This is a genomic window from Bradyrhizobium sp. S3.12.5, assembly GCF_040548225.1.
Lineage (GTDB): Bacteria > Pseudomonadota > Alphaproteobacteria > Rhizobiales > Xanthobacteraceae > Bradyrhizobium > Bradyrhizobium cytisi.
Window position 1 is genome coordinate 1 of record NZ_JBEPRF010000028.1, and the last position, 57,671, is coordinate 57,671.

The following is a 57,671-nucleotide window of genomic DNA, read 5'->3' on the forward strand; positions in this document are numbered from 1 at the left end:
TGCCCGCCGGCCTCCCGTCCCGGCGGGTAGCTTGAATCACCAAAACGCTGATTTGTGAATCCCCAACGATTCAGTCAGATGGGCGAACGCTCTAGTAGGCGCGCCGCACCAGTCCAGGAAGCCGAATAGGGTTCGGATAGAATCTATTCGCAACCGCGAGCACGGCCAATTCATCGGTTTCGAGCGCGATCTTTTGAGCGAGCATGATGTCGCCAGCCACCAGGGGACGTTCCGGAACAAAGCACCACCCGATCTTAGGCTGACCTTTTTCGTCGACCTCCAAAACATTGCTCACGCTGCCCTGGTAAATTCGATATCGTCGACCCGTGTGAGAGCCCGTGACTTCGAAATAGCCCTCGGCATCAAATTGCGCACGCTGCTCTGGAGACAACCAATCCCGCAGAAGACGCCGCGCACGCGCTTCCGGGCCGTTTTGCTTAATGAAGCTCCCGTAGAGCAAGCGCAGGGCACGCAGACGCGCACGACTGCCGACCCCATTGCGCCTGAACAAAAACATTTGCCGTGCCGCGTTAGCTAACCACCGACGAGGCGCGGATAGAACAGCGTCTCATCGGCAGTCGGGTCGAATGACCGTGTGACCTTGAGCTCGCCGGGCGACGTCCGGGTGGCGGCGGTAAATCCTTGCCCAGTCAGCTCCTTGAAGCGCTTTTCAGCCTGGGCCAGCCCCTTCGGGTCGGTTTGCTCAAAGGTATGTCGGGTGTCGCCCGTGTGGTCCATCACGATCTGAATGGCCATGAAATAGAACTCCGCAATTCTTGCCCCCTGGGACGAAGAACCTCGCAGCTCGGAATAGTGTTCCTATGTCGCTCGAAAATATGAGTGTTCTCACTGACGCGCGGGTAACCCATAGCCGTAGCTGCACAGCCCTGACGTGCCGCATTCATTCGAACGGGCATCGGCGTGTTCAACAAGATGCTCTCCCAGCCGTCGGGCTCAGAGCTTCAAGACCATTAGCGGCACAGGTCCAGCACCTTTCGTCCAGGGCACTACGCACCAGAATTCCGAGAACTCGTCTTCGGCTCGCGCCGGGAACGACGCGTACATCATTGCCATCGGGCCTCGCTCCACGAATGAGCTTTAGTTCTTCTCGTCTGTCAATCTGCACCATGGCTCATACTTCTTTCTGACGATGATGCCGCTATGCGATCCGGCTACCCTTGGCTGCCTCCACCGCCATGGGCCAGCGCTTCCTCCATTTCGTGCCGCCTCATCCAAGTGACGACCTCGCCACGAGCCAGGAAGGATTCCTGATACCCGATCGCCACGCTCAGGAAGTCTCTGCAAGTCGCAGAAAATTCATGAGCAAGGCGTGTCCTTGCTGTGTAAGTATCGATTCCGGATGGAACTGCACGCCATAGGTTGGTTGATGGCGATGTGCAACGGCCATGATCTCGCCTTCGTCCGAACGCGCGGTGACCGTGAGGTGCGGTGCGCAGGCCTCATCGAGCTCGACAACGAGAGAATGGTAGCGCCCGACGCAAAGTGGAAACGGGAGGTCCTGGAATAGCCCAAGGCCGTCATGCGTTACGTACGAGGCCCGGCCGTGCATAGGGCGACGTGCACGCGCGACGCGTCCGCCGAAAACGCTGCCAATACACTGGTGTCCGAGGCAGATGCCCAGAATTGGGAGCCGCCCCGAAAGTTCGCGGATGACGGCGGTAGATATTCCAGCTTCCATTGGAGTGCATGGACCGGGGGAGATAACGATGGCGCGCGGCTTGAGTCCAACAAGGTCGCTGACGCCGACCGCGTCGTTCCGGAACACCTCGGTTGCTTGACCGAGTCTGCGAAAATACCGCGCAATGTTGAAGACGAAAGAGTCGTAATTGTCGATGATGACGATCAAAATGCACCGGGCGTTTCAGGACCAAATGCATCAAACATCCGCTGCGCCTTGGCGAGCGTCTCCTCGTATTCGGCCTCTGGATCCGACATCGCGGTTATACCGCTACCGGCGTGAAACACCGCCCTTTCGTCATCGATCGTGACAGTGCGGATCGCAATGTTCGTATCCATGTATCCGTTGAAACCGATGAAGCCGATCGCCCCGCAATAGACCTCTCGCGCCACACCCTCGATGTCCGTAATAATCTCCATCGCGCGGACCTTCGGTGCCCCTGTAATGGAACCGCCGGGGAAGCAAGCTCGAAGGAGGGTAACGGCGTCTTGGCGTTCTGAAAGTTCACCCGTGACGACTGACACGAGGTGGTGCACTGAGGCATAGGATTCGAGCTTGCACAAGGCTGGAACGTCGATCGAATCCACAGTGCAAACGCGAGATAGATCATTCCGCAACAGGTCGACGATCATAGTGTTCTCTGCGCGGTCCTTTTCGGACGTGACCAGCATATCAGCGCGGCGCTCGTCTTCCTTGGAATCAGGGGATCGCGCGATCGTACCTTTGATGGGGCGCGTTTCGACCTGCCGTCCGTCAAGCTTCAGAAGTCGTTCCGGCGAGCTCGACGCAATGGTGAGCTTGCCGTAGCGCAGCAGGGCTGCAAAGGGGGCTGGGTTTAATGATCGGAGCCGGCAGTAGAAGTAGATGGGATCGAATGAAGTCGAGATCTCAGCGCTGAAGCGTTGCGCAATGTTGGCTTGGAAGACGTCGCCGGCCAGAATCAAATCGATAACGCGCTGTACCGCCGCAATATAATCCTCATGACTGAAATTCGAATGCCATCTGCCCGATGTGACCAGGGAGTCATTCCGCGGCGCTTTTGGGTCGGCAAGGAGGGCTGCAAACTCATCGGCTCGCCCGCGTGCGCGCTTGCTTCGTCGCGCGGGATCCTGCTCTGGCCATCCACTAGAAACGATCCAGCATCGGTGGTCGCGATGATCGAAGCTGATGACCACGTCATAAAGATGCAGGATGGATTGGGGCAACTGCTGACCAGGAGCTGCCGGCGCCGGTAATCGCTCCAGTGTCCTGTTCAGATCGTAACTCAAGAAGCCGGCCCCGCCTCCCTGGAACGGCGGAAGATCGGGGCGATGCTCTTGGCGAAACCTGGCCAGCAGGGTGCGAAGAGCTTCCCATGGATCCCCATCGAGAGCCTCTCCATTACAACTCGCCTGTCCGTCCACGATCGTATAAGTGCTGAACGGCTCGCAGGTTAGATATGAATAGCGGCCCAGTAACTCATGGCTTGCTGCGCTATCGAGAAACGTAAGGTGCGATCGATGCGCCAGACATTGCATCGCAATGATGGGCTCGATCCACTGCAGTTCGCGGACGTGCATCGCCCTGTCAGTCACCGGACGGCCGGCGCGCTCGGAGGCGCGCTTTCGATTGTGATCCCCGCCCCAACGAGAGCGAGCTCATCTCGGCCCGCAAAGTCTTGAGATCGATTGTCAGGTTAATCCCCGCCGGTGGAGTCAATGCGCTGAGCCTTCGAACTTATCACTGACGTTGACACGCAACGCTCATCTGTTGGTACATTGTAGTCGACCGCGAACCGCAACTCCCTGAGTGGTCGTACCCGCCTGATCGATTCCTGGTAGAGATCATGCGCTTTGTAGGCTGCGAGCTCCGTCTCGTTATCGAACTCACCATAGACCACGACGTCGATGTCGTTGCCGAGCTGGTCGGTCTGGCGGTTGCGAGCGACCTCGAGCCGGCGTGCATGTGGGATTGTGGTGAGAACCGATAGGCCTTCGATTATTTGGTCGATATCGACCTTATCCTTGGCGGTGAACAGAACGATGTGACGAATCATGGATGGCCGTTGGGTGATATCGGAAGGACGTCGCATAACTATCTTGGGATCGACCCCGCTGCAACTCTATCGCCGGACGCTATGTCGCTCGGCAAGACGGTCGGTGGTTTGACACTCTTGCGATGGCCTGCGGTTTTCAACGTAACTCGCCAGATCTTAGTCCTGGTCAGGACGCGGAAAGGGCAAGGCGCTCAATCGTTTGAATGTGGCGTGCCAGCAGGTTACAGGCTCGATCAATGTTGCGCGCTCGAAGTGCCTGCAGAATCAGGCGGTGATCTTGGTTGGACCGGGGTCGCCATCCGGCACTTCGCGCCATCGCGAACACCAATCGCGAATTTGCAAGTTGTAGTACGTCAAGGCTCCCAAGCAGGCGCGGCATCGCGCAGGGCGCCACCAGCGCGTGGTGAAAGGCGCGGTTGGCCGTCTCAAACTCATGAATGGTCTGGGCATTGTCTGCTTCAATCAGGGCGTGCTCGATCCGAGCCAAATGGGCGGATGTGAGTATTGGAGCTGCATTGCGCAATGCGACCACTTCGAGCGCAGCACGCATCTCGGCGATCTCCTTCACTGAATTGGTGTCGAGCGGGGCAACCCGCACACCGCGACGGCGCACAGCGACCACAAGATGTCGGGCCTCCAGTTGCCGAAAAGCCTCGCGCACCGGGACATGGCTGGAATTGAATTCCCGCGCGACATGATCCTGCCGGAGTGGAGCGTCTGGCTGCAGCGCGCCGCTGATGATGCGCTCACCGATTGACTCCGCAATGCGCACCGCAATCGTCGTGTTCTCGTCAGCCATCATAGATTATCTATCATTGCCCCTCCGTTGATGATCGGCATAAGGCCCGCTCGTTTTGCAGAATTTCTGCAATACCTGCAAACTTTCGCGGTCTTTGGGCGTCGGCATACGGTTATGTTTCATGTTGGAGAGGCAAAGAAGGCAGGAACGGGCGGCCACATTATAGATAATCGCCCAGATTATCTATTATAAGGAAGGCGAGACTTATGGTTGCTGCCATTGGAGTGGAAAGGAATGACGGGGGCAACAGCGCGCCCGTCCGCCATGACTGGCAGTGCGCCGAGGCCGAAGCACTCTATTCCCTGCGGTTTGCCGACCTGATGTTGCAGGCGCAGAGCGTTCATCGCAAGAACTTCGATCCAAACCACGTCGAAACAGCAAGCCTGCTCAGCATCAAGACCGGTGGCTGTCCGGAAGACTGCGGCTATTGTTCGCAGAGCGCGCACTACGACACCGGCCTGAAAGCCACCCGCCTGATGGATCGCGCCGAAGTGGTCGCCACCGCCCAGTACGCCAAGGATGCTGGCGCGACGCGCTTCTGCATGGCCGCGGCCTGGCGCAGTCCGAAAGACCGAGATATCGATCAGGTCTGCCACATGATCAGCGCTGTTAAAGATATTGGCATGGAAACCTGCGTCACGCTCGGCATGCTGACGTCGAAGCAGGCCACCCGGCTCTCCGAGGCCGGGCTCGACTTCTACAATCACAACGTCGATACCTCGCCCGAGTTCTACGACAAGATCATCACCACCCGCACCCTGCAAGATCGCATCGACACACTGGCACTCGTGCGCGACGCCGGCATCAAGGTCTGTTGTGGCGGTATCGTCGGCATGGGTGAGTGCGTCGAGGACCGGCTCGGCATGCTCGTATTACTCGCCAATCTTCCCAGCCATCCGGAAAGCGTGCCGATTAACCTGTGGAACGAGGTCAAGGGCGTGCCGGTCAATGACACCGCGGAGCGTCCCGATCCGATCGCACTGGTGCGCCTGGTCGCGACGACCCGGATCATGATGCCGAAGAGCGTCGTGCGGTTGTCCGCTGGACGGCACTATATGACCGATGAACTGCAGGCGCTGTGCATTTTGGCCGGCGCGAATTCAATCTTCATCGGCGATGTGCTATTGACCACCAAAAACCCGCAGCGCGACCGCGACGCGAATTTACTGGACCGTCTCGGCGTCACGTCCGGGCTTGCCTGAGTGAAACAGCTCAAACGAGTACGCTGTGCGCAAACTCCAGTGTAGGCGATAAATGCAAATTACCTTGATGAAGGGCAAAATCCTTCGCGCCTCGGTGACTGAAGCCGATCTGCACAGTGATGGCCAGATTTCGATTGATTGTGGGCTGCTGGACGCGGCAGGATTCCTGATCAACGAACGCGTCGAGATCTACAACATCGAAACGGAGCGCGCGTCGCCGCCTCTGTGGAGGAAGCCCCCGCGGATCTGGCACCATAGATTTGAACGGAGCGGCTGCGCGTAAAATTATTATCGTTGCATATGCCTCCTTTGACGAAGCGGAAGCGAAACTCTTCAGACCGCGCGTTGTGGTGGTTGACCGAGAAAATCGCATCTTGTCAGGTCGAAAGCCAAGAGCCCGATGCTAAAGGTTTGTTCTTTGCGGCCATCAGAACTTTGCGAGATCGACCGCTACTTTGCGAGTGAAGAATGAATTCAATCCAGACGGCCAAAGTTGGCGACTATGTCGCGGCCTTGCATGCCCTGAAGGTAGACAACCGGCTGCGTGGCCTCAAGCCACGCGCGGGCATCGACTTTGCCTCGAACGATTATCTGGCGCTCGCGAGCGCGCCGCGGGTGAAAAAGGCTGTCTCCGCCGCGCTCGAGGCCGGCACACCGATCGGAGCCGGCGGGTCGCGGCTTCTGCGCGGCAATTGCGAGGAACACGAAACTCTCGAAAAAGAAGCGGCTCAGTTCTTTGGGGCTGAGACGGCGCTATTCTTTGGTGGCGGTTATGTCGCAAATTTTGCCGTCCTGACAACGCTGCCGCAGCGGGGCGATCTGCTTGTTCTCGATTCTCTGGTGCACGCCAGTATTCATGAAGGCGCACGCGCTGGCCGTGCCGAGTTTCGGATAAGCGCCCATAATGATCCCCAATCGATCGAAGATACAATTCGTGCATGGCGGGCCGAGGGCGGAACGGGCCGCGTCTGGATGGTGGTCGAAAGTCTCTACAGCATGGATGGCGATTTCGCACCGCTCGAAGACCTGGTCGCGATCGCGGACCGGTACGGCGCGTTCTTGATGGTGGATGAGGCTCATGCCACGGGCGTTTACGGCGAGCGGGGACGGGGTCTCACCGCCCCCTATGAAGGGCGCGAGAATCTCCTGGTCGTTCATACCTGCGGCAAGGCGCTGGGTGCAGCTGGTGCGCTTGTCACTGCCGCCGGCGTGCTGCGCGACTTCATGATCAATCGCTGCCGTCCCTTTATCTTCGCCACCGCACCCTCACCGCTGATGGCTGTTGCCGTGCGGGAGGCACTCTTCATCCTGCAACATGAACCTGAGCGGCAGCAGCGTCTGGCCAAGCTGGTCGCGTTCACGCATCGGGAGGTGGGTTTGCGCGGTTGGCGAAGTCCTTCGGCCTCGCAGATCGTGCCGTATATCGTTGGCGACAACGCACGAGCGATCCGACTTGCCTCTGCATTGCAGGCTCGCGGTTTCGATATCCGCGGAATCCGGCCGCCGACCGTGCCGGCGGGCACGGCCCGTTTGCGAATTTCACTGACGCTCAACGCTGGGGAGGATGACGTGCGTGCAATGCTCGATGCTCTGTTCGAGGAGACGAGAGGTGAAGCTCGATGAGTGAGCGGATCGTGGTCACAGGCACAGATACCGGTATCGGGAAGACGGTCTTTTCTGCGGGGCTCGCCGATCTTCTTGGCGCAAGCTATTGGAAACCGATTCAGGCCGGCCTTGAAGGAGAGACCGATACTGAGCTCGTCGCGCGACTGGGCAATCTCTCGTCCGATCGCATCGTGGCGGAGCGTTATCGCCTTCAAACGCCCGCTTCCCCCCATTATTCCGCCGAAATTGATGGAATTCGCATCGAGCCAGATTTGCTCGACGTGCCGGACACCGGGGAGCGACCGTTAGTGATTGAGGGCGCTGGTGGCTTGATGGTCCCGCTGAGTGGCGAGACACTCTACATTGATGTCTTCGAGCGATGGCGGCTTCCTGTCGTGCTTTGCGCGAGCACGGCACTGGGCACCATCAATCATTCGCTGCTGTCGATAGAGGCTCTGCGAAAGCGCCAGATCCCCATTCTTGGGATTGCCTTCATCGGCGAAAGAAATGCTGAGATTCAGACCGCAATTCGCGAGACCGGGCGGGTGCGTTGGTTAGGGCGATTACCCTGGCTTTCGCCTCTCACGGCAGACACGCTGCAGGCCGCGTTCAAAACCTCGTTCCGTGCTGATGATTTCAAGAGATGATGCCAAAGACGAGGTCGCCAATCTGGCATCCGTTCACGCAACACGCCCTTCAGGAGGAGATGACAAAGGTTGTGCGCGGCGATGGTGCTTATCTCCACACCGCGGATGGTCGTCGAATCATGGACTCAATCTCATCCTGGTGGGTCGTGACCCATGGTCATTGCCATCCACATATCGTGAGCGCCATTCAGAACCAGGCAGGCAAGCTGAACCAGATCATCTTCGCTGGCTACACTCACGATCCGGCCGAGGAGGTTGCGGCACTGCTTTTGAAAGTCGCACCCCCTGGTCTTGACTATGTCTTCTTCTCTGACAGTGGCTCAGCCAGTGTGGAAGTCGCCTTGAAGATGGCACTCGGCTATTGGCATAATATCGGGAAACAGCGAATACGCCTTGTCGTGATGCAACATTCCTACCACGGCGATACGGTTGGGGCGATGTCGGTCGGTGCCCGTGGCGTGCTCAACGCGGCGTATGGGCCCCTGCTGTTCGACGTGACGTCAATCCCGTTCCCGACGAGGGGTCATGAACAGGCGACGCTCGATGCGCTCGAGTCTGCATGTCGAAACGAAATTCCGGCAGCTTTTATTGTGGAGCCTCTGATATTGGGGGTGGGTGGAATGCTGATGTACCCAGCCTGGGTGCTAAGAGAGATGAAGCGGATCTGCGAGGCCTCGGACGTCCTGTTCATTGCCGACGAGATCATGACAGGCTGGGGCCGCACCGGAACGTTATTCGCCTGCGAACAGGCCAATGTCACGCCCGATATCGCCTGTTATTCGAAAGGCCTCACGGGAGGGGCGCTTCCGCTTGCAGTAACACTTTGTCGCGCGGATATTTTCGACGCGCACTATTCGAAAGATCGGACGCGTACGTTCTTTCATTCGAGTTCATATACGGCAAATCCAGTGGCATGCGCCGCGGCAAAGGCCAACCTGGATCTCTGGCAAGATCCGGAATCTCGCCAACGTGTGGCGTCGGTCGCCACGATGCAAGAGCAGGCAATTGAGCCATTCCGCGCCGACCCGCGCTTTGCAAACGTCCGTCGGACCGGCACGATTACAGCACTCGATCTGAAAACGAAGGATGCAGGCTATCTCGCGGGCGTCGGTCCGAAGCTTCAGGCTTTCTTTAAAGACCGAAATCTGCTGCTGCGCCCGCTCGGCAATACGATCTATGTAATGCCACCATATTGCGTCACAGGGGCAGATCTTGATGAAATCTACGTCGGCATCAGAGATGCCGCCGACGCGCTAGCTTAAGGCGCGCTTGGCGAGCGCGAACCCAAAGTTCGACCGTCGGGTTTCGGATTGCCGTCCTTTAACCGCGTAAAGGCAAAAAGGTGGCACTGATAGCTACAGATCAGTTCCTGTACGCACCCCGTCGGCGCCAGTTGAATTCCGTCGAGGAAAGCCGCCCCCACGCGGCATTTAAGCGTCAACGCGCGACTGATTGCATTAATCAAGATGAAACTATCGTTACAGTCAACAATTAAGACTTGGCCGGCGAAGCACCCCGATGGAGCGTGCCGCTTCGCCAAGGAGGCGCAATTCAGAGCTCAAACTCTTGCGCCCCGTGTCCGCACATGCCGCCAGACTAGGCATCGCCAGCGTCGCACTTCACGTGCGGGCATGGTGCTGCAGCGAAGAAAGGGGGGGCTATCCACCTAATGCCGACAGGAGGCGAGGAATGCGCAACAGCTCTCATAGTTCGCACCGCGGTTCAGTAAGGTGCTGCGCGATATGCGGTGGAAGGTTCGGGCTGATCCGTTATTACTGCTGGCGAACGGCCCTTTGCTCCAAGAAATGCGTCGACCGCTTCAAGGCGCGGCGGGAGGCCGACCATAAATGGTTTCGCTGGTTGCGAGCGGCTTAATGCATGGCTACCACGCTATGAAATTTATACTCGTGAATCAAAGGACCCCGCGCGGCGACAGAACCTGCACCGAATGTTCTCGGTCCTTAGGTCCGGGTTACGTGCGAGAGGTGGTAACGCGGAGAGAATATTGCAACTGCAATTGCTACCGACGCTGCCACTTAATGGACATCGCCTTCCCGTACCTTACAGCGCGTGCCGATTCTAATTCCGACACGAAAGATCTCGTTCCTCTTGGGCTCGCAGCCTTGCTGGGTGCGGCTTCGTTCTGGTTTTAGGTTGGGACGGCCTCGATGTCATGGATCAACACAGCCGCGCATGCCGACGAGCCGTCCACGGCTGAGCGACCTCCCTCGGCTTAAGCTGGGCTGAGTCGCGCGGTGTGCGTCAAGCGTGACCCAAAACCGCTCCGCATGAGGAAAAACGGCTGAGAAGTTCTTATTTGATGATCGCGCGATCATTGGAGGTTTTGATGCGTCTGTACGTGACCCTGGAGAGGTAATTTCCTTTTTTCATCTCCCCATTGACAGCTTCCTCTCGCCTTCCCAAAGAAGCGCCGACTCCAAGCATGCGGGGTGGATCGGGATCTAAGATGAGCCACATTTCAGAGCCGCCTGTTGAACGCGTCACGATTCCGGTCCTGCAGCGATGGAAGGAGGAGGGGCGTCGTATCGCGATGACCACCGCTTACGACGCGGTTACAGCACGCATCGCCGATCCGATCGTGGATGTCATCCTTATCGGGGATAGCGTCGGCAACGTCTGTCTTGGATTCGATGATACGTTGCCGGTGAGCATGGCGATGATGAACCATCACCTCGAAGCCGTTGTACGCACAAAGCCGCGTGCCTTGCTCGTGGCCGATATGCCCTTTCTTAGCTTCCATCTCAGTCCAGCGGAGACGATTCGCAATGCCGGAGGTTTCCTGCAGCGTGGCGCCGACGCTGTCAAGCTCGAGGGGGGTGCCAAGCGTATCGAAATAGTGCGCGCCCTGATCGATTGCGAAATTCCTGTGATGGGCCATCTCGGCCTGACTCCGCAGAGCGTCAATGTCATGGGTGGGTTCAAGGTGCAGGGCCGGAAGGCCGATGCCGCCTTGCGCCTGCTCGATGACGCCCACCGTCTACAGGAGGCCGGCTGTTTCGCTCTCGTCCTGGAGGGTATTCCGGGTGAGCTCGCGGCGCGAGCGACCGAATCCCTGAGGATACCGATCATTGGAATCGGTGCGGGTCCTGGCTGCTCAGGCCAAGTGCTCGTCTTTCACGATGTGCTGGGATTGACTGAAGGTCATCGCCCCAAATTTGTTCGTGCCTATGCCAATGGTTCCCAGTTGTTACAGGAGGCCCTGTCGCGTTGGGCGGCCGATGTCCGCAACGGTGCATTCCCGACATCGCAGGAGTCCTATCGGCTTCCTGAAGGCCTTCGCGACACGGTCGCGAACTGGACACCCTCCAATCCAACCTGATGTAAAGCACAACATGCAAACGATCACGACGGTCGCAGAGCTTCGTCGCGCGCTCGCAGAGGTTCGCAGCGTCGATAAACGCGTCGGACTTGTGCCGACGATGGGCTATCTACACGACGGCCATCTGGCGCTGGTCGCGGCCAGCCGGACGCAATGCGACGTCACCGTAGTTAGCATCTTCGTCAATCCCACTCAGTTCGGGCCAAATGAGGATCTCAGCGACTATCCGCGCGACTTCCTGCGCGATCAAGAGCTGTGTCGCGATGCCGGCGTTGCGATCGTCTTTGCGCCGGATATACAGGAGATCTATCCGGCTCAATTTGAGACCTTCGTCGAACCGGGCGAGCTCGCAAAACCAATGTGCGGAGCTTTCAGGCCTGGGCATTTTCGTGGGGTGGCGACTGTCGTTGGTAAGCTATTCAACATGTTGCAGCCGGATGTCGCGTTTTTTGGACAAAAGGATTTTCAGCAATGCGCGGTGGTGCGCCGCATGGCAATTGACCTCAACCTTCCAATTGAGATCGTCACCGTACAAACCGTCCGGGAACCGGACGGGCTCGCGATGAGCAGTCGCAACCGCTATCTAAGCGAGGAAGAACGTCGGCGCGCTCTTGCCATCAGCCGTGGGCTGTTCGCCGCAGCGGATAAGTTTCGCTCAGGAGAGCGCGACGTGGGACAGCTGATTGCGATCGTAGAGGAGCGGTTGAATACGGTCGATCGACTGCAGTACCTTGAGCTTGTCGACGCTGATACGCTCAAGCCCGCCGAGAGTCCTCTGCGGCGTACCGCTGCACTATGCGCCGCAGCCTATGTCGGCTCGACACGTCTGATCGACAACGTGATGCTGTCGTTGCCGACTCCTTAGCGCGACTCACAACTAAACGACTGAATAGGCTCAGAATACTGAAGTTTGCACTGAATGGGTGTTTCCGTGGACGAACAGTTTTTGAGAGACCGGGCTCGGATTATTCGCGATCTAGCGGACAAGGCAGACCCCTTCATCAGAAAGAGACTGCTGGACCTGGCGGAACGGTATGACAGACGTATTAGCCGCCCATCTCAGGCGATGAAGATGGCGGCCGCGGCGATTTCGCCGACCAGCACAAGCGCGTCATCGATGCAGTAAAGTCCATCGAAACGTAAGCGCGATCGAGGCTGGACAGCCCCAATCGAACACCGGCACAGGCCGAGAAAACGTGTGTTGGGAGAAGCAGAAAGAGAAGGTGGAGACCGCTCTGTGGCGGGGCGCGGCAGTCGCAGATTTCTTACCCAATCAAACACACTTGAACCGCGAAACGCGAAATGTGCATTATCCTCCTCACTAGGGATGGGGGAGATCTCCAAATGTTGGATGCCGCTACCACCGCGCTTCTGCGCGCGATCCTCGACGAGGTCTGCGAGAGCCTTTCCCCGTATGATACCGGCGCCCGCACTTACGTCGCCTCGAAGATTCTGGAAGCCGCCATCAGAGGTGAGACGTTGCCCGACCGCCTCAAACAGATCGGCCGCGAGGCCCTTTCCGAAAGACCGACCATGTGGAGGTAGGCGTAGACAACATGATGTTGTCACTCAGTTGAATTTCCAGATCACAGTTCTGAAGCTCCTGGGGAGCTATTTGGACGAGGCCGCACCGATGCTGAGCTTAAGCGTGACATAGCCATTTTGGCGATCTCCTGCCGTGCCCGCGTTGGCCCAAAAGTTGACGCCATGACCGTACGGAAAAACTTTGCATTCTGCTGAGCTGGCGCAGATTTTCGCCGATGCGAGGGCCATGATTAGCGAATTTCGCTTTCAGGAAGCCGATAAGTGTTACTGCAAGTTATGCTGATAAGCCGAACCCTGAGAACCAACTTTCTTCCCGATAGAATCGATGAGGCTCCTAGTTATCTCTCTCCATACGAACGACTGGACCATCTGACGAAGCCTGAGTGGAGGTAAGGATGCGCCTCAAGGGACGAATCCGATCAAATGGGAGACCCTCGGATGCCGTACTACTCTTTTGATCTTGTGATTGACGAGGAGTACAGGAATCAAGGCGGGCCTCATTCTCGAAAACATCGAGGTTGCCTCCGACCGAGCGGACCACCTCGCGACCGAACTGTCTATTGTGCATCCGGACCTGAAGGCCAAAGGCTGTGCGGTTCGGGTCACCAGCCACGAGAACGCCGAGGTCTATCGCACGCCACTCGATCCGGTCCCGTCATGGATGAGACGCCAGCACTGAGCCTCGGGAACAGCGGGCGACACCCGAAACGCTCGGTTTGGCTAATGGGAGGGGCGATCGCTCGTTCACGGCGAGGCGCCGTGACGTTCGCAGACTGTCGATCTGTCGAGGTCATCTACGGGCCATAGTGTCGACAGAATGGGCGCGAGATGGACGAGGAGAGATTCTCTGCTTACTTGACTTGGTCGCCTGAACTTAAAAAGGGAGCCTCGATGAGGCGACCGGGGCGTGGCCTTGTGTCCTAACGGCGTTCCACGCGTTCTTTCCGTTTAAGACCCGCTGAATCCTGCATATCGACCGGCACCTTGTTGGATGCGGAAAAAGGCCGCGCGAAGATTACGCGCGGCCAAGTCAGGGAGGAAAACGCCCCAAGGGGCCATTGAAGGAGCATCGAGATGAGCAGATCGATCACTCATCGAGAGCTCCAAGCTTGTGAGAGAATCACCGTTGCGAGCGCTTCAATCATCTTTGATCCCGCTCATGAGTGATCGGACAACCGAATTGAGCGCCGCTTGGCGGCGTTTTTCGCGCATGTTTCGCATCTTTTATGCGAAAATGATCAACGTGTCGCACGCCGTGAGCTACTACCCGACCTGTTCTGGCAGTTCGCATCTCACCGGGCTGTAAATTGATTTCCCTTTGATAGATCTGCAACGTGTCCTCAAGGCTATGTAGCGCGCCTCGGACCGTTTTTGCTCAGCGAGCTTCGCTCCCTATCATCGCGGCGCAACCCTCGTCGGGGAAAGTCCGCTCGCCACGACACCGAGCAATAGTGCTTCACCTATACTGCGAGTTCAGGATTTCGAAATCAATGCAATTTAATTGGCAGGTTGTCATCGACCGAATGAAGTCCTCTCCCGTTTAGCTCCATATAGAAATGCGCCCGTCGCACTCGCGATAACCAGCACTGCGCTGGGGCAAAAACTTATTGAATGGGTAAAATGAGTAAAATTGCTACGAGGATTTTCGGGCAATCAAAGGGCTGCCGTGGCGTACGCATTGGATTGCGCGGCCAAATGGCACTACTCGGGATTTCCGGGGTCCTGGTCACCGGTGCAATCTGCGCCGCCGCCCTGAATTACGCGAGCCTGGTCCAGAGCGCTTCGAACGACAGCAACCAATTCAAAGCCGATGTCGTATCGTTGTCGCAAAGCTTCCTCGAGTCACGACAAATCGCGAGGGACTTCCTGCGCAAGCCCAGTGAAGTGTCGATCAAGAAGTATGCGGACAATTATGAGCAGCAGCTCGCAGACTTGAGTCGCGTCGAAGCATTTGTGACGAGGTTGCCGGAGGATGACCCGCTGAAGCAGGCGACCTCCCTGCGGCCGGTGATTGGTCTCTATGCAACGCGCTTTCATAACCTCGTGGCAGCGCAACGCAACCTCGGCTTCAACGAAGAGGACGGATTTCAGGGCAAGCTGCGCAAGGCCGTGCACACCATCGAGCAACCGCTAGCAGAGCTGAACCAGCCACGCCTCACGATCTTGATGCTGATGATACGCCGGCACGAGAAAGATTTCATGCTGCGCGGCGAAGACAAATATGGCGATCAGCTGGCGGACCGGGAGGTGGAATTCGAAACCGCGCTCGCTCAGGGCGGCCTACCCGCAGAGCTGAAATCCCAGATCCTCGAACTGATCCGCGCATACAAGTCGAGTTTTATGTCGTTCATGGTGACGCAGCAAGCGCTGAGCGACCAGGTCGACGATCTCGCACAGATCTACGACCGTATCCGCCCGGCGCTCGTGAAGATCATGGCTGCCGCTGACGCGCGCTCGCGGGCTGCGGAAATGCGAGCTGAAGAAATTCGTCGGAAGCTGATCTGGGTGATCGGGCTTGCAACGATGGTCGTGGGCCTGCTCGCCTTACTGTTCGGCCAGCGCATTGCCAAAACGGTCGCTTCGATGACGGCAGCCATGCGCCAGCTCGGCGATGGTCGGTTCGATGTGGTTCTCCCGGGCCTTGGCCGAAAGGATGAGCTTGGCGAGATGGCCGAGGCAGTCGAAATGTTCAAGCTGAGAGCTCGCGAGAAGGCGCAGGCAGAGCTCGACGCAAAGGCCGAACAGGATCATACCGCAGCCGAGCAGCGTAAGGCCGATATCGCTCGGCTCGCCGGCGAATTCGAAGCCGCCGTAGGCAAGGTGATCGACACTGTCTCGTCCGCCTCCACAAAACTTGAAGTCTCCGCACGCAGCCTTACCAGTTCGGCTGATCACAGCCGGCAACTCTCCATAGAGGTCGCCTCCTCATCGGAGGATGCGTCTGAAAACGTTCAACGTGTCGCAGCCGCGACGGGCGAAATGGCGGCAACCATCGCCGATGTGGGCCGGCGGGTCGAAGAAGTGGCCAATATGGCGCGCGAAGCGGTTCGCAAGGCCGAACTCAGCGACCAGCGCATGGTTAATTTGACGGCCGCGGCGGAGCGGATCGGCAGCGTGGTCCAGCTGATCGCCGCGATCGCGCGGCAAACCAATTTGCTCGCGCTGAATGCGACGATTGAAGCCGCGCGCGCCGGCGATCGTGGCAGAGGTTTCGCGGTTGTCGCCCAGGAAGTGAAATCGCTCGCGACGCAAACCGCGCACGCGACTGTTGAGATCAGCGAGCATATTGGCGGCATTCAGGCCGCGACGACAGAGTCGGTCGGCGCGCTTACCGAAATTGGCGTCATCATCGGCCGCATCTCGGACATCGCCATGACCGTGGTCGAATCGATCGGGGAACAGGAGGCGACCAGCAAGAGCATCGCGTTCAATTTGCAGGAAGCGGCGGCCAGGACGACCCAGGTGGCAGCGAGCGCCGGTGAAGTCACCAACCGCGCAAAGGAAACCGGAGCGGCTTCGATGCAGGTGCTGATGTCTGCCGAACTGCTGTCTGAGGAAAGCTCTCGGCTGAAGCACGAACTAGACAGCTACCTGGTCAGGGTTCAAGCGGCTTAAACCGGCGTGTCAACGTCGCAAGCTCTCCACGCCTGAAATTCGACCTTTCTTCCGAAGCCAAGTTGCCCATCTGCTCTCGGATCGGCGTGTAAATGCTAGGTGTTCAATCAGACCGAGTCTCTTAGAGCTGCAAACGCGGAAGCGCTGATCATCCTGCGGTTCTCATGCGCGGTTTCTTTATCTCCGCTGCAAGACGGCGGAGCGAGCCGTGACCACGCTGGAAAAATGCTTTCCCTCCTAACAACAGCAGGAATAATGCGCTGGTTTTGAATATTAATTTATGTGCTGACCGGTCAAGGACGTAACGCAGCGATTGTTGCTCTCTCTTCTGCGGTGCAATCGAGGGTGTTTCATGCGAAATCATGACCTTGTTTCAGGTAGCTTCCTGGCACTGACCGCGGCCGGTCTCGCGCTGCTCTGCTCGAGCCTGCTCGTCTTTGCCTTCGCTTAGCGGCTGCATCCGACGACGAGGAACCGATGGACATCGAGCATATGGAATTTTGAGCCGATGGTCGTGCTGCGGTGAAGGACGCTGAACGTCGGCATCCAGTAGGCGTTCTGCAGCATTGGCGGCTCCGCGGCAAAGCCGCCGTTTCTAAGCGGTTTCGATCGATATCATGTCCTCTGGCAGGAAGATCGTCGCCTCATGAGGGTGACGGTATTGCCGGTCAGTCGCTGTAATTGTCGATTGCTGGAGCGCCGTCGGCACAAGCCGACAGTCGTTGGTGAAATCCGTCGACAAACGGCATCGGAACGCGGATTCCGGCTTAAGTGCCGCGCCACTGCATTAATCAATATCGCCATATGGCTACTGTGCGGGGGCGAACGTGACCATTGCACGAGCCGAGGTTTGTGGAGACCGGCAAAGTACAATGGCGGCGGCTAAACCAATTCCAATTAGACGAAGCAGCAAATGATCTGGCTGCAGACAATCTGATGCGTTCGGGAGCGAAGTAGTCCCGATCTGAGCGCAGGTCCACTGCGACGGATCAGCTGGTCCGGAATGGAAAACGAGGTGGCTGAAGCCATCGGCATCTGATGTAACTCCAGCCAGGACGGCAGGACTATCTTGTTTAAGGCCGCCCGTCCGGACACGACCTTGATGGCAGATGTCTGCACGGATGGACCTTGCTGCTCGTGAGCGCCACGACGGCGGTGCTTGCCGGCGTCACGGCTGCGGGCGCGGCCGACTGTCAGCCAGACATTGCCGCTGATGGTCAATCCGCGGCCGATCGTGATTCGGCCGATCGTGATTCGGCCAAGGATCGTCTCGCCGACGTAGATCACGACCCGTCGTCCAGGATCGGATGGCGGGTGTCGCCCCCTGATCACCTTGCTCCTGTCAGGAAAGTCACGCCTCGAGGGTGACCGCCTGCTAGATGAAGACAGTTGTCCCCGATAATGGCCGATCACGACCCCGGTGCGTAATCGATGAAGAAGCCAGAGCCGATGCCGGCGCCGGGGTCCATATCGATGCCGATCCACACCGGTCGAACTCGGGGCTATCCTTCGCGACCGGCGCAAGAAGCTCAAACTCGACCAATCGACGTTTGCCAAACGCATTGGCGTCAGCCGCCAGTGGGTGATCGAGGTCGAGCACGGTCACGCGCGCGCTGAGCTAGGGCTGATCCTTCGCGCCCTTGATGCCCTGGACATCCGCCTGGATGCGAGCACCGAACAAGCGCCCGCCCGCGGGGGCGCCGGGCCAGCCGTCGATATCAACGCTATCGTGGCCAAGGCCAGGACGAAAAAGGCATGAGGAGCGAACTTCCTGCTCTGCTCGATGGTCGGGAAATCGGCCGCGTGCGCAATGACGCCCGTGGCCGGCTCACCCTTGTCTATGACAAGGACTGGCGCCCGGCCGAGGGAGCCTATCCGCTGTCGTTGTCCATGCCGCTCGCGGCCGAAGAGCACGGTTCTTCCGCCGTGCAGGCTTTCCTTTGGGGACTCCTGCCCGACAACGAACGCGTGCTCGAACGGTGGGCTCGAAGATTTCAGGTGTCCACGCGCAACGTGTTTGCCCTTATTTCCCATGTCGGGCGAGGACTGCGCGGGTGCCGTTCAGTTTGTCACGGCCGATCGGCTCGAGACCTTGCGAAGCGGTGCCGACGACAAGGTCGAACGGCTTGACGAAACGGCGATCGCCAAACGCCTGCAAACCTTACGCGAGGATCACGCCGCATGGCGGTTGCCGCGCGACACCGGACAATTCAGCCTTGCGGGCGCCCAACCCAAAACCGCCTTGCTTCTGCAAAAGGGCAAATGGGGAATTCCCGCTGGACGCATTCCGACGACGCATATTCTCAAACCGCCGACCGGCCATTTCGATGGACACGCGGAAAATGAACATATCTGCCTCATACTTGCGCGCAATCTCGGTCTGCCCGTCGCCGACACCCAGGTGATGCATTTCGGAAGGGAAATCGCCATCGTCATCGAGCGCTACGACCGGCTGTTCAGTGGGAACGAGATCGTCCGTGTCCACCAGGAGGATATCTGCCAGGCGCTCGGCATCCTGCCGACCAGAAAGTATCAAAACGATGGCGGACCAAGCGCTGCCGATGTGATCGAGCTTTTGCGCACCTACTCTACGGATCGCGTCGCCGACGTTGACACGTTTGTCGACGCGCTAGGCTTCAATTGGCTGATTGCGGGTACGGATGCGCATGCCAAGAATTATTCGCTGCTGCTGGCCGGAGGCCCTCACGTACGACTCGCCCCGCTCTACGACATTGCGAGCATTCTTCCCTACGATGACGTCGATCTGCAGAAGATCAAGCTCGCGATGAAAATCGGCGGTGATTACGAGCTCAGCCAGATTGGTTTGCGCGATTGGCAGAAGTTCGCGCGCGAAACACGCCTCGATCCTGACAAGGTGATCGCCGGACTGATTTGCATGGCCGAGCAGCTTCCGGACATTGTAGCCGCCGTACGGGAGCAAGCGCAGAAAGACGGGTTGGACAATGCCATCGTCGGGCGCCTCGCCGAGCGCTTGATTGCCAGAGCGAAGCAATGCCGTCGCCTGCTCGGTGGGACATAGTTCCGACTGCGGCCGCCCAGCAGGATGATGATCGGCAGCATGGTGCCGATCAGCATGATCGACATGTCGTTGTCGATGCCAATGATGATCATCATCGGCAGCGCCAGCATCAGCACCACCGCGATCGGCATCCCGATAGCGATGTCGACGATGTCCTGGGGGCTCCCCCGATCAGTGGCAGCCGCGCAGTAGCTGCAGGTGGCACCACCTTACGGCATGTCCTTTCAAGGCTCCGGCAAACAGCAATTTCTCCTCTGCGGGCTAATTTGCTGTTTGGCACGGACCTCAAATCAGCGACGTTTAGGCGTCTTGCACGCTTTAGGAAGCGCGGAATTAGCCAAGTCCGAAGACCAAATAGAGCAGGATCACGGCCACAGCCACTGTCCAGCCGATCGACGTGGCGAGAGCCCATACAGCGTCGACATCGGACGGCTTCTCCCGATGAAGCTAACGAAGAGGCCGCCTGGCGCTGGATCCGCCATAATCAAACGCCGAAGGCGTGGCAACGATGGCGAAATCCCGCAGCATTGCGCCTCCCGTCAAGCCGATCCCGGCCAGCGCCGGCAGGTCGGCCGCGATCGGACCGGTCGACTACCGCTCTCACGTGTCGGACGCGTTTCGGTTCAGGCAGTTGGACGTTACCCAACCTTACCCAACCGGAGTTTGAAAAGCCCCTTACGACCGTACAATGAGGGCTAGCCTTCCCGACACTGCGGCCTCTGGAAGAGGAGGGGACACGTGGTCTACGGGCCAAAGAGCCCATCGGAGGGAATCATGCCAAGGAAGCTTGCCGCTTGTCGCGGCCATTCGGCCAATTTTGCCAAAAACGCTCTCATCAGCTCCACGCTTTTTGCCAGAATGGTCATGGCGTTTACCCAAGCCGAGGCGGACGACATCAACTGGCGCCAGTTCGAAGGCGCATCGATCGTCTGGGCCTACGACATTCATCCGTATGCCGATGCAGTCGCAGCCCAGTTGCCGGAATTCGAGAAGCTCACGGGCATCAAGGTGACGCCCGAGCTTTATCCTGACGACGCCTATTGGAACAAGTTGACAATTCAGCTCAGTACCAAGTCGCCGAGCTGGGACGTTGTGGGTACGGGCATTCAACCAGCTTGGGATCTTGCACCAGGTCAACTGCTTGAGCCGCTCGACCGCTATCTGAACGATCCGAAACTCACGGCGGCTGGCTACGACTACAAGGATTTCTTCCCTGCACTACGGGATGCGCTGACCTGGAAGGTCAAGGAAGGGCAGATCGAGCCGGGAAGCGGACAGGTGTGGGCCATTCCGCATGGCTTCGAGAACATCCAGCTGTTCTACCGCAAGGACATCCTCGACAAGTACGGCCTCAAGATCCCGACGACTCCTCCGGAGATGTCCGCGGCCTGCGAAAAGCTGAAGGCTGCGAATCCCGCGATCACACCGCTGGGCGTGCGCGGCGTGCGATTTTGGAGCAGCATCCACACGGCTGCGATCTCGATTGCCAGGTCCTACGGGGTGCATGACTTCGTCGTCAAGGACGGTAAGCTGGACACCGACCTCGACTCGCCCGAGTCGATCGCGTTCCACAAGGACTACGTGGACATGATCAAGAAGTGCGCGGCTCCATCCTTTGCCAACGACAACTGGTACCAGGTGGTCGATGGCATCAATTCGGGACGAACAGCGATGGCGATCGACTCCAATATGTTCGGCTTTTGGAATGACGTGGCTGGCAGGCCTGCCTCCGGGAAGATCGCATTCGCGCCTCCGCTGCACGCTCCGAACAGCAAGGATTTCGAATCCAACATCTGGATCTGGTCTCTAGCGATGAATGCTGCGTCGCAGAAGAAGGGGGCAGCCTGGCTCTTCATCCAATGGGCAACGTCAAAACAGGTCGAGCTGAACGGCGCGATCGCGGGCAAGCTCGTCAACTCTCCGCGTGCCTCGACCTGGAGCGATAAGGCCTGGCTCGAATATGCGGCAAAGCCGAAGTTCAACAACTTCGTCGACACGTTCAAGACCGTTCAGGACAGGGCACAACTCGCCTTTACAGCTCGCGTCGGCTTTGCCGAAGCAATGAATGGTTGGGCCGTGGCCATGCAAAAAATGGTCAATGGAGCCGACGTGAAGGCCACCTTGGCTGATCTCGCCTCCGAGATCCGTTCGTCGATGTAAAGCCCGCTGGGGGCCGCGACCATCGTCGTCGCCCCTTCGCATTTTAGAGATACAGTGAGATGGACCTTCGAGGATCCGACGGAATCGTGACGCTGCAGCCTTCGGCCAGCGAACTTGCGCCGCCACGAGATGAGACCGTCAGGCGCGCCGAAAAGCTGCGTCTTGATTGGTGGAGCATTAGCGCGATAGCCCCCACCATCATCATACTTCTTGGCTTTCTTTTCTTGTTTTTCCATGGCGTCTTTCAGTCGCTGACCGATCTCAAGTTCGGTCGCCCGCTGGTCCACTTCATTGGGCTCAAGAATTACGCAGCACTGATCAAGACCAGCGACTTTTGGAACAGCATTCGTGCCACTCTTATCTACGCCGGATCGGCGGTATTTGCGGAGGCTGCATTCGGTCTTGCACTTGCCAAGCTGTTCGCAACTGAAGTCTTCCTTGCGCGTGTGATGCGGCCCGTCATTCTCTTGCCCCTGGTCAAGCGCTCGACCTCCACCAGTTTGATTCTAAACCTGCTCGTCGGCATTTGCGCATTGGTCTTGGCCTTTCCACTCGTCTGGATAGTGATGATGTCGCTGAAGCAGCAGGCTGACGTCATGACCTGGCCGCCAACCTTCCTCTTCATGCCGACGCTGGAGAATTTTCGTGTCTTGTTTGATGTTGCCCAGGCCGGAGCGACCAGCTATGGCACCATCAAAGTCGACTTCTTGACGCCGATCACCAACAGCGTCGTCATTGCTCTCGGCTCCGTAATCGTCTCTCTGCTCGTTGGGGTGCCCGCCGGCTACGTCCTGGCGAGGCGAGACATACCTCTCAAGGAAGACATTGCCTTCTTCATTTTGGGCTTCCGCTTTGCCCCGGTCCTTTTGGTCGTCATCCCGCTCTTCAGCGTCTTTCAGACGATTGGACTGTATGACACCTATATCGGGATGATCTGGGTCTACCAGGTCGTTACATTGCCCATGATTGTTTGGCTGAGCCGCTCCTATATCGAAGACATCCCGAAAGATATCGAGGAGGCGGCTGCCATGGATGGCGCCAAACCGGTCCGGGTTGTGTTGCACATCGTGCTGCCGCTTTTGAAGCCGGGCGTCATCGGGGCCTCGTCGCTCATCTTCCTGCTCGCTTGGCACAACTTCGCTCTCGGTCTGATCCTCAGCTCGACAAAGGCACCAGTGACGGTCGCTCTTCTCAAGCTGCTCAATCCGGGCGTGCAGTTCTACCCTGTTATGGCCGCAGGGCTGGTCGTGACGATGATCATTCCCGTCATTCTGATCATCATCGGCCAACGTCACCTCGAACGCGGCCTCACATTCGGTGCCGTAAAATGAGCGCTAGGCCATTGATGTTTTTCGGAACGACGAATCTCGATCTCTGCTTCAATGTCGAGCGCCTTCCGACGCCGGGTGAAAGCCTCATGGGAGCGTTGGCCCGCACCCCCGGGGGGAAGGGCGCCAATCAGGCTGTTGCCGCTGCCCGGCTTGGTCTTCGGCCAAAGTTTTACACCCGTCTAGGGGATGATGATACCGGACGACTACTGTTGCAGTCGCTGCGCGATGCCGGTGTTTGCGCGGATGCCATCGAGATCTGTGCGGGTGAGGTGTCGGGTTCAGCCCTGGTTATTGTCGGTGACGATGGCTCCAACATGATCGTCGTAGACCCGGGCGCCAATCTCAAGGTGACGCCGGACATGATCGAGAGCGCGACGCGATTCCTCGACCGAGAAGCAATCGTCGTGGCTGAGATGGGGATGCCGACACCAGCGCTCAATCGGCTGTTCGAGATGAAATCCGACCGGGATTTCAAGCTCATCTTCAACCCGGCGCCGGTAAGACCCGGACTTTCAGTCGCGGCGTGGAGAAGTGTCGATTTTGTCACGCCGAACCAGACGGAAGCCTTCGAACTGACCGGGATCGAGGTGGAAGACTTCGAGAGTGCCGCGAGCGTGGCTGCGAAGCTTCTTGATCTTGGGCCACGGGCAGCGCTCATCACCTTGGGTGCGCAGGGGGCCTACTATGCCGATGCAACGAGCTCTTTTGCGCTGCGCGCGTTCCCGGTGAAAGTCGTCGATACCACAGCGGCAGGAGATGCGTTTAACGGAGCGTTCGCCGCATCACTGGCTCAAGGCTTGCCCTTAAGGGAAGCGGTGAGGAAAGCGCTGGCCGTTGCAGCCTTGTGTGTTACACGACGCGGCGCTCAAAGCGCGATGCCGACGGCCCAGGCCGTTGAGGAGTTTCTGAAGTCCCAAACGATCTTGGAGTTGGAATGACCGAACAGTTCTCAGTGTCAGATAGAACGGTGCTCGTTACCGGGGCCGGTGGTGGGATTGGCTCTGCCATTACAAATGCATTCCGCCAAGGCGGGGCGAACGTCGTCGCCACCGACGCCAATCTGGAGAATCTCAGAGACACTCTGGCAAGATTGCCCTATGGCAATGGCGTATTGCCCATGGCCATGGATGTCGCCCGCGAGGAAGATGTCGCCAAGGTTCTCGATGAGGTTAGCAAGCACTTTGGCCGGCTCGATGTGCTGGTCAACAATGCCGGTATCAAATCTGCCCAGCCGCTCCTGAACGGTAATGCGGAGAAAATTGAGCGTACCATCCAGATCAACTCGGTCGCAGTCCTGCGCTGTTCAAAAATGGCCATCGAGCGTTTCATGAAACGCAAGGGCGGGCGCATCGTCAACGTTGGCTCCTCCTTGTCCTCGCAGGGGGCCGTGTTCAACTACCAGGCCGGCGGAGCTGATTACTGTCTTTCCAAAGCGATCGTTCACGACGTCACGAAGTTACTTGCCTACGAATGCGCTCCCCTGAACATTAACGTGAATGCGATCGCGCCAGGGATCATCGACACGCCAATGCATGGCCGTCCGCGCGAGGAGACGGAAGCGCGCCACAGCGGCCGGATCCCCTTGGGACGGGTAGGAGTACCGGAGGATATCGCAGGGCTAGCCGTCTTCCTCGCCAGTCCTGCAGCTTCCTACATGACCGGGCAGATCGTTCACGTGAACGGCGGGATGCTTATGAATGGCTAGTGCAGGCTCTCACCTCAACTGGCCGCCAGTCGAAGGGATCATTTCGGATCTGGATGGCGTAGTCTATCGCGGGAACGCCGCGATTCCAGACGCCATGGCGGCGTTTGGGCGATGGCAGGCGGCCGGAGTGCCGGTCTGCTTCGTGACCAATAATTCAACGCACACTCCGGAGGACGTCGTCCGCAAATTGGAAGCGTTCGGCCTTGCCACCACGCCGAAAGACGTGGTGACGAGCGCTATCGCGGCTGCGGAACTCATCCGCGCGAAATACCCAGACGTGACGCGCGTATATGTTATCGGTGCGCCATCCCTAGTGAAGGCCATCGCCGGCGTGGGTCTCGAGACTACCGACCGAAAGCCCGAGGTCGTACTGATGGGGCTCGATCGGCAGATCACGCATGAGAAGATGCGGACGGCGGTCGACGCGATCTTGAACGGAGCCGCATTGATAGGGACGAATCCCGATCTCCTCTTGCCAACCGACAACGGGTTCGAGCCCGGTGCAGGCGCAATGATCACGGCTGTCGCTGCTGCCACGCAAGTGAAACCCCTGATCGTCGGTAAACCCGAGGCGCATATGATCGAGACTGCACTTTCGCGTCTGCGGACAGCTCGCGGTTCCACCTTGCTGATCGGCGACCAGATACAGACGGATATTCAGGCAGGGAAACGGGCGGGTCTTCCGACCGTGCTGGTCACGACCGGTGTGCCGGCACGAGAGGACCCATCGCTGATTCCGCCCGATTTCATCGTGTCAAGTCTGAGGGAGATTGAGGTGCCGCCGATGATTGCTGGCAGCTCGCGACAAAGGAGAGCGTAATGGCTGATGTCCGCCTGGAAGGTGGCGTATGGAAGTATCCCCGTCCTACAGAATATAGACCTGACAATCGATCATGGGGAATTCGTCGTCTTCGTCGGACCATCGGGGTCAGGCAAGTCCACGCTCTTGAGAATGATCGGGGGACTGGAGCGAATTAGCGGAGGGCGGCTGCTGATCGACAACAAGCTCGTCAACGATGTTGACGCGGCCGATCGCAACCTTGGCATGGTGTTTCAGAGCTACGCTCTCTATCCACACATGACCGTGCGAGAGAACCTCGCGTTCCCTCTGCGTATAGCCAAGGTTGATAGGGCCCGGATACACGCGAGAGTCGCTGACACGGCTTGTTTATTGCAAATTGACCATCTGCTGGATCGCAAACCTCGACAACTCTCAGGCGGGCAGCGGCAGCGGGTAGCGATCGGCCGGGCCATTGTGCGTGAACCCAAAGTGCTCTTGTTCGACGAGCCCCTGTCCAACCTGGATACGGAAATGCGGGTGCAGATGCGGGTTCAGATTGCGAAGCTTCACAAGCAGCTTGGAAACACAATGATCTATGTGACCCACGATCAGGTCGAAGCGATGACCATGGCCGACAAGATCGTCGTTCTTAAGGATGGCGATATCGAGCAAGTGGGGAGCCCCAATGATCTCTACCACAATCCGGCATCTCGCTTTGTGGCCGGCTTCATTGGATCGCCCAAGATGAACTTCCTCAATGGCAAGATCGAGGCGGCGCACGAGTCAGGCATGGACGTCAGACTGGACGCGGGTGCGACAATATCCGTCCCGGTCCAACCGGATAAATTGCTCGTCGGCAAATCCGTCATCCTCGGAATCAGGCCGGATGATTTCTCTCCGTCCGCGGCCGAGAAGAAGGGGGTCGCCATCGAGCTTGACGTCGATTTCGTTGAGCATCTTGGCAGCGTCACCTACCTCTACGGCAACGCTGGACCCGAAGCCGTGGTTGCAAAGGCACCGAAATCGGAGCCGGCCAACAGGTCCGGCAAGGTCCGTCTCGCGGCTTCGCCGGTGGACTGCCACCTCTTCATGACGAACGGAAAAGCGCTCCGACGGTTGCACGCGCCCACAAATTGGAGCTAGTTTTCGGACCTGCCGTGCAGGAGGCAGGGCCGGTATGCACACGCGGGCGGACCAGGTAAAGGGCGGCGGGATCAGGCAGTTCTTCCGGAACTCGCGCTCGTTTGTGCTTGGCGCGGGAATTGGATCGGGCATGACAGCGCGAGCCGCCGAACGCGCTGGGGCAGATTTCGTGCTTGCGCTTAACGCCGGCCGTTTTCGCGCGATGGGAGGCTCTTCGCCGGCTTCAATTCTTCCAGTCCGCAACAGCAACGATTTCGTGGCCAGTTTCGGCCGGACCGAGATCCTGCCCAGCACGAAATTGCCGGTTTTTTTTGGAGCCTGTATCTTCGATCCACAGCTCGATATCGACCGCTTTCTGGAACGCATCATCAGGTGGGGCTTTTCAGGTGTGACAAATTTCCCTTCGGTCATCCACATCGACAGCTATAGGAGGTCGCTTCTTGAAAAGTGCGGGCTCGGCTATGAGCGGGAAATCGAACTCCTGGTGAAGGCGGCAAGACGTGGCCTGATGACGATCGGCTATACCCGCACCCAGTCCGAAGCAAGACGCATGGTTGAAGCTGGAGTTGAGGCCATCTGCATCAACTTCAATCTCAACCGGGGGGTCGAAAGCGGGTCCGACCCATCGATCAGCCTATCAGAGCTGGCTGCTCGCACGAGCGCGGTTGCACGCGCGGCTCAATCCATCGACAAGAGCGTGATCTGCCTGCTTGGCGGCGGACCTATGACGAAGCCGGACGAATTGCTGGATATCTGCCGCGAAACAGGTATCCAGGGATTCATCGGCGGCTCCTCGCTCGACCGCGTCCCACTGGAAATGTCGGTCCTTGAAGTCACCTCGGGCTTCAAGACCATTCACTTGCTTCGAGAGAGGGTCGATCTCCTCGAGCGCCAGCTCCAGTTGAGCGGGTTCAGGCACGGCATCATTGCGCAGTCCTCCATCATGCAGCGCGTGCTCGAGACCGCAAGGCGCTTGGCAGGCAATCCCAATCCGGTGCTGGTGTGGGGCGAGGCGGGATCAGGGAAGCGACGAATAGCGAGTCTCATTCATGCCTTCAGCGACCGGAAAAACACAAAGGCGGCGCTGTTTTATTGCCGGCCGGGTCAGCCAATCAATACGGTCGGTGCGCTGTTCGGCATGGAGGGAGATGAGGACAGAAGACGCCAACTGTCGCTCCTGGAAGCCGCGAGCGATTCTACGCTCTTGCTGATGCATGTCGATCAGCTGTCGCGGGATGGGCAAGAGCGCCTTGCCGACTATCTCGAGACGGGTAGCTTCACGGCGCTGAACGGCGTATCCGTTGTAAGCTCGAACGCCCGGATCGTCGCAACTGCAACAGTAGCTCGCGGAGCAGGCTTGGAAAGTGTTCTATGTCCTCGCCTTGTTGCCTTCTTTGTTGGGCTCGACATAGAAGTACCCGCTTTGCCAAACCGGCTAGAGGACCTTCCGCAGCTCATTCAGCATTTTACAGTTGAGGCCAAGGGGGATTCGAACGCGCAAACGCTCGCGATAGAAAAGTCTGCTTTCTTGGCGCTAGCGGGCCATCATTGGCCCGCAAATTTGAGGGAGTTGCGCCAGATCGTCAGTCAACTTGTAGCGCTGAAGGATACCCATATCGTCGCCGAGGTCCTCAAGCCGTTGTTGAATGCGGCGTTACCCGCCAAGCCCGCATCGGCATTCTCCGAGCGCGAATGGATCATCGAAGGGTTGAAACGAAACAGGCTGCACCGCGGGAGGACGGCTCGTTCTCTGGGGCTTTCAAGAAAAACGCTCTACAACAAGATCAAGAAGCTGAGGATCTTGGAGTAGCAGTCGCCGTCAATTTTGGGGCACCGGCCGCTTTGAAGCCGTCTCGTCCAAGAGCGCGAACTTCGGCATCGACGACCCCTGCTGGCCAAGGCTGACGAGCTCCATCTCGTCGCAAATCCTCAGCTCAAGAGCCTTTTCCGGCAAATAGACAACACCGTGGAGATCCGAACCAAGTCGCCTCTCTGCCGATATGATTTCAGAATCCTCGGCAGCGGCGAACAACGTCTTGAATCCCAGACTCGTAAACCATTCCATACGCCGGAGTTCTAGCTCCTGGCCGGTATCGACCGGCTCGCCAGCCATGGACCGCTCAATCATGGAGGCAGGGGGGAAGTTTATTACTCCGAGGATTCCAGCATTCTTCAACGCCTCGGCAAAGTCCTCCCAGCACGCGAACGGATCGATCATCATGATCGCCGCGTAAATATCGGTATGCCTTCCCTTGGGAACGGTTTGCAAGTCTCGCAGGAGACAGTCGTTCCAGTCGATAATAGGCAAGGTGGTCATGACGAGCATGGAGCCTTTCGGAAGGCTGCGCAAAGATGGTGCGTAGATTTCCAAGGACGCGCCTTTACGGGCGACCGGCAGAAGAGTGGCAAGTTTGCCGACAGCTGCCACGTTCACGGCATTCTACCCAATTTTGCTCATCTGTATCCTTTATCGATCTTATACGTGTTTTCAGCCCGGTCTAGATGTGAGCGCACGCTGAACTTTGCTGGCTGGCGCATATTCCGACGAGATCTGAACGCGAGAAGTCAATCAGCCCAAAGTCCATTGCCGATTTCTCTGGATCAGGTCGGCTCCGCTGGCAGACCGGCCTCGTCTGCTTCCTCCCTCGACTCAAGCCGCTGTTGGAGAACTCCAGCAGCGGCCTCTTTTTTAGCTTCCGGCCAATGTCATGGCGTGCGACGCCACCCATTGCGTCATCGTCTGGCGGCTTTTGAATCACCAGCCGTCATTTCCGGTCTCGACGATGTCGCAGTGATGGGTCAACCGATCGAGCAGCCACACCGGGCCATTCGCGGAAGACGAGGTCACCGCTGACATCTACGCCTTCCTCACTACGGAGCCCCAATGCTGTGGTAGGCGCGTTCATCCGAAGGCCATGCCTGTAATCCGCGAGAGGACAGAGGAATACGACGTCTGGATGCGCGCTCCCTCGGACGAGGTGAAGGGCTGGCAGTGCACCCGTCCGGATGATGGCCAAGGATCGTAGCAAGTGGTGAGAAAGTAGATCCGGCGCCGCGCAGTTCCACAAGGGGCAGCGGATCACATGGACAAGCGTTGGACGTGTCAGTTTGAAACCCCCTGCTGCGTGTTAATCGGCAGGAACGCACGCGAGGCCGAAAGAATTCGTCGGCAAAAACCAGCTCGATGCTGATGACGAAGGAAGCCGCAGGATGCGCAGTTGCGGCCGCGACTCGCGAGCGAGGAGCGCGGAACTTGGCTGATGGACATGCCCTTGCGCGGGCCCTCAATGTAGCGCGCTGGCACCACCTATTGGATCTCTGCCGCGATGCCCAAACGGCTGCCATGGAGGTGCTTTGAGGCATGGCAATGCCTGAACGGGGTGTCCACCGGGCCGAGCCTTCAACCGCCGAGACGGGTTCCCCACCTTGTGTCCCCACCAGTGGGGTAGCCAATTTAACTCTTGTATTTCAGCTTAAGTCCCGCCAGATGGACTATCTCAAATTACAATTGAACTATCTCAAAATCCATGCAAGCTTAGGATTGCCATGCGCCGCTCCAGTGGGAACAGCGCCAATGCGATCTATGAGGACGAGAAATGGTTAGAAGCTGGGATGAGGCGATCAACCTCGTCAAAGAGCGCATCGATGGGACGGCCCGACAGGTAGGCGAGGGATTTCCTCATTGGGCCGATCCGAATACCGGCATATGGCGGACGACCGCAAATGGGGATTGGACGGGTGGTTACTGGCTCGGAATGCTGTGGCTGATTTCCCGAGATGGTGGCGGTGAGCCCTATCGTCGCCTGGCCGAGACCGTTTGTGCGCGCCTCGCTCCACGGGTGACCGCCGACACGGCCTTCAAAGCCGCTACCTTCTACTATGGCGCCGGACTGGGTTCGCTGCTTGCGGGGAGCGAGTCCGCTCGCGCGATGGGTCTCGCTGCGGCGAACGACCTCAAGCAACGTTTCGATCCTTCGCTCGGTCTGGTTCCGTTGGGAGCCAGGGCAGAAGAGGGCGCGCACGTCGGCGCGACGGCGAGCAGCATCGACAGCCTGGTGGTTTCCCTGTTGCTTTTCTGGGCGGCGCGGGAATCCGGTGACGAGGAGATGAAGGGCATCGCTACGCGTCACACATCCAGGGTGCTCGCGCTTCATCAACGCGAGGATGGCGCCTTCATCCAATCCTCGAAACTAGACCCGAAGACGGGAGAGCTTCTGGAGCGCTACACCCACAAGGGTTACGGCGCAAACAGCGTTTGGGCGAGGGCACAGGCATGGGGCGTGTTGGGCGCGACGATCAGTTGCCTTTCGGGCGGCATTGACGAGCGCTTGCTTGCCGCCGCAACGAAGGGGGCGGATTGGTGGATAGACCACGTGCCCGCCGACGGCGTTTCGTACTGGGATTTCGATGATCCGGCGGCTCCGAACACAGAACGGGACACCGCGGCTACCGCCTTCATGGCGTCGACTTTATTGAAGTTGAGCTCGATCGCGCCGTCCGAGAGCCTGCGTCGGAAATATCGCGCCGCCGCGGAGAAGGCCGCGACTGCGCTAGTGGGAAGCTATCTCACGCCGGTACGGTCCGACGACCGAAGGCCCGTCGGCATGTTGGTCGAGGGGTGCTTCAACAAGAGAGAAGATTCCCGACCCGAGGATTTTATCAACAACGCCGAATTGATCTTCGGCAGCTACTACCTATTCGAAGCGCTGCACATCCTCAGCGGTCGCCTGCGACCGTCCGACGTTTAGGGAGCCCGGTCATGCGATTGATCCAATTCAATACTGCGGAGGGACGTCGGCAGGTGGGCGCCATCCTAAAGAATGGCGCCCAGCCGGTCGTAGTCAGGAATGCGGCGGGCGTCCGGGACCTCGCACTCGAAGCCGCGCGTAGGGGTGCGTCTTTGGAACAACTTGTTTCGGAACGCGGATTTGACGGAGAAGTCGACTACGATAAGCTCATCGCCGAGAAGAGACTGCTCCCGCCGCTTGATCATGTGGAGCCTTCCCGCTGCATCATTTCGGTGACGGGTCTGACCCATCTCGGAAGCGCCGAGTCGCGCGACGCCATGCATGCGAAGTTGGCCGCTGCCGATCTCTCCGACACGATGCGGATGTTCAAACTTGGCCTCGACGGCGGCAAGCCGAGCCCTGGCACCATCGGAGCGCAGCCCGAGTGGGCATACAAGGGAGACGGTTCATGGGCAGTGCCTCCTGAACATGCGTTGGGGTTGCCGTCATGGGCTGAAGATGGCGGAGACGAAGCGGAGGTCGTGGGCCTCTACGTGGTCGGCGATCGGGGAGAAGTGTTGCGCGTGGGCTTCAGTCTTGGCAACGAGTATTCCGATCACGTGATGGAGCAGCGCAACTACCTTTATCTCGCCCATTCGAAGTTGCGGCAGTGCTCCTACGGCCCAGAGGTCCTTCTCGGTCCACTGCCGAATGACGTTAACGGCAGCGTCCGCGTGACGCGGTCGGGCTCGACGGTCTGGTCCGGCAAGTTCATCTCGGGCGAGGACAACATGTCCCACGCGATAGGCAACCTCGAGCACCATCATTTCAAGTATCGTCATTTCCGTCGGCCCGGCGATGTGCACGTGCACTTCTTCGGTGCGAGCGTCTTGAGCTTCGCTTCAGGAGTGATGCCGCAGAGCGGCGACGTCTTCGAGGTGGAAGCCGAGGCCTTCGGTCGGCCGCTGCGTAATCCGATGATGGCCGACGAAAAGACGGAGCTCATTTCTGTTAAGGCCTTGTAGTGGTGTACGTGGGGCGTTCGCGACGCCGGCCGGCCACTTCACTTCGGGATGGCTAGGCCGGACGGGCCTCTCAAATCTGTTGAAAATCAGCAACTTCTCGCCCAAATTCGCGATCGCGAGCTGGGCTTCGGAAGTCGAGGTCCTGTAAGATAAGTGACTACTATGCAAAAATGGTACCCCGAAATACAACCCGGCAACGCTCCCGCCTTTCTCCGTTTGCTTGAGGCGATCGAGAAGGACATTTCATCAGGGACGCTTGCGAGCGGGACGAAGCTTCCGACGCAACGCCACTTGGCCGAGCGTGTTGGTCTCAGCGTCGGTACCGTGATCAAGGCCTACGCGGAGGGGCAGCGCAGGAGCTTGCTCGTCGGTCACGTGGGTCGAGGGACTTTTGTCGCAGAACAACGACAGCAGTCTCAGGCGCGCGGGCGGGTCGTCGACCTCAGCCTGAACATACCGGGTCCTTCCATCTTGCCGAAGGTCCTTGCCGAGAGCACCTGGACCTTTCCCAGCGACATCTCAAATTACGTCGGCTACCTTTCGCAATCGGGCGTACTCGAGCACCGCAATCAATTTGTCAGGTTGTTGCGCGAGACCGGCTTCGACACATCACCCGACAATCTTGTCATCACCAACGGCGCGCTGCACGGTATCTCTCAGACCCTGAGCGCGATTTGCCAGCCCGGAGACAAGGTATTCGTCGAGGCGACCACCTATCACGGCATGAAATCCTACGCTCATTTCGCCAGGCTCGATTTGGTCGGGCTTGCTATGGACGAGGAAGGCCTCGTTCCGGACGCGTTCGAGAAGGCGGCGGCCTCCGGCGTCGCGCGCGTGCTGTTCACGATGCCGACCGTGCAGAGTTCGACCGCCGCGATCATGGGTGCGGCGCGTCGGCAGGAAATCGTTCGGATCGCGCGCAAGCACGACATCCTGATCATCGAAGACGATGCCTATGGCTTCCTTGACGTGGCCAGCGTTCCGTTGGCATCCCTGGCGCCGGAGCGGACGTTCTACGTCAACACCCTCTCTAAATGCCTGGCGCCCGGCCTCAGGCTGGGCATGCTGGTGGTGCCGGAGCAATACATTCCCCGCATTCATCAGGCTATGCGGGCAACTTGTTGGATGGCTTCCCCGATCTCATCCATGATCGCTTCTGAGTGGATCGAAAACGGCACGGCTGCGAGGGTTCGCCAGTCTCTGATCCAAGAGGCGAAAAATCGAGTTAAGCTCGCTTCGCAGATTCTGCGCCCATACGTCCGGGCAGGTCATCCGACAAGCTTTCACGTCTGGCTCGATCTTCCGAGCGAATCCGTCGAACAGGTTGCCGCACGGGCGCTGCAGCGCGGCGTGATCACCACGCCCACGTCCGCTCTGCTTGTTGATCCGACGCTGATCTCCGGCTTGCGGATTTCGATCGGCGTTCCCGAGCGGCTCGAAGACCTCGAATGGGCCCTGCGGCAGTTGGCCGGTGCGCTTGAGATCGGCCACGCAGCGGACATGTCCATCATCTGAGACCGGAATGCGGCGGGCGCATTCCGGTCCGATTTCCCATGTCGGCGTCGCAACGCTTCAGACGGTCCCGTCGAAGGAATAGGACGTCTTCACCGTCGTGTAGAACTCGGCAGCGTAGCGGCCCTGCTCGCGCGGTCCATAGGACGAACCCTTTCTACCGCCGAACGGTACGTGATAGTCAACGCCCGCCGTCGGCAGGTTCACCATGATCATCCCGGCCTGAGCGTTGCGCTTGAAGTGGCTCGCGTATTTCAAGCTCGTCGTACAGATGCCGGAAGACAGCCCGAACGGTGTATCGTTCGCAATTTCGAGAGCTTCTTCGTAGGTTCTAGCGCGGATCACCGTCGCCACCGGCCCGAAGATCTCCTCGCGAGCGACGCGCATTCCGTTGTCAACGTCCGTGAAGAGCGCGGGAGACAAGTAGAAGCCGGGCGCATCCCGTTTCAACAGCTCGCCTCCGGTGACGAGCCTGGCGCCTTCATCCTGGCCGAGGCGGATGTAGCGTAGATCTTGGTCGAGCTGGCGTTGATCGACGACCGGACCGATATGAGTCCCGGTCTTACATGCATCGTCCACGACGAGGGATATCATGCGTTTCGTCATCGCAGCAACAAAAGCGTCGTGGATGCCATCCGTTACGATCAGGCGAGACGAGGCGGTGCAACGCTGACCGGTCGAGAAAAAGGAGCTGTTCACCGCCCATTCAACGGCAACGTCGATATCAGCGTCGTTCAGTACGACCATGGGATTCTTACCGCCCATCTCGAGTTGAACTGTTTTCATTGGGTCGGAGGCCATGCAGGCTCGGGCGACGTGTTTTCCCGTCGAGACCGAACCCGTAAACGAGATGGCCGCGATCTTGGGACTCTTCAGCATGGCTTCGCCTATGATCGAGCCGCGCCCCATCACGAGGTTGAACACTCCCGACGGGATCCCCGAGCGGGCGATGATCTCGGCTAATTTGTGCGCCGATCCCGGCACCAATTCCGCCGGCTTGAATACGATCGTGTTTCCGTAGGCCAGTGCTGGAGCGATTTTCCAGGCGGGGATTGCGATCGGGAAATTCCAGGGCGTGATAAGCCCGATGACGCCCAACGGCTCTCGCGTGATTTCGACGTCCACGCCCGCACGAACCGACGGCACTTTCTCACCCGTGAGGCGCAGACATTCACCGGCAAAGAACTGGAATATCTGTCCGGCGCGCGTGACCTCGCCTATCCCTTCCGGGAGTGTCTTGCCTTCCTCGCGGGAGAGCAGACGCCCGAGTTCCTCCTTGCGAGAGAGGAGCTCGGTCGCGATCGCATTCAGGCAGTCGTGCCTGGTCTGGATGGTCGAGCGTGACCAACTCCGGAACGCATCGGATGCTGCGTCGATGGCTCGCTCGACGTCGATGGACGACGCAAGCGCATAGTCCCCGAGAATGTCGTTCGTGTTCGAAGGGTTCACGTTCGGAGCAGCATCTGCTGCGGCGGTCCATTCTCCGGCGATGTAATTCAACGTCATCTCGTGTCGATCCATGTGGGAGGGGCGCCCTGCGGGGACGAGCAACGGGCAAAAACCAATCCCGCAGCAATTCTGTTTTCACAGAAATTGAGATATATCAATCTATAATTGGGCTGTAGTATTAATTGACCACCCGGGAGATGTGCAGTAGCGTCCGGATGTCGGCTCGGTCGGCCAAGAACCCGTTCTAGGAGGATGCCCAGTGAACGCTCAACCCAACGGCAAATCGCTCACCGCTAAGGCTGGTGCCCTGAATGGCATCGTCGTGCTGGAAGTGGGGATGGTGATGCAGGTTCCGCTGGCCTGCCAAGTTCTGGGCGACCTCGGGGCGGACGTCATCAAGGTGGAGCGGCCGCAAGGCGACATCACCCGCGGTCTCGACTTCGAAGCCACGCGCCTGGGCGGTATGAGTTCTTACTACGCGGCAATGGGGCGCAATAAGCGGTTGCTGTCGCTAGATCTCAAAAACCCGGTGGCGAAGGAGATTCTGCTTCAGTTGGTCGACAAGGCCGATGTCCTCATGCACAACTTCCGGCCGGGCGTCATGGAACGACTAGGCCTCGGTTACGCCGAACTGAGCGCCCGCAATCCGCGACTGGTCTACGCCGCGGGCTTCGGCTTCGGCGAGAGCGGGCCTCTGGCTGATAGACCAGGCCAGGATATGTTGGCTCAGGCGTTCAGCGGAATGGCCCGCGGTGGGCTGGAAGGCAACGAGCCGCCTCACCTGACCAATTCGCCCATCGTCGATTACGGCGCGGCGATGTCTCTTGTGCAAGGGGTTCTCGCCGCTCTCATCGAGCGGCAGACTTCGGGCCGCGGCCAGATCGTCTCGACGTGCCTGTACGACGTAGCGCTCGCGATGCAGCTTTGCGAGGTCGCGAGTGAGAGCATCTACGGCACGAAGACCAATTGGATCAAGCAATCGATCTTCTTCAAGACGTCGGACGGTTGGGTTTCCGTGGTCATGTTGTTTCGGGACAACCCGCTGGGCCTCATGTGCAAGGCGCTGGAACTGCCGGACATCAGCACGCGACCGGAGCTTTCGTCTCTGAGTGGGCAGGTTGAGCACCTTTCCGTCGTCAAGGCACACTGTGAAAAGACGATTGCGGCGCTAACGACGGAAAAAGTGGTGCGAAAGCTGTCCGAAGTCGATCTGCTCTGCATGCCAGTCAATGAAATTGCCGATGCCGTCGCTCAGGAGCAGACTGCACACAACGGCATTATGTGGGACGTGGAAGTGCCGGGCCGCGGGACCGTGCCTCTCGTCGGCCTTCCAGTGCGTCTGTCGCGAACTCCGCCCGGGGTGCGCATTCATCCGGCGGCAATCGGCGCCGCCACCGACGAAGTTCTGTCCTCGTTCGGATTCAGTGTCGAGGCCATCGCCGAGGCGCGCGGCAAGAAAGCTTTCGGTTGATCTGCGCGGTCCTTTCACAGGACCGGACTGAATGAAAATCAAATTCGACCCGAGTACGCCAAATGACTACGTCGGACCTCGTCATCGCGACAACGCCGTCTCCGCATGTTCGACTGTTGAATATGAACCGACACGCGAAGCGCAACGCACTGAGCAACGAGCTCATCGCGGCGATCGCTGGCGCTTGCCGAGCTGCCGTTGCCGACAGGGATATCCGTTGCATCGTACTTACGGGCGGTGACGCATTCTTCTGCGCGGGCGCAGACATCAAGGAGATGCAGCAGCGTGGATTCGAAGCCATCAACAATCCGGACAGGCGGAACGATTGGCGGGACATCACCAACTGCGTGAAGCCGATCGTCGCGGCGGTCGAAGGCATCTGTTTCGGAGGTGGGAACGAACTCGCCATGCTCGCTGACGTCGTCGTGGCGGGCGAGAGCGCTCAGTTCGGCCAACCGGAAATCAACATCGGCGTCATTCCGGGCGATGGGGGTACGCAGCGCCTGACGCGCGTGGCGGGAAAATCTTTGGCGATGTTGATGGTCCTGACCGGCCAGCCTATCTCCGCCCGGACCGCGCTGCAGGCTGGACTCGTTGCGGACATTGTCCCGACCGGGACGGCGACGGCGAGGGCCCTCGAGATCGCCAGCATCATCGCGCAGAAGCCGCCACGTTCGGTCGAGCTCGCGAAATCGGCGGTGCTCGCTGCCTACCAGACGCCTCTTGACGCCGGCGTGGAGTTCGAGCGCCAAGCGATCCGGGTCGCCTTCACGACCGCCGACCAGCAGGAAGGGATGGATGCGTTCTTCGAGAAGCGGTCCCCGGACTATCGGGGACGCTAAGCGCTCCAAACCGAACGCTCTGGCTCCGAGACGCAGGGCGCCCGCTCTATCCCGTGAAACCAGCGACCATTGTCATTCGGGCACCAGATATCGCGCACCATTGTGATGCGTACCTCCGCCGCGCAGTTTGATTTCTCGTTGATCGCTTTCGTGAACGTGTAGGTCGCGGCGACGGTTCGCCGAGATGATTTGGATGAGAGTCCACCGCGATGTCGGTGAACGCGATCACATCGTCCTCTCCGATCGTCTTCTGGATGGAGACGGATTTTCCGATCAGCTCTCCAGCAAAGGTCTGTCTTTCATGGCGTCTCGTTTTTCGAGATCAGAATCTCTCACGTTGCGCGACACGGCGCGATCGGCGCCGTGAGGTCCCCGCTCGCGCCTTGAGCGAGTAAATTCTCCGGATGAGGCGAACGAAAACATTTATCACCCCTAAAGCGGTGGACAAATTGAGACATATCAATCTACAGGTGGCACAGATTTCGTGACCAATTTATCGTAGTTGAATCAATGTACTAACCCGACATTGTATAATTTAGTTGGACCGATCGGAGCAATACGTAAAATTGGAATGTACCAATATAGCATTGTAACGCTTCAATGTTGACATTGGGCTATATGCATGGTGTGCTCTTGGGAACGATAGGCTTGGGCAACAGATCGCCCTGCCTTCGCGGGACCGCGAGAGCGACCTTCGTTTCCGCTTTCCCTACCGCGGACTTGCAGCACACCGCAGCAATGTGCCGCCAACAAAAAAGATCATGACGACGCGCAAAGCGCGTGAGCAGAAGGAGAGGAACAATGACTTCGGGCGAAGGTCTGCACGCGCCTACTTTTTACCAAGTTCGGAACAATCGCCTCGACGGCGCTCGTCGTGCAAATTTCAAAACGATTTGCCAACAGCGGCGGGATCAGGCGCGAATGCGCTCCCGGCCTATCGACGCGAACGTCGCCGACGTTCGATGACCGCTCAGTCCGCATCCGGCTCTTCGATGAGCCTCATCAATTCATTCTGACAATCGGAAGCAGCATCGATGCAAGCCTCTGTACAAACATTCGACGACAACACCATTGAACTGGAAAAGCCCGTTGCGACAAGGTCGATGACGCTTGGCCTCGGCGGCGGCGTCGCTCTCGAGTTCTATGACTGGCAACTCTATGGTTTCATGGCGGCATTTCTGTCGCCACACTTCTTTCCGGCTACCGATCCGGTCGTATCTCTGCTCGCCGGGCTCGCAGTTTTCGGAGCCGGCTTTGCCGCTCGTCCTATCGGTGCGGCGATTCTCGGCCCGGTCGCGGATCGCATCAGCCATAAGACCGTGATGATGGTTGCGGTGTCGGCGATGGCCCTTTCCTCGCTGGTGATCGCACTACTGCCGGGCTACAAGGACCTCGGCATCGCCGCCACGATCATACTCGTCACTCTCCGTTTGGTCCAAGGCTTGGCCGTCGGCGCCGAAGCAGGTGTCGCGAATGCGATCGCGATCGAATTGGCTCCGCCCGGACAGGAGGGGCGCTACCTCGGCCTGATCAACGGCACCTTCATCATGGTGGGCTCGATCGGAGCCAGCCTGGTCGCCTTCCTCGTCAGCGCCGCCGTTAGCCCGGAAGTTATGAAAGATTGGGCTTGGCGAATTCCTTTCGGCGTCGGTGGCGTTCTAGGTCTGCTGATCATCTATCTTCGTCAAATCCTTCCGGAAACCTTGATTGCCCGCGCCATGCATCATGCAGACGAGGATACGCGTATCCAAGATACGACCGGAGGAGTTTGGAAGGCACTCTGGAAGGCGCGGCTGTCGCTGCTCGCGGCCATTCTGGTGGTCGGCAGCGTGCAGCTCGCGAACTACACCTACAATTTCGGCCTGCCCAATATTGCTAACGGCGTGTTCAAGGAGAACAGCACCTACGTGTACGGCATCGTGACGCTTATGGGCGCCATTTGGATGGTGTTCTCGCCAGCGATCGGCGCGTTCGCGGATAAGATCCGGCCTTCGCGCGCATTTATCATGATGCGGTTGCTGCTCATTCCCGCGTTCTTCTTGCCGCTATTGTATTCTGAGAAGAATATTGTGGTCTATTCCGTTATCATGTTGGTGGGCGGCACACTGGTCGGCTGCAACATGGCGCTGTACAATTTCATTGCCACGACCTTGATGCCGAGAAACGTTCGGACAACCGGCGTTGCGCTGGGTTACGCCGTCGGAGCGACGATATTCGGCGGTACAACGCCATTTCTGCTGCTGTGGCTTCAGCGCTCGAAGCTCTCTTGGATGTTTCCGGTCTACGGCACGGCCATCGCACTGCTCAGCATCGCGGTGTATGTGATGGCTAAGAAGCGGGGCGGCGTCTACGTCGGAGACTAGGCGTTTGGACATGTGCGAGCGCGTCGCATCATCGCGGCGCGCTCGGCCTGCCGCCTTCGGCCGATCGGCGCCAAATTGCGCACATTCGTCTACGATATCACATCGTCAATTGCGAACGGGACCAACGTGCTGTGAGTTCCTCAGCGAACGAAGCGCAGCGGGTGCCGTCAGCCATGCCTGCTGTGGCGTGAGTTGCTTGAGGATGCTGACGTCGTGCGCCAATGACCAAGGCGGAATCATTTGGAACCATGACGATTGGAAGCAAGACGTCGCCCAATATCTGAAACCGCTTGATGACGTTGCAATGGGCTAAGTCGAAGTCGAAACGTCCGCAATGCGGGCGGAAAGACGTCGGCAGTGTCAATGGCGATCACGGTCGGGATTCTGTTCTATCCTTCGGTTCCGCTGGCAGGCCGGCTCGTCTGCTTTCTCCCAAGACTCATGCCGCTGTTGGAGAAGTCCGGCAGCGGCGTTTTTTGGGAGGCTGCCGGCTGCCTCATTCATTGATGCGCACCCACGAAGGGTGCCACCGTCGGTCGTCAACTTGCCCCGACAAAGTGCTGCCGATCACCCCAGCGCATTCGCTTGCACGCGGGCCTCAAGGGCTTACCGAGCAACGTACGCGATGGCGGCATTCACCCGACCAGCTCAGCGCACAGGAAATCGCCAGCGTATTGAACATTCCCGTGAATACGTTCAGATCAGGCAAGGGCGCCTTTTGATCGATCGTCACTCTTCCAACGCGCACCTGTTCTCCAATACGTCGCGCGTGATTGAGGCTGTTCAAAAACTACGCAATCATGAGCTCGATCACCTCGATCTCAGAATCATTGAGCACTCGCGAGGAGGGGCATTCGCATGGATAGTCGAGCAGCATCGCGAGCTGCGTCGCACTTAGATGCACCACCGTCGCGGATCGCCGGCCAGGTGAAACGCCCCTGGTGCAACGTCCATCACCAGCACGATGCCGCTGCCGTCCCACTCCAGGAGCTTCACTCTGTCCACGCGTTTGCTGCGGAACACGAAGACGTCCACGGGTTCGCACGCAGCGCTCGCTCACCAGGGCCGACAGCGTGTGGACCGATACAGGGCCATTAAATCGACGCCGGTCCGGTCTCGCGCTCCGAGAGTATATTGGAACAAGCAAGGTCGATCTTGAGGCCGCCCTTGGCCGAGGTATTCGCTGGGACTTCACAACCGAGCACGCACTCGATGCAATACAATGACCGACACGTCGACTGATGGACGCCCAAAGCTGCCTCCCAAAAACGCCTGATGCTTCCGCTGATTAGCGTCGACGACCTAGTACTTCTCAAATCCAACCATTTTCATGCGCCAGCGATCCACGCCGCCCTTGTCGTCGCGGTGAATAAACATTTTTCGGATCGAGGTCTCAAGGTTTCTGCGCTCGGTTCCAAGCAGGAACGGAATGTCCAGTCGACGCGTTTGCGCGAACTTCTCAACCACCGCCTCAGTTGGATTGCAGGGCGGTAGTCTTGCGGCAATCCCGTGCGTGGCATGCAGATCCTCGATAAAGTAAAAACCTCCAGGCTCGACGATGGGAAAGAGCTTTGCTAGAGCAAGCTGCTGGTGGTAAGCGGCGTGCGAAGCGTCATCGATGATGATCCTTACGGGCGGGAGTGAGCTCGCAAGGCGTTCCAGGGCTCGCGCATCGCCCATATCAACACGTTCGAAACGGAACCGGTCCGTCTTAAAGGCACTGAAATCGGAGATGTCGCAGCCGACGACATCCGCTTTGGGAAAGAACTCCAGCCACATCCTAATAGATGGAGTGTCATAGACCTTGCGAGTCAGCAGTGCATCGGGATCGAGAGAGCCGTGCCCGTGCTGCAGCCCAATCTCGATCATCGTGAAAGCTTCGTGGCGGAATTCCTCGAAGAGAAAAGAGTAGAAGCTGGTATAGCCATGGGCGTCGCCAACCTCATCACCCTTGTCGGTTCCGAGGGTATTGGCCCGCTTCGTCAAATTCGGGACGCTCATTCCAAGATCACCTATTCTTAAAGACGCCGGCACACACGGTGGACGGCTTTTCAAGTTGCGTGCCAAACGGCAAATACTGATTTCTCTTCCGTATTCCTATTTAGCGCCTGTCGCCAGTTCGACAGAATGTCACGATTTCGACGGTCGGCGTCACAGACGTTCCATCTCACTACGTTTCTTAGAGCATACCATTTGACGACGGCGGAACGGCAACGAGCCACCTTGATCACGTGCCTCTGGTCAGGACGACGATCGAACGAAAATCTCTGCATCACCGAAAAATGTGCAGGCCGATGGAGGCTCGCGGACCCAGCTCCTGTTCCGCACCGACGATCGCACTCGCTTCCTTCGCGGTCAGAGATGAGATGGTCGGGGTCGGCTTCAATGCGCCTGTCCAGTCGCATCCCAGTCAGAAATTGAAGATGGCGGCGCGCGTCCAAGACCCGCTTGCCATCTGGCGGGACCATCCGATTTCGATCATGCCTGTCTGTGAAAAGGCGATAGGCTGAAGCAGTTGATCGATCTGGACTCGGTTGGCGGATCAGAATGCCCAGTGCGGCTTGAAATACTCATGCTCGCTCATGCGAGGGGACAGCGTCGCACGCAAGCTGGAGCGCGAAGGTGTCGGTGGGAAGATAGGGCCACGAGGACCAGAGTCAGAGCTTGGCTCTTGTCGTACTAACGCGTCGCGCTTCAGACAACGTGTCGGGAAGCGGACGACGCGAGATCATCTAGCAAACCAAATGGCTGATTGTTCTCGAACTATGTCGCTCCGGCGGTGCAAACCGATTCAACCAAGCATTGGTACGGCGCTTGCTTAATGAGAGGCGGAACCAGGTCTGCACGCCTTGGCGGTTGAATACGCTCGGCTGTGATGGACCCGTCACATCGGTTCTTCGAACAAGCGGAGCTAATAGCATGTCCGGTGTTGCTGCTGCGTTTCTATGCTCTTCAAGCAATTCGCGGGCGACCGTTTATGATCGGCTGAAGCACATGCTTCCGAAACTAGCACTTCGTGGGCAGGCGGGGGTAGGCGTTGCAGCTTTCATGAACCAGGAAGGTATTCGATATGCGAGAGCGCTTGAGCCATCATGCGATTCCGTGCGCATTGAGTACGATGAGCACGATCCGAAGTTTAGGCCCCATGTTGCAATTGCCCACATTCGTGGCCGATGCCGAGAAACCAGCGATGGCGGCGAAGTTCAGCCAATTCATCACAATGCGGGCACCAGCCGCCATTTGGCAATTTCTCTGGATGGAGCTTTGGTCAATGCCCGGGAACTCAGGGAAGAATTGCTTGCCCAGGGCTATAGGTTAGGCGGCAACACAGATGCTGAGCTCTTGCTCAAATGGATCGAACGTTCTTGTGAAAGAGACTATTGGCGGCACGGTCTGCCCGTTAGTTATGAAAACGTCTTGCGCGACGTTGATGACCGTATTGATGGTGCTATTAGCGCGCTCTTACTGGACGGTGAAGGAACTCTAGTTGCATACCGTAATCGATGTGGTTTGCGACCATTGGAAACTATGCAAACAGATGACGGCTTCTTGCTATTTGCTTCGGAAAATTGTGCCTTCGCCGGTCTAGAGGGTAAGACGCAGCAAGTCTTACCGGGACACATCAAGTATGTAGACGGAAAAACGCGGGGCTGTGTTGATCGTTCCGTGAGCAACAGGCGACACAAAGCCAAACTCTGCGCCTACGAATCTCTTTATCTGGGAAATCCAAAAACGTCGGTTGAAGGCCAATCGCATTTCGAAACCCGGTACAACATCGGTGTCGCCCTTGGTGGCCTTGTTGCGGAGCGATTGCAAGGAGAGCCAGACTCCCCGCTCACAATCGTTTCCTCGATGCCGCATACCGGAGGACCGTACGCTGATGGTCTGTTTGCATCTCTCGCCGAATACGGCCTGTTCGCCCAGCGTCGGGAAGTAGTCGCAACGCAATTCCTTCAGCGAACTCTCATCGGTACACCCAGCCAGCGAAAGTCTCGCATTGCTCAAAAGTACCGCGTCTCGGGAACTAGCCTTGCTAAAACCACGATAATCATTGCCGACGAGGCACTCATTCGTGGCGATACCAGTCAGGCTGTTACGAATATGCTGCTAGCCGCTGGGGCCAAAGCCGTACATTGGGCGATCGGTTCGCCGCCCATACTGGCTCCGAACTACTATGGCATGGGCATCGATACACTAGATGAGTTGGCATTCTGGCAGATATGGAAACGATTGCCGCCCGAACAGCGCACGCAAAGCCTCCGCTTTCACAAGATGGAGCCACAAGTTCTAAAAATCGTCGAAAGTCATATTGCCGCGTCCATCAACGCAGCCACAATAACGTATCTGCCGTTTCCACTTCTAGTGTCGCTGTTGCCAGGCAGCCAAGACGGCGTCGATTTGTCACCGTTTACATTTGAGATGCCAACCCCTGCGGGGCAGAGGCGCGCGAATGAGAACTTGCACGAATTAGTGGCCGATCTTCCCTATTCGGAATCAATCCCTGCTTGAGGTCAGATCATGAAACCCGTTCTCGTTTTCGATTGGAATGGCACGCTGCTCGACGATGCCTACGCGCTGCTCGAAACCACCAATGCCATACTAGATCGCTTTGGTCGTGCAGCGATCGACATGAAGACGTTTCGGGAACATTGCGACGTTCCGCTATCTCTTCTTTATCGCAGTCTCGGACTGTCGGAAGACGAGCTTGCGACGGTAGATCGCGATGGGAGTGCAATCTTTCACGACGCCTATGAACGTCTAGCCGATAAAGCCGATCTGCGCGAGGGAGCGCGCAGAGTCTTGGAGTTGGCGCGTCGAGAAGCGGCTTCGTCCATCATCGTGAGCAACCACATAGTCGACCCTCTGCGCTCCCAGTTGAGAAGACTTGGAATCAATGACTACCTCGACGAGGTGCTCGCCTTCGAAAGCCGCGACACTCAATACAAATCGATGAGCAAAGGAGAGCGGCTTCGTCTGTACATGCAGAAGAACAACTTGAAGCCGGCCTCAACCGTCATTATCGGCGATATGCCGGTTGAAACGGATATTGCACGGAATCTCGGACTGATAAGTGTATCTATTACCGGAGGATTCGTTTCTGAGTCGCGCTTGCGGGCGGCAAATCCGGACTACACGATTAACAACCATCATGAGCTGTTGCCAATCCTACGAAGCCATGGTTTTTTGCGGAATGCATAAATCATGATTGGCAAGGAATCATCAGACAACGTCGCTCCTAAAACGGCGAGGCAGAGAATAGACCTTGTCGGCGTTGGAAGCATCGGAACCGGTATGGGCATCAGCCTGTTGCGTCAGCAAATTGAGTTTGCATAACAAAGCCAACAAGAATCGCTTCGGTGCGGATCGCTTGACTGGTGCGGGCCCATGAACATCGTTCAATCGCTGAGTTGGCGCGACTTGTAAGTGCCGTTCTGTTATCCTTGCCCTCCAGCCGCGAGGTTGAGACAGACTGCCTTGGGCAAGATGGACTGTTCGTCCATATGCCCGAGGAGGTTTAATAGTTGACTGCTCGACCTCGTATCCTGCTTCGACGGTTGCACTCGCTGAGCAAGCCCAAAAAGGCGGCATGAGCTTTAGAGATGCTCCAGTCACGCGGAGTCCCGAACAAGTAGAGTTAGGCCGTCTCAACGCGATCATTGGATCGAATGAAAAGCTTTTTCCTGCGGCTGAACGCATTCTTGCCGCATTTTGTGAGACCGTTCTTCATGTCGGCGATGTCGCAGGTCAAGCTTGTTTACAACAGCATGACGTGGGGATAGCGGCGGTAGCCGCGGAGGTTTGCCAATTTGCGTGCGGTCTTGACATCGATCTCGTAACGCTCCGCTCTCTGGTTAGTCGCGGCTCCACTAACAGCGGAATATTTCAAGGCTTCGCGGCCTGTTTGTTGGTCGAGAAACCCGATGTTCTGGCGATGTCAATTGCGAATTGCGAAAGGATATTGAATGCGCTGTGCGCCTAGCGGGCGAGAGTCCAGTTTCGATGCCGGTGTTGGCCGCCGCCGCGCACAAACTAAATATCTCAGTTGTTGCGGGCAAAGGCGAACTGACGCTGCCTCATCTGTCCTGTCCCGTCGATAGAGATCTTCGGACTGTCGATGGCGATTGAGAACGGACTTTAAGCACGGAGAGAGTGCAGATCGTTGCTATGGACAGTGTAGCTGACAGGGCCACGAGCCTCTGTCAGCCTGCGCACGTCAGTGTTCCAGTGACAACCATCGGATCACTCCACTCGCACGAGCGGCAGGTGGTAGAAGGTGGCACTCACACCGCGAAAAGTCGCTCGATGGAGCCATTGTGGCGCGAACGCGCGGCTCGCGTGCTCGTGTTGCGGGCGAACCAGAGTCCCGTGGGGCCCGTTGCCGACTGGGACTTCGACGATCCGACAATGCCCAACACCAGCAGGGATACCGGCGCCACTAGCATTGTCGCGGCGTCGGCACTGCGGCTGCCATCTCTGACAAAGGCCCCAATCACCGGGCCGTCGCCAAGCGCACAGTGACGGAGCTGATCGACAAATACGTGACGCCGATTGCTCCCGGTGATCAGCCGCTTGGAATGCTCATGGGCGGGTGCTTCACGTAAAGCGATCGTGCGCGATATCGACGCCGCGCCCAGCTGCGAGAGGATCTTCGGCAGCTGGTTCCCGTATAAATGTCTTGCCATTCTGACGCGCTGGGGCGCGCCGAAACCGCCGAAGGCGTGCGGATTTTCATCGGTTCGGTCTCGCCTGGGCGGATCTAATCAAGGTACGTGCCAAAGGTTTGTCAGGTTCGGAAACTGTCTTGAGCCTCCCTAAGGGGGCGCGGGTTGGCGAAGTCACGGAAGGGCTCGGACGAGTGGCGAAAGATCCTCAATCCGCAACCAGACCGCCGATCGGAGAGACCGCAGTATCCCTCCAGAGGCGATCTCGACTGTTCTCGTCAAGTCGCAAAGGGATTTGAGAATTGGCGGAAAACCTCGGCCCATGATTATCACAAGAGGATGCGCAAGGCCGCGGCTATCGCTCGTTCGCGTACAGCAGAAACTGCGTCGATCATGATCTTAACAGGGAGTCCACGCCTGTCGACTTCCGTAAGCGAGCAATGGGTTGGATGGCGCCGGTGCGCGGGTGGGGCCAAGCCGTTCAACGGGCCACTATACGTGTTCCGGTCCAAAAGAGCACGTGGGACCAAGGCGATGTGGTGGGGAGCAGGGGAAGTATGCCCGTTGGCCAAGACGCTCGACGCAATTCTGCTGGTCGAAGATCGCGCCGATCCCGGGTATGGCGGAAGTTTATAGTCCCGGTGATCCCAGCCACCGTCCACAGTTCAGCAGTACCCGCGCGCCGCGCGAACAGATCCGTGAAGATTATCGGTTCATAGAGGGGAGAGAGCATTCCGATGCAGCTAGCGCGCAAGCTCCAAAAGGGCAGTCTTCCATTCAATGATAGCTAACCTTAGCGAGCATGGAATGTTCTGAAAGGCTGCGCAAAAAGACGGTACGTAGAATTCCGGGAACGCGCGTCTGGGCGCAGCTCCGCGGCACTCACCACACCTACCCAATCTTACCCAACTGCACTCATCCCCCATCTTATTCCCGATTTCAGCCCGGTCTAAGACCGGTGTGTTTGGAATAGTCCGGGAGGAATGCCGTGTCTCACCATTGCACGGACGACCAGAGGTCTCTCCGGGTTGGTAACTCGTCCGAGCTTGCGGGCGCGGTCGCGATCGTGGCGACGCTAGATACCAAGGGCGGTGAAGCGTCGTACCTTTCGGGCATCATCGAGGCGTGCGGCCGCAAAACCCTCCTGATCGACATCGGTACATCGAACTTGGTTCCCGGAGACAAACAGGTCGATAGCAAGCGTGCTCGCGTCGCCTCGCCTGCCGAGCTCTTGAAACAGATCGCCGCAAGCACGCGCAAGCAGGTTAACGGCCTGCTCCATTCAGGCGCGATCAGTGCGATCGTCGGGATAGCGGGTGGCAAGGGGAGCGCAGTTTTCGGCGAGGTCGTATCGGACTTGCCTTATGGCTTCCCCAAGCTGCTGGTGAGCAGTGCCAGGCCAGCGCTACTGGCCGAATTGGCCGTCCATAACGATATCATGCTCTATCCGAGCCTAGTCGATCTCCTTGGCATCAACGTCTTTACCGCACGCGTGCTGGAGAATGCGGGGCGGGCCATTGCGGCCATGCAGCATGCGCCCGCCGAACACGCGCGTAAAAGGAAGATCGTTGCGATCACGGCCTTCGGCGTGACGACGCCTGCAGCAAATCAGTGCGTGGCGTGCCTTGCAGATGCCGGCGCAGATGCGATCGTGTTTCCTGCCAACGGAGCTGGCGGCCGCAAGATGGAGCAGCTCATCGCAGCCGGCGAATTCGACGCTGTGATTGATCTAACTACAACAGAGCTGGCTGACGAAATCGTTGGGGGCACCGCAAGCGCAGGTTCGGATCGGCTAAAAGCGGCGTCGCGCCATTTGGTCCCGCAAGTGATCGCGCCTGGCGCGGTCGATATGGTCAATTTTGGTCCGCCATCCAGCGTGCCTGACCAATTTCGCGGACGCCAGCTCTACTCCCATACACCTTACACGACGCTCATGCGCACAACGGCTTCGGAGAACGCGAGCGTCGGTCGGCTCACGGCCGAGCGGCTGTCGCAGGCTGATGGGCCTGCAATAGTGTTGTGGCCCCTGGAAGGCGTTTCCGACTATGACCGCGAGGGCGGCATTTTCCGTGATGTTGATGCCGACAGAGCTTGGCTCGATGCAGTCAAAGACAATATCCACCCCCGCATCAAGGTACGAGAACTGAACTGCCATATCAACGATCCCGAATTCGCCGAGGCTGCCGTGACGTGGATCCTCAAACAGTTGAGGCAAGGAAGCATATCCGATGCAGATGTTTGAGCGTACCGAAATCCTTTCCAGCATCGCAGGCCAGATAGCGGAGCGGAAAGCAGTTCTTGCCGCCGGGAGCAGCTGCGGGCTGGTCGCGAAGTGTGCCGCCCTCGGAGGGGCCGACATGCTGGTGGTCTATAGCACCGGGCTTTCGCGCCTCATGGGGCTTCCAACAAGCCGGATCGGTGATTCCAACGCGCGCACACTCGAGCTTGGAGCAGAAATTCGCAACGTCGTCTCTTCGGTGCCTGTGATCGGCGGCGTCGAAGCGTGGGATCCTCTTCGGCTCGACCTTGATGCGCTTCTCGATAAGTTCTGGGCGGCCGGCTTCTCCGGCGTGATCAACTATCCGACCATCTCCACCATGGGTGAAAAATGGCGTGACCGCCGCGGCCGCGTGGGCCTCGGCTTCGAACGCGAGCTCGAGATGATCGCTGCTGCGTGCAAGAAAAACATGTTCTCGCTCGCCTATGTCGCAAGTGCAGAAGACGCCAAAGCGATGGCGAATGTAGGTGCCGACTGCATCGTCGCCCATGTCGGCGCAACCCGTGGCGGGCTTGTAGGTCATGAGCAGGGGCAGTCCATTCAAGAGGCGATCAGGCGCATCAACGACATCAACGCGGCGGCGAGAAGCGTCCGCTCCGATGTCATCCTGCTTTGTCATGGTGGCGCTGTCGCGGAGCCGCAGGATACGGTCGAGGTCTACCGATCGACGCAATGCGTCGGGTTCGTCGGCGCCTCCTCCATCGAAAGAATTCCAATCGAACGGGCAGTGAAGGCGGCGGCTGAGGAATTCAAAGCTGTCTCGCTTCCGCGGCACTGATCTGAGCGCAAATTATCGCAGCAAGGCTGGAGTGAACAAGCGTATGGGCCAATCAGGCAAACACAACATAGCGGCACTCCCCCGAGATAGGAGGCCGGAACAGACTGTCGAGACTGATGTCCTCGTGGTCGGCAGCGGTGCGGCCGGACTGTCCGCGGCGGTCTATGCGGCAAAGGCCGGACTGCGGGTCACTGTATGCGAAAAGTCCGCCCGCCTCGGCGGCACAACGGCGCTGTCGAATGGCATGATCTGGGTTCCTTGTTCGGCCCAGGCGCGCTCAGCAAAAATCGATGATTCGCTGGCGCAGGCGAGGACCTACCTGCAGCATGAGCTTGGCACCTACTATCGCGCAAGCTTCGTTGATGCCTATCTTAAGGACGGCCCAACGGCGCTCACCGCACTTGAGGATGGGACAGAGGTCAAGTTCACGCTGGCCTCTGCCCCTGACTATCATTCGAGCCAAGCCGGCGGGCTCGAAAAAGGCCGCGCACTGAGCCCTGCACCCTATGATGGGCGGCTCCTCGGCACCGACTTCGATCTGATAGGCGAGCCCATCCGTGTTGTGCTCGGCGGAATGATGATCTCATCCAGCGAAGTGAGAAGCTTCCTGAACCCGTTCCAATCGTTTGCGTCGCTGAAGCATGTCTTGCGTCGCGTCAGCCGCTACACGCGGGATCGCTTAAGTTACAGGCGTGGCACAGAGCTCAGCGGAGGCAACGCCCTGATCGCGCGGCTGCTGGTGAGTCTGCGCAAGTACGGCGTCGAGATATGGCCAACATCGCCCATCCTAGAACTCGTCAAGGAAGAGGGACGGGTCAGCGGGGCAATTGTCAAGCGGGTTGATTCCATCATTCGCGTGCGTGCCTCGCACGGGGTCATCCTCGCAACAGGCGGCTTTGCTCGCAACAGCCAACTAAGAGCAGAGCTCAGCCGCGCCCACCAGCACAACGACACCCTGACCCATCCCGATGTCACCGGTGATGGCATTACGCTCGCGACCCGGCTTGGAGGGGCGATTGACAACAACGTCGCCTCCGCCGGCTTTTGGACGCCTGTATCGATCCTGAAGAGTGGCAGCTCCTCGCGAGTGGTTCCGTATGGCTGGCTCGACCGCGGCCGTCCCGGTGTCATCGCCGTGGGGCCGAATGCCAGACGTTTCGTCAACGAGTCCAATTCGTACCATGACATTTGCCTCGGAATGTTCAAAAGCGGCTATCCCACAGACAAACGGTTCTACTTCGTCTGCGACCAGGATTTCGTGCGCTTGAGAGGCATGGGACATTTGCTCCCCTGGCCCTGGACCTTGAGCATCGGGAAATATGCGCGCCTCGGCTACATCAAGATCGGCCGCACGCTTCCCGAGCTTGCAAAACAGTTGGGACTGGACCCTGGACAGCTTCAAAAGACGGTTGAAGAGCATAACGCGCACGCTGCTGAAGGACGCGATCCGCTTTTCCAACGCGGCGAATCGGCTTTCAATCGCACGCTCGGTGATTCGGCCATGGGAACGAAAAATCCAAATCTCGGACCGATCAAAAGCGGCCCATTCATAGCGCTGCCGATCGTCCCGGCAACGCTTGGAACGGCGACTGGATTGGCAACTGATACTTGCGGGCAGTTGTTGGACGGACAGGGGAGGCCGATCGCGGGCCTCTATGGTTGTGGCAATGACATGACCTCGCCAATGCGCGGAATCTATCCCGCCGCAGGCATCACGATCGGTCCAGCCATCGTGTTCGCCTACCGCGCGGTCAACAGCATTCTGCAATCGGCTCACCAAGGGCAAGAGGCCGCGGCTTCCGGAGCATGATCGCCAGTGCACTGTTTTCGGCTGCGTGGCGGCATGTAGTAGGTAGGACGGCGACAGGCGGGGGTGGCGGGTGATCAAGGCAGCATCGGCAAGCAGATCCGAACGACGTCCTCGGACATGGCCATCGCGGTTTACGTAGAGCTCATCTTTGACCACGAGGGTTCACGATGCGTCGTTCGCGCTATGCTAGATCGTCACAATCCTTGTCCGGCAGCCGCCGAACCTGACAACATCCGTGCTCTCTACCTTTCGGGCACAGACACGCGCCGGCTGAACTTTAGTCACGGAACGCGGGACGACCATGCGCGCGCATATCTCTCGATCCGCACGCTTCAACGAGAGCTCGGCCGAGCGATCGGGGGAATGCATCGACGATGCTTGCGTACGCCTGAGTGTCAAAGGCCTGGGGACAGCGGAATTGTCGGGCGCGTCTTTGTCGGCGGCATGATCCGGGATCACGAGGGTGTAGACCTGCCGGGGGCCCCGCGCGTGTACGCGTGGCGTCCATTTTAGGCGGAAAACCGCAGCGCATCCCGAAAGCGCTTCGGCTTGCTATTGAAGGGCATAGCTAGTCTGCTCCTTGTTCAGGCTTTAGCCGTCCAGCGACGAATGAAGGAAATCCGCTGTTGCGGTATCGTCAAACCAATCGTTAGTAGCCTCGTCGCATTTGGCCAGATGGTCGCGTACCGCATCGATAGGATAGATTGGTCGGCCGTCGACGTGACGCCATTTCAGCGGGTGGTTCGGATCCCGCCGCCACTGTTCCAGCGCGCCGGGCGTGCGCCGGATAACGGCGGCGGCCTCCAATGGCGTCCAAATTAGAGCTGCCCGGCAGCGTATCGATGTCGAACGTCGCGGGCGGCGGCATGCCACAGTTCTTGCGACAGCGCTTCGGCACGCGGAATTTTCTGGTTACTTGGCGGCCTAATGCCTCGATCGGAGTCTTTTCGTCCTTGCCGCTCATGCCTCCGCCCCGAACGATAGTCGGTGTGAGGCAATCAGATCGTAGGCTTCTCCGGCAGGAAACAAATATAGCGCGCAGGTATGGCTGCTGGATAGCTGCGGCGTGTAAATAGGGCTGATCACACCCGTTTCTGACGCCCTCCGACATCACGCGATGCAAATGATCGGTGCGCATCATGAGATGGACCAAGCATTGCGCGGCGACATTCGAGTGAATAGCATCCGCCCCGAACCTGGTCCGCATAGCGTTAGCGACTTTGATCTTATTCAAAGTTCGTTATCAACTCATCCAGTCTCGATGAGTCGTCGAGCTATTTACGCGAACAGACCCAGTCTTCCACGTCATTGTCGGTAATGCCAACAACCTGTGGCTTGGAGCCGGACGATGTAGCTGGGTCCGCTCCGCTTCTTCTGTGGGGTCATGCAGAAAGCCGCGCTGGAGTAAGCGCGGGACATAATGCTGCCGCTTACCAGGATGAGGAGACCTATCCCATGCCTAGGTCAAATCCCGGATCTCAAGTGTGCCGTCGTTGCACCCACTGCTGTCGCGTTTACGACGTATGTCGCAATCGCTTCGATAGCCGATGGTGCCGCAGTTGGATCGGCAGCTTCCTAGGCTCATCGGCGCTCCTCGAGGCTTGTCTTGGCAGGAGAGTTTGCGGTCGCCATCGCGTGGTACGTCATTTGCTAATCTCGTTCCGGTCGTCTCGGCTCCCGGAGAAACACATGGTCGATGTGCCAGACGTTGTGCTGTCCGCACGAGAAAAACAGTGCTTGCGGTGGGTAGAGGAGGGCAAGTCGTCCCGGGAAATAGGGGTGATATTGAGAGTCACCGAGAACACCGTCAATTTTCATCTCAAGAACGCGATGCGAAAGCTACAAGTGACCACCCGATCCCATGCCTAGGCTAAATCCCGGATCTCAAGAGTGCCGTTGTTGCAACCACCGCTGTCGCGTTTACGACGTATGTCGCAATCTCTTCGATACCCGATGGTGCTGCAGTTGAATCGGCAGCTTCCCAAGCTGATCGGTGCTCCTCAAGGCTTGTCTTGGCAGGAGAGTTTGCGGTCGCCATCGCGTGGTACGGCATTTGCTAAACTCGTTCCAGTCGTCTCGCCCCCAGGAGAAACACATGGTCGACGTGCCAGACGTTGTGCTGTCCGCACGAGAAAAACAGTGCTTGCTTTGGGTAGAGGAGGGCAAATCATCCTGGGAAATAGGGGTGATATTGAGAGTCAGCGAGAACACCGTCAATTTTCATCTCAAGAACGCGATGCGAAAGCTAGAAGTGACCACCCGAATCCAGTGTGCTATCAAGGCGCGGCGCCTCAAGCTTATTTGAAGTACTGGAGTGCTGCCTGCCATCACATGTGTCGATGGCGAGGAATAACATACGGCGCTACGGCTACTCCATGAGATGGGATCGCATCTGCAGAGAGTAGTGGTTCGTTGTGAACGCAGAGGTATAATTAAATTCCGGGGGCTATTACGAGAACGACGTTTATCTATTTCGCAGAAGGTCGTGGGGGCGCACCACTATAGGCCGGTTCTGATCGAAGGTAGTAAGTCTCAGGCTGAAGCGGGCAACCTTCACGCCAACCGGCGCCGCAACGCGCAGCCAGATCTGATTGGCGTGCGGCCCTCTAGGACGTCGAGCAGCAGCTCCGCTCCGCCGCGACCGGAGATTCTACAGCAGGCGATTGCCTTCGCCATGCGCTCCGGATTGATCCGCCGCACAGGAAAAAGAAGCGGATGGAACAATGAACTGTGGTGCCCATCAGTCTAGTAGGTCTGCAATTTCTCGCAGATCTCGCGAATTATAACGTATGAAAGAACTCGTCTTCCCCAGGGCGGTGCGCAGCTTCAGTGCGTCCTCGGGGCATCGGGGGGACGTCATCCGCATCGCGGATGTTGAGAAAGTGCTTGCTGTTTCACGGGTCAAGGCGGCCCAGCCGCGCAGTTATCGTCTCGACAGATTCTCGGGGTCTCGCGGACGCAGACGTCTTTCTCGCCGCGTTATCCGATTGAGCTGACACCGACGGGCCCCAGTCAATTGCTCCAACATCGCGGCCCGCGGGAATTACGGCCCGCGAGCTTCGATCCGACGCCGATCGCGGCATCCAGTTGGGGGCGCAACCTATGTTTTCGCTGCACGGTGTGCGGCAGGCTGTTAGGCGTCCAGCGTAGGCCAAGGCGCATTGTATTAGTCGGGCGGCCAGCGCTTGAGCCAAGTCGGAGTTTCTTTGTGCATCGGGACGATGCTCGATCCGATCTTCGATTCCGAAGTCGGTAAAGGCCATGACGCCGTGTTCGCCCGCGCCATAGATCCAGATGACGCCGACCTCGGGATTTGGTCGCTCCGGCCCCTGAAACCGGATGCCTATCTAGGAAATAGTCTCGCTTGCCAAACGCTTTCTCGGCATATTGATCGATCGAACGAACCGATGATCGCTTGCCCCGTGCTGGTGGCAGGCATCGAAACGGCCGGGTACTCCTGGTGCGGCCGCGCCGCGACAAGCTTTGGATGTTTCCTGGCGGGCACCGGCGCGGCCGCGAAACAGCGGAGCATTGCCTCTGGCGCGAGATCAAGCCTCCAGTATGTGGCGTTGCAGGAGTTAGGCAAGCGCGAGGCGGCGAGTTGTCGTGCGTTTTTGTGCGCAACGTTGTGTTCGCAACGTCTTGGCACATAGCAAGCAAGTGCGCGTTGGCTTTCATTACGGAAAGCACGCGCCACGCTTCGTTTTGCGTCCCGCTGTCCGCGCAGCGGTCCGCGCACGGAAGCATCAGGCGATTGGCCCGGCTTTTGCTCTCCTGCTTGCTACGCCGTGCGGCTCCCCTGCTTGTCGGGATCGACCGCTGCAGAATGTGGATCTCTAATGCTTGCACAGATCACAATCGCCTCGGAGCCACCTGCGAGCTTCACGCTGCACAACGGCCTGCAGGTGGTGGTGATCCCCGATCACCGCACGCCGGTTGTGAGCCAGATGATGTGGTACAGGGTCGGCTCCGCCGACGAGACCCCCGGCAAATCGGGATTGGCGCATTTCCTCGAGCACCTGATGTTCAAGGGGACGGCCAAGCATCCGCCAGGCGAATTCTCCCAGACCGTTCTGCGCGTCGGCGGCGAGGAGAATGCCTTCACCTCCCCCGACTACACGGGCTATTTCCAGCGCGTGCCGCGCGAGCAGCTTGGTAAGATGATGGAATTGGAGGCCGACCGGATGACCGGCCTCATTCTCAAAGATGAGAACGTGCTGTCCGAGCGCGACGTGGTGCTGGAGGAATTCAACATGCGCGTCGCGAACAATCCCGATAGGCGGCTCACCGAGCAGATCAGGGCGGCGCTTTATCTCAATCACCCCTACGGCCGCCCCAATCTCGGCTTTCGCCACGAGATCGAGAAGCTCGACCGTGAGGACGCGCTCGCGTTCTACAGGCGCTTCTACGCGCCGAATAACGCGATCCTGATCATCGCCGGCGACGTCGATCCCAGGGAAATCCGCCCGGTGGTGGAAAAGAACTTTGGCGACATTCATGCACAGCCCGCGATCCCCGCGAAGCGCGTGCGGCCACAGGAGCCGCCGCCCGCCGCCCCCCGCACCGTGACGCTCTCCGATCCCCGCCTCGAGCAGCCCAGCTGGCGCCGCTCCTATCTCGTGCCGTCGGCTAGCACTGCGGCCGCAGGCGAGAGCCCTGCGCTCGACGTGCTCGCGCAGTTGATGGGCGGCGGGATCAACTCCTATCTCTACCGTGTGTTGGTGATCGACAAGCAGCTCGCCATCGGCACGAGCGCAAACTACCAGCGCACCTCGCTTGATGCCTCGCAATTCATGATTTCGGCCACGCCGAAACCTGGTGTCGGATTCGCCCAGATCGAGGACGCGATCGACAAGGTGATCGCCGAGCTCTCGCAAAATCCCCGGTGCGCCGAGGATCTCGAGCGCGTCAAGACCCAGTTGATGGCGCAAGCGATCTACGCCCAGGATGACCAAGCGACGCTTGCGCGCTGCTATGGCACCGCGCTCACCACGGGGCTCAGCATCGACGACATCCGAAGCTGGCCGGACCGCATCCGCGCCGTCACCGCTGAGCAGGTGCGCGAGGCCGCGCAGAACTGGCTCGACAACAAGCGCTCGGTGACCGGCTATTTGATCAAGGATTCTGCGCCCAAGCCCAAGGAGAAGCGCTCGTGACCTATTCTCTCACTAGGCGTGCCGTTCTCGGTGGGGCCTGGCTCGCGATCGCGACGCTCGGCTCTGCACCATGATTTGCGCTACCAAGATCCAGCGCCTGATCTCGCCCGGCGGCATCGAAGCCTGGTTCGTGCAGGAGGCCACCGTCCCGCTGATCGCGATGGAATATGCCTTCGGCGGCGGCGCCAGCCAGGATCCGGCTGAGAAGCCCGGCGTCGGTCACCTGGTCGCCGGCCTGCTCGGCGAAGGCTCCGGCGATCTCGATTCCAAGAGCTTTCACGAGCGGCTCGACCGCCGCGCCATTGAGCTGAGCTTTACCTCGTCCCGTGACCAGTTTCGCGGCTCCTTGCGCATGCTCAAGGACAACAAGGATGAGGCTTTCGACCTGCTGCGGACGGCGCTGACCTCGCCGCGTTTCGATGCGCCCGATGTCGAACGGATCCGTGCGGCGGTGCTCGCGAACCTTCGGCATGACTCCACCAATCCTTCAACGCTCGCTCATCGCAAGTTCTTCGAAGTCGCCTTCAACGATCATCCTTATGGCCGGCAGGCCGGAGGAACGTTCGAGAGCGTGCCGAAGATCGACGTCCCCGATCTGAAGGACTATGTCCGCCGCGTGATTGCCAAGGACACGCTCAAGATCGCGGTGGTCGGTGACGTCGATCCAGAGACGCTTGGCAAACTGCTCGACAAGTCTTTTGGCAGCCTGGCGGCAAAGGCGCGGTTGACAGAGGTCGCCCATGTGGTTGCGGCAAAGCCGCCGCAGCGCGTCTACGTTCCGGTCGACGTGCCGCAGACGGCCGTGAGCTTCGGCGGTCCGGGCGTCCGCCGCAGCGAGCCGGATTTCATGGCTGCCGATGTCGTCAACCAGATCCTCGGCGGCCCCGGTCTGTCGTCGCGGCTGTTCCGCGAACTCCGCGAGAAGCGTGGGCTCGCCTATTCCATCCGTGA

Annotated in this window: 49 protein-coding genes and 3 pseudogenes (1 of these 52 running past the window's edge); 38 read left to right on the forward strand and 14 right to left on the reverse strand. The window is 58.6% G+C overall.

Annotation, left to right across the window (positions count from 1 at the left end; translation table 11 throughout):
* Window positions 1-91: 91 nt before the first annotated feature.
* The 6 genes from ABIC09_RS31495 to ABIC09_RS31520 all read right to left on the reverse strand — a co-directional run bounded on the left by ABIC09_RS31495 (window position 92) and on the right by ABIC09_RS31520 (window position 4,533).
* Window positions 92-517 carry a hypothetical protein gene (locus ABIC09_RS31495; protein ID WP_354111694.1) on the reverse strand — a complete coding sequence of 142 codons (426 nt, stop codon included), beginning with the start codon at window positions 515-517 and terminating at the stop codon, window positions 92-94.
* Window positions 518-534: 17 nt separating this feature from the next.
* Entirely contained in the window at window positions 535-756 is a 222-nt protein-coding gene (locus ABIC09_RS31500) for a hypothetical protein (protein ID WP_354111695.1), read from the reverse strand.
* A gap of 532 nt (window positions 757-1,288) precedes the next feature.
* Window positions 1,289-1,867, reverse strand: a complete 579-nt coding sequence (locus ABIC09_RS31505) for an anthranilate synthase component II (protein ID WP_354111696.1) — start codon at window positions 1,865-1,867, stop codon at window positions 1,289-1,291.
* Entirely contained in the window at window positions 1,864-3,258 is a 1,395-nt protein-coding gene (gene pabB, locus ABIC09_RS31510; RefSeq protein WP_354111697.1) for an aminodeoxychorismate synthase component I, read from the reverse strand. Before pabB ends, ABIC09_RS31505 begins: the two co-directional genes overlap by 4 nt.
* A gap of 116 nt (window positions 3,259-3,374) precedes the next feature.
* The gene (locus ABIC09_RS31515) at window positions 3,375-3,734 is read right to left on the reverse strand and encodes a Dabb family protein (RefSeq protein ID WP_354111698.1); all 360 of its coding nucleotides are present in this window, start codon (window positions 3,732-3,734) and stop codon (window positions 3,375-3,377) included.
* 166 nt (window positions 3,735-3,900) lie between these two features.
* Complete coding sequence (locus ABIC09_RS31520) at window positions 3,901-4,533, reverse strand: GntR family transcriptional regulator (RefSeq protein ID WP_502917721.1); 633 nt, start codon at window positions 4,531-4,533, stop codon at window positions 3,901-3,903.
* A 206-nt stretch (window positions 4,534-4,739) separates the two neighbouring features.
* Here ABIC09_RS31520 and bioB point away from each other — a divergent pair, with 206 nt between their 5' ends.
* The 9 genes and pseudogenes from bioB (at window position 4,740) to ABIC09_RS31565 (ending at window position 16,487) form a co-directional block, all read left to right on the forward strand.
* Window positions 4,740-5,735, forward strand: a complete 996-nt coding sequence (gene bioB, locus ABIC09_RS31525) for a biotin synthase BioB (protein ID WP_354111700.1) — start codon at window positions 4,740-4,742, stop codon at window positions 5,733-5,735.
* Window positions 5,736-5,787: 52 nt separating this feature from the next.
* Window positions 5,788-6,142 (forward strand): annotated as a pseudogene (locus tag ABIC09_RS31530) (aspartate 1-decarboxylase).
* A 61-nt stretch (window positions 6,143-6,203) separates the two neighbouring features.
* The gene (locus ABIC09_RS31535) at window positions 6,204-7,358 is read left to right on the forward strand and encodes an 8-amino-7-oxononanoate synthase (protein WP_354111701.1); all 1,155 of its coding nucleotides are present in this window, start codon (window positions 6,204-6,206) and stop codon (window positions 7,356-7,358) included.
* The gene (gene bioD / locus ABIC09_RS31540; protein WP_354111702.1) at window positions 7,355-7,987 is read left to right on the forward strand and encodes a dethiobiotin synthase; all 633 of its coding nucleotides are present in this window, start codon (window positions 7,355-7,357) and stop codon (window positions 7,985-7,987) included. The genes ABIC09_RS31535 and bioD overlap by 4 nt, the downstream gene beginning before the upstream one ends.
* Window positions 7,984-9,249: an adenosylmethionine--8-amino-7-oxononanoate transaminase gene (locus ABIC09_RS31545; RefSeq protein WP_354111703.1), complete on the forward strand. Its 1,266-nt coding sequence runs from the start codon at window positions 7,984-7,986 to the stop codon at window positions 9,247-9,249. The genes bioD and ABIC09_RS31545 overlap by 4 nt, the downstream gene beginning before the upstream one ends.
* Window positions 9,250-10,454: 1,205 nt before the next feature.
* Complete coding sequence (gene panB, locus ABIC09_RS31550) at window positions 10,455-11,327, forward strand: 3-methyl-2-oxobutanoate hydroxymethyltransferase (protein WP_354111704.1); 873 nt, start codon at window positions 10,455-10,457, stop codon at window positions 11,325-11,327.
* A 13-nt stretch (window positions 11,328-11,340) separates the two neighbouring features.
* Window positions 11,341-12,192, forward strand: coding sequence for a pantoate--beta-alanine ligase (gene panC / locus ABIC09_RS31555; RefSeq protein ID WP_354111705.1), 852 nt, complete (start codon window positions 11,341-11,343; stop codon window positions 12,190-12,192).
* 479 nt (window positions 12,193-12,671) lie between these two features.
* Window positions 12,672-12,872: a hypothetical protein gene (locus ABIC09_RS31560; protein WP_354111706.1), complete on the forward strand. Its 201-nt coding sequence runs from the start codon at window positions 12,672-12,674 to the stop codon at window positions 12,870-12,872.
* 1,695 nt (window positions 12,873-14,567) lie between these two features.
* Window positions 14,568-16,487, forward strand: coding sequence for a methyl-accepting chemotaxis protein (locus ABIC09_RS31565; protein ID WP_354111707.1), 1,920 nt, complete (start codon window positions 14,568-14,570; stop codon window positions 16,485-16,487).
* 897 nt (window positions 16,488-17,384) lie between these two features.
* On the opposite strand, the gene ABIC09_RS31570 is transcribed toward ABIC09_RS31565, so the two are convergent.
* Entirely contained in the window at window positions 17,385-17,774 is a 390-nt protein-coding gene (locus ABIC09_RS31570) for a hypothetical protein (protein ID WP_354111708.1), read from the reverse strand.
* 217 nt (window positions 17,775-17,991) lie between these two features.
* On the opposite strand from ABIC09_RS31570, the gene ABIC09_RS31575 reads away from it, so the two are divergent.
* Genes ABIC09_RS31575 through ABIC09_RS31590 form a run of 4 tightly spaced genes read left to right on the forward strand, consistent with a single transcriptional unit; the run spans window position 17,992 to window position 19,719 of the window.
* Window positions 17,992-18,246, forward strand: coding sequence for a helix-turn-helix domain-containing protein (locus ABIC09_RS31575; protein WP_354111774.1), 255 nt, complete (start codon window positions 17,992-17,994; stop codon window positions 18,244-18,246).
* On the forward strand, window positions 18,243-18,617 hold the full coding sequence (locus ABIC09_RS31580) for a HipA N-terminal domain-containing protein (protein WP_354111709.1): 375 nt from the start codon (window positions 18,243-18,245) through the stop codon (window positions 18,615-18,617). Before ABIC09_RS31575 ends, ABIC09_RS31580 begins: the two co-directional genes overlap by 4 nt.
* Window positions 18,520-19,527, forward strand: a complete 1,008-nt coding sequence (locus ABIC09_RS31585; RefSeq protein WP_354111710.1) for a HipA domain-containing protein — start codon at window positions 18,520-18,522, stop codon at window positions 19,525-19,527. The genes ABIC09_RS31580 and ABIC09_RS31585 overlap by 98 nt, the downstream gene beginning before the upstream one ends.
* 39 nt (window positions 19,528-19,566) lie before the next feature.
* Window positions 19,567-19,719, forward strand: a complete 153-nt coding sequence (locus ABIC09_RS31590; protein ID WP_354111711.1) for a hypothetical protein — start codon at window positions 19,567-19,569, stop codon at window positions 19,717-19,719.
* A 267-nt stretch (window positions 19,720-19,986) separates the two neighbouring features.
* On the opposite strand, the pseudogene ABIC09_RS31595 reads toward ABIC09_RS31590, so the two are convergent.
* A pseudogene (locus tag ABIC09_RS31595) lies at window positions 19,987-20,100 on the reverse strand (malonate transporter subunit MadM); the annotation flags it as partial.
* A gap of 165 nt (window positions 20,101-20,265) precedes the next feature.
* Between ABIC09_RS31595 and ABIC09_RS31600 the strand changes: the two are divergent.
* The 7 genes from ABIC09_RS31600 to ABIC09_RS31630 all read left to right on the forward strand — a co-directional run bounded on the left by ABIC09_RS31600 (window position 20,266) and on the right by ABIC09_RS31630 (window position 28,457).
* Window positions 20,266-21,687: an extracellular solute-binding protein gene (locus ABIC09_RS31600; RefSeq protein ID WP_354111712.1), complete on the forward strand. Its 1,422-nt coding sequence runs from the start codon at window positions 20,266-20,268 to the stop codon at window positions 21,685-21,687.
* An 86-nt stretch (window positions 21,688-21,773) separates the two neighbouring features.
* Window positions 21,774-23,018, forward strand: a complete 1,245-nt coding sequence (locus ABIC09_RS31605; RefSeq protein ID WP_354111713.1) for a carbohydrate ABC transporter permease — start codon at window positions 21,774-21,776, stop codon at window positions 23,016-23,018.
* Window positions 23,019-23,032: 14 nt separating this feature from the next.
* The gene (locus ABIC09_RS31610) at window positions 23,033-23,956 is read left to right on the forward strand and encodes a ribokinase (RefSeq protein ID WP_354111776.1); all 924 of its coding nucleotides are present in this window, start codon (window positions 23,033-23,035) and stop codon (window positions 23,954-23,956) included.
* Window positions 23,953-24,723, forward strand: a complete 771-nt coding sequence (locus tag ABIC09_RS31615; RefSeq protein WP_279669053.1) for an SDR family NAD(P)-dependent oxidoreductase — start codon at window positions 23,953-23,955, stop codon at window positions 24,721-24,723. The genes ABIC09_RS31610 and ABIC09_RS31615 overlap by 4 nt, the downstream gene beginning before the upstream one ends.
* Window positions 24,716-25,543, forward strand: coding sequence for an HAD-IIA family hydrolase (locus tag ABIC09_RS31620; RefSeq protein ID WP_354111714.1), 828 nt, complete (start codon window positions 24,716-24,718; stop codon window positions 25,541-25,543). Before ABIC09_RS31615 ends, ABIC09_RS31620 begins: the two co-directional genes overlap by 8 nt.
* Window positions 25,544-25,549: 6 nt before the next feature.
* On the forward strand, window positions 25,550-26,647 hold the full coding sequence (locus tag ABIC09_RS31625) for an ABC transporter ATP-binding protein (RefSeq protein WP_354111715.1): 1,098 nt from the start codon (window positions 25,550-25,552) through the stop codon (window positions 26,645-26,647).
* Between the two features lie 34 nt (window positions 26,648-26,681).
* Entirely contained in the window at window positions 26,682-28,457 is a 1,776-nt protein-coding gene (locus tag ABIC09_RS31630) for a phosphoenolpyruvate hydrolase family protein (protein ID WP_354111716.1), read from the forward strand.
* 9 nt (window positions 28,458-28,466) lie between these two features.
* On the opposite strand, the gene ABIC09_RS31635 is transcribed toward ABIC09_RS31630, so the two are convergent.
* Window positions 28,467-29,075 carry a hypothetical protein gene (locus tag ABIC09_RS31635; protein WP_354111717.1) on the reverse strand — a complete coding sequence of 203 codons (609 nt, stop codon included), beginning with the start codon at window positions 29,073-29,075 and terminating at the stop codon, window positions 28,467-28,469.
* 1,168 nt (window positions 29,076-30,243) lie between these two features.
* On the opposite strand from ABIC09_RS31635, the gene ABIC09_RS31640 reads away from it, so the two are divergent.
* The 3 genes from ABIC09_RS31640 to ABIC09_RS31650 all read left to right on the forward strand — a co-directional run bounded on the left by ABIC09_RS31640 (window position 30,244) and on the right by ABIC09_RS31650 (window position 33,914).
* Window positions 30,244-31,395 carry a glycoside hydrolase family protein gene (locus ABIC09_RS31640; protein ID WP_354111718.1) on the forward strand — a complete coding sequence of 384 codons (1,152 nt, stop codon included), beginning with the start codon at window positions 30,244-30,246 and terminating at the stop codon, window positions 31,393-31,395.
* 11 nt (window positions 31,396-31,406) lie between these two features.
* Complete coding sequence (gene araD1 / locus ABIC09_RS31645) at window positions 31,407-32,399, forward strand: AraD1 family protein (protein ID WP_354111719.1); 993 nt, start codon at window positions 31,407-31,409, stop codon at window positions 32,397-32,399.
* A gap of 162 nt (window positions 32,400-32,561) precedes the next feature.
* On the forward strand, window positions 32,562-33,914 hold the full coding sequence (locus ABIC09_RS31650; protein ID WP_354111720.1) for an aminotransferase-like domain-containing protein: 1,353 nt from the start codon (window positions 32,562-32,564) through the stop codon (window positions 33,912-33,914).
* Window positions 33,915-33,971: 57 nt separating this feature from the next.
* Here ABIC09_RS31650 and ABIC09_RS31655 read toward each other — a convergent pair whose 3' ends face one another.
* Window positions 33,972-35,417, reverse strand: a complete 1,446-nt coding sequence (locus tag ABIC09_RS31655) for an aldehyde dehydrogenase family protein (protein ID WP_354111721.1) — start codon at window positions 35,415-35,417, stop codon at window positions 33,972-33,974.
* A 202-nt stretch (window positions 35,418-35,619) separates the two neighbouring features.
* Between ABIC09_RS31655 and ABIC09_RS31660 the strand changes: the two genes are divergently transcribed.
* From ABIC09_RS31660 to ABIC09_RS31675, 4 genes are all read left to right on the forward strand, one after another.
* The gene (locus ABIC09_RS31660) at window positions 35,620-36,831 is read left to right on the forward strand and encodes a CaiB/BaiF CoA transferase family protein (RefSeq protein WP_354111722.1); all 1,212 of its coding nucleotides are present in this window, start codon (window positions 35,620-35,622) and stop codon (window positions 36,829-36,831) included.
* Between the two features lie 62 nt (window positions 36,832-36,893).
* A complete protein-coding gene (locus tag ABIC09_RS31665) occupies window positions 36,894-37,673 on the forward strand; it encodes an enoyl-CoA hydratase-related protein (RefSeq protein ID WP_354111723.1) in 780 nt (259 codons plus the stop codon).
* A 1,034-nt stretch (window positions 37,674-38,707) separates the two neighbouring features.
* On the forward strand, window positions 38,708-40,036 hold the full coding sequence (locus ABIC09_RS31670; protein ID WP_354111724.1) for an MFS transporter: 1,329 nt from the start codon (window positions 38,708-38,710) through the stop codon (window positions 40,034-40,036).
* 625 nt (window positions 40,037-40,661) lie between these two features.
* Complete coding sequence (locus tag ABIC09_RS31675) at window positions 40,662-40,934, forward strand: hypothetical protein (protein ID WP_354111779.1); 273 nt, start codon at window positions 40,662-40,664, stop codon at window positions 40,932-40,934.
* Here the strand turns inward: ABIC09_RS31675 and tnpB are convergent.
* Entirely contained in the window at window positions 40,931-41,071 is a 141-nt protein-coding gene (gene tnpB, locus ABIC09_RS31680) for an IS66 family insertion sequence element accessory protein TnpB (RefSeq protein WP_502917717.1), read from the reverse strand. The two genes, ABIC09_RS31675 and tnpB, sit on opposite strands and share 4 nt — an antisense overlap.
* A 267-nt stretch (window positions 41,072-41,338) precedes the next feature.
* Window positions 41,339-42,037, reverse strand: a complete 699-nt coding sequence (locus tag ABIC09_RS31685; RefSeq protein WP_354111725.1) for a hypothetical protein — start codon at window positions 42,035-42,037, stop codon at window positions 41,339-41,341.
* 918 nt (window positions 42,038-42,955) lie between these two features.
* Between ABIC09_RS31685 and ABIC09_RS31690 the strand changes: the two genes are divergently transcribed.
* The 3 genes from ABIC09_RS31690 (at window position 42,956) to ABIC09_RS31700 (ending at window position 46,016) form a co-directional block, all read left to right on the forward strand.
* Complete coding sequence (locus tag ABIC09_RS31690) at window positions 42,956-44,545, forward strand: class II glutamine amidotransferase (protein ID WP_354111726.1); 1,590 nt, start codon at window positions 42,956-42,958, stop codon at window positions 44,543-44,545.
* 9 nt (window positions 44,546-44,554) lie between these two features.
* Complete coding sequence (locus ABIC09_RS31695) at window positions 44,555-45,235, forward strand: HAD family hydrolase (protein WP_354111727.1); 681 nt, start codon at window positions 44,555-44,557, stop codon at window positions 45,233-45,235.
* Window positions 45,236-45,506: 271 nt separating this feature from the next.
* Window positions 45,507-46,016, forward strand: a complete 510-nt coding sequence (locus ABIC09_RS31700; RefSeq protein ID WP_354111777.1) for an NAD(P)-binding domain-containing protein — start codon at window positions 45,507-45,509, stop codon at window positions 46,014-46,016.
* Between the two features lie 301 nt (window positions 46,017-46,317).
* On the opposite strand, the gene ABIC09_RS31705 is transcribed toward ABIC09_RS31700, so the two are convergent.
* Complete coding sequence (locus ABIC09_RS31705) at window positions 46,318-46,719, reverse strand: hypothetical protein (protein WP_354111728.1); 402 nt, start codon at window positions 46,717-46,719, stop codon at window positions 46,318-46,320.
* Between the two features lie 1,045 nt (window positions 46,720-47,764).
* Here ABIC09_RS31705 and ABIC09_RS31710 point away from each other — a divergent pair.
* The 3 genes from ABIC09_RS31710 to ABIC09_RS31720 are packed head-to-tail and all read left to right on the forward strand — an operon-like array spanning window position 47,765 to window position 51,564.
* The gene (locus tag ABIC09_RS31710; protein WP_354111729.1) at window positions 47,765-48,940 is read left to right on the forward strand and encodes a Tm-1-like ATP-binding domain-containing protein; all 1,176 of its coding nucleotides are present in this window, start codon (window positions 47,765-47,767) and stop codon (window positions 48,938-48,940) included.
* On the forward strand, window positions 48,927-49,754 hold the full coding sequence (locus tag ABIC09_RS31715; protein ID WP_354111730.1) for a phosphoenolpyruvate hydrolase family protein: 828 nt from the start codon (window positions 48,927-48,929) through the stop codon (window positions 49,752-49,754). The genes ABIC09_RS31710 and ABIC09_RS31715 overlap by 14 nt, the downstream gene beginning before the upstream one ends.
* Window positions 49,755-49,797: 43 nt before the next feature.
* Window positions 49,798-51,564 (forward strand): FAD-dependent oxidoreductase, encoded by a 1,767-nt coding sequence (locus ABIC09_RS31720; protein WP_354111778.1) that lies wholly within the window; start codon window positions 49,798-49,800, stop codon window positions 51,562-51,564.
* A gap of 591 nt (window positions 51,565-52,155) precedes the next feature.
* On the opposite strand, the gene ABIC09_RS31725 is transcribed toward ABIC09_RS31720, so the two are convergent.
* Window positions 52,156-52,371, reverse strand: coding sequence for a hypothetical protein (locus ABIC09_RS31725; protein WP_354111731.1), 216 nt, complete (start codon window positions 52,369-52,371; stop codon window positions 52,156-52,158).
* An 882-nt stretch (window positions 52,372-53,253) separates the two neighbouring features.
* Here ABIC09_RS31725 and ABIC09_RS31730 point away from each other — a divergent pair.
* From ABIC09_RS31730 to ABIC09_RS31750, 5 genes and pseudogenes are all read left to right on the forward strand, one after another.
* Entirely contained in the window at window positions 53,254-53,433 is a 180-nt protein-coding gene (locus ABIC09_RS31730) for a helix-turn-helix domain-containing protein (protein WP_502917718.1), read from the forward strand.
* 226 nt (window positions 53,434-53,659) lie between these two features.
* Entirely contained in the window at window positions 53,660-53,869 is a 210-nt protein-coding gene (locus tag ABIC09_RS31735) for a helix-turn-helix domain-containing protein (protein ID WP_027515978.1), read from the forward strand.
* A 916-nt stretch (window positions 53,870-54,785) separates the two neighbouring features.
* A complete protein-coding gene (locus tag ABIC09_RS37490) occupies window positions 54,786-55,217 on the forward strand; it encodes a hypothetical protein (protein ID WP_502917719.1) in 432 nt (143 codons plus the stop codon).
* A gap of 186 nt (window positions 55,218-55,403) precedes the next feature.
* Window positions 55,404-56,720: a M16 family metallopeptidase gene (locus ABIC09_RS31745; RefSeq protein ID WP_354111732.1), complete on the forward strand. Its 1,317-nt coding sequence runs from the start codon at window positions 55,404-55,406 to the stop codon at window positions 56,718-56,720.
* Window positions 56,717-57,671: pseudogene (locus ABIC09_RS31750) on the forward strand (M16 family metallopeptidase); its annotated part runs 385 nt beyond the window's last position; the annotation flags it as partial. The gene ABIC09_RS31745 and the pseudogene ABIC09_RS31750, both read left to right, overlap by 4 nt.

Bases quoted from the DNA above. Each gene is read 5' to 3' on its own strand.
- ABIC09_RS31495 (WP_354111694.1), bottom strand. From the start codon at position 517: ATGTTTTTGTTCAGGCGCAATGGGGTCGGCAGTCGTGCGCGTCTGCGT.
- ABIC09_RS31500 (WP_354111695.1), bottom strand. From the start codon at position 756: ATGGCCATTCAGATCGTGATGGACCACACGGGCGACACCCGACATACC.
- pabB (WP_354111697.1), bottom strand. From the start codon at position 3,258: ATGCACGTCCGCGAACTGCAGTGGATCGAGCCCATCATTGCGATGCAA.
- ABIC09_RS31515 (WP_354111698.1), bottom strand. From the start codon at position 3,734: ATGATTCGTCACATCGTTCTGTTCACCGCCAAGGATAAGGTCGATATC.
- ABIC09_RS31520 (WP_502917721.1), bottom strand. From the start codon at position 4,533: ATGGCTGACGAGAACACGACGATTGCGGTGCGCATTGCGGAGTCAATC.
- bioB (WP_354111700.1), top strand. From the start codon at position 4,740: ATGGTTGCTGCCATTGGAGTGGAAAGGAATGACGGGGGCAACAGCGCG.
- ABIC09_RS31535 (WP_354111701.1), top strand. From the start codon at position 6,204: ATGAATTCAATCCAGACGGCCAAAGTTGGCGACTATGTCGCGGCCTTG.
- bioD (WP_354111702.1), top strand. From the start codon at position 7,355: ATGAGTGAGCGGATCGTGGTCACAGGCACAGATACCGGTATCGGGAAG.
- ABIC09_RS31545 (WP_354111703.1), top strand. From the start codon at position 7,984: ATGATGCCAAAGACGAGGTCGCCAATCTGGCATCCGTTCACGCAACAC.
- panB (WP_354111704.1), top strand. From the start codon at position 10,455: ATGAGCCACATTTCAGAGCCGCCTGTTGAACGCGTCACGATTCCGGTC.
- panC (WP_354111705.1), top strand. From the start codon at position 11,341: ATGCAAACGATCACGACGGTCGCAGAGCTTCGTCGCGCGCTCGCAGAG.
- ABIC09_RS31560 (WP_354111706.1), top strand. From the start codon at position 12,672: ATGTTGGATGCCGCTACCACCGCGCTTCTGCGCGCGATCCTCGACGAG.
- ABIC09_RS31565 (WP_354111707.1), top strand. From the start codon at position 14,568: ATGGCACTACTCGGGATTTCCGGGGTCCTGGTCACCGGTGCAATCTGC.
- ABIC09_RS31580 (WP_354111709.1), top strand. From the start codon at position 18,243: ATGAGGAGCGAACTTCCTGCTCTGCTCGATGGTCGGGAAATCGGCCGC.
- ABIC09_RS31585 (WP_354111710.1), top strand. From the start codon at position 18,520: ATGTCGGGCGAGGACTGCGCGGGTGCCGTTCAGTTTGTCACGGCCGAT.
- ABIC09_RS31590 (WP_354111711.1), top strand. From the start codon at position 19,567: ATGGTGCCGATCAGCATGATCGACATGTCGTTGTCGATGCCAATGATG.
- ABIC09_RS31610 (WP_354111776.1), top strand. From the start codon at position 23,033: ATGTTTTTCGGAACGACGAATCTCGATCTCTGCTTCAATGTCGAGCGC.
- ABIC09_RS31615 (WP_279669053.1), top strand. From the start codon at position 23,953: ATGACCGAACAGTTCTCAGTGTCAGATAGAACGGTGCTCGTTACCGGG.
- ABIC09_RS31620 (WP_354111714.1), top strand. From the start codon at position 24,716: ATGGCTAGTGCAGGCTCTCACCTCAACTGGCCGCCAGTCGAAGGGATC.
- ABIC09_RS31625 (WP_354111715.1), top strand. From the start codon at position 25,550: ATGTCCGCCTGGAAGGTGGCGTATGGAAGTATCCCCGTCCTACAGAAT.
- ABIC09_RS31630 (WP_354111716.1), top strand. From the start codon at position 26,682: ATGCACACGCGGGCGGACCAGGTAAAGGGCGGCGGGATCAGGCAGTTC.
- ABIC09_RS31640 (WP_354111718.1), top strand. From the start codon at position 30,244: ATGGTTAGAAGCTGGGATGAGGCGATCAACCTCGTCAAAGAGCGCATC.
- araD1 (WP_354111719.1), top strand. From the start codon at position 31,407: ATGCGATTGATCCAATTCAATACTGCGGAGGGACGTCGGCAGGTGGGC.
- ABIC09_RS31650 (WP_354111720.1), top strand. From the start codon at position 32,562: ATGCAAAAATGGTACCCCGAAATACAACCCGGCAACGCTCCCGCCTTT.
- ABIC09_RS31655 (WP_354111721.1), bottom strand. From the start codon at position 35,417: ATGACGTTGAATTACATCGCCGGAGAATGGACCGCCGCAGCAGATGCT.
- ABIC09_RS31665 (WP_354111723.1), top strand. From the start codon at position 36,894: ATGACTACGTCGGACCTCGTCATCGCGACAACGCCGTCTCCGCATGTT.
- ABIC09_RS31670 (WP_354111724.1), top strand. From the start codon at position 38,708: ATGCAAGCCTCTGTACAAACATTCGACGACAACACCATTGAACTGGAA.
- ABIC09_RS31675 (WP_354111779.1), top strand. From the start codon at position 40,662: ATGGCGGCATTCACCCGACCAGCTCAGCGCACAGGAAATCGCCAGCGT.
- ABIC09_RS31685 (WP_354111725.1), bottom strand. From the start codon at position 42,037: ATGAGCGTCCCGAATTTGACGAAGCGGGCCAATACCCTCGGAACCGAC.
- ABIC09_RS31690 (WP_354111726.1), top strand. From the start codon at position 42,956: ATGTCCGGTGTTGCTGCTGCGTTTCTATGCTCTTCAAGCAATTCGCGG.
- ABIC09_RS31695 (WP_354111727.1), top strand. From the start codon at position 44,555: ATGAAACCCGTTCTCGTTTTCGATTGGAATGGCACGCTGCTCGACGAT.
- ABIC09_RS31705 (WP_354111728.1), bottom strand. From the start codon at position 46,719: ATGGCAAGACATTTATACGGGAACCAGCTGCCGAAGATCCTCTCGCAG.
- ABIC09_RS31715 (WP_354111730.1), top strand. From the start codon at position 48,927: ATGCAGATGTTTGAGCGTACCGAAATCCTTTCCAGCATCGCAGGCCAG.
- ABIC09_RS31720 (WP_354111778.1), top strand. From the start codon at position 49,798: ATGGGCCAATCAGGCAAACACAACATAGCGGCACTCCCCCGAGATAGG.
- ABIC09_RS31730 (WP_502917718.1), top strand. From the start codon at position 53,254: ATGGTCGATGTGCCAGACGTTGTGCTGTCCGCACGAGAAAAACAGTGC.
- ABIC09_RS31735 (WP_027515978.1), top strand. From the start codon at position 53,660: ATGGTCGACGTGCCAGACGTTGTGCTGTCCGCACGAGAAAAACAGTGC.
- ABIC09_RS37490 (WP_502917719.1), top strand. From the start codon at position 54,786: ATGCTCGATCCGATCTTCGATTCCGAAGTCGGTAAAGGCCATGACGCC.
- ABIC09_RS31745 (WP_354111732.1), top strand. From the start codon at position 55,404: ATGCTTGCACAGATCACAATCGCCTCGGAGCCACCTGCGAGCTTCACG.